Origin of the sequence: Legionella fairfieldensis ATCC 49588, from assembly GCF_000621525.1 — a bacterium.
In the GTDB taxonomy this organism is placed as follows: domain Bacteria; phylum Pseudomonadota; class Gammaproteobacteria; order Legionellales; family Legionellaceae; genus Tatlockia; species Tatlockia fairfieldensis.
In genome coordinates this window covers 1-55,948 of the sequence record NZ_JHYC01000026.1, presented here as the reverse complement: position 1 = coordinate 55,948, position 55,948 = coordinate 1, and the positions used below count along the sequence as shown (strand labels likewise).

Here is a 55,948-nt window from a genome sequence, read left to right as displayed (position 1 = left end):
GAAGAACATATTAATAATCAGATGAGTTCAAGGCGTCATTTTCTTCGCGATGAAAGCAAAAGGCTGCAGCTGCAAGCAGAGACAGAAAAGTTAGACGCAACAAGAGAGAAAATAAGAGCAGAGACGGCTGCATTAAAACAGAAAGAAAAAGAAGCCGTAGAAACCACCAGACAAGCTATGGAGAAGGCAGAGCAAGAAGCAGCAGCGAGGAAAGAAGCTGAGACACAAGCGGAGAAAGAAGCAGCAGCGAGGAAGGAGACTGAACGACAGCTCGATGCGCGGAACAGAAAATCCTTAATGAAGACGTTGTGCAAAAAGCTTGACGTATTACTTTCCTTGCCCTCGAAGGAGACAGAGGCGCATTTACAGGCAATCTGTAAGAAAAAAGCGATGGACTGGGAGAAATCACCGGAGTATATGGAGAAATTGCTGTCAACGTTGCTTGCAGAAGAACCGCAACTGGCGGCATTGAGACAAAAGATAAAACCGGCAGCAGTAAGTGTCGCAGGGATGTTCGGCGCCTCCAGGTCGGAAGGACATCATACCCGGCCAATGCCGGAAAATCCTTTATCGCATCATGAGGAGAGTTATGGGACACCCATTCGATATTAACCCTGCCAGTACGAGCTTTATTATTGATTGGCAAGAACTCTGCAAGACGGCAGACATCAGCACGAAGACAGAAGCTTTCATTGACATGGCCAGTACAGAGGATAAGTTATGGCCTGGTTTATTAAAGATTGCCTGTCAGGAATTAAAAGGAAAAAGCATATACTTATAACTATTCTGATTTTGAATATGATCCATTTAGAAAATTGCTCTGAAGTCTATGTCTTCAGAGTTCAATTTTGCTAAAGGCTGTTCGTCAAAAGTTTTATTCTATACGATGCGATTTAATTTCTGGATCAGCTTTCCTAGAAGTAGAAACAACGGCTGTTTAATAGGTATATAGCAGAATATGCTATTACATATTTTGCCTTTTACCCAACACAAAAAGCAAACGTATGTTATAATTAACTTATGAAAACATTATCCGTCACTAATCCTTATTTAAGGGATAAAAAAGCAGCGAGAGAGTTGAACTCGAGATCTTCTAGAACATCTTGTGGAGTGGAGGGTATTGTTGCTAATTCTTCTGTTCATATCCATGTAATACCCGACACATCAAAAACTGATGCTGTATTTCGAAAAATTCAGTCTCGTCTTCATAAAAGCTAAGAAGCCTCCAATAACTTATAGAAAATTTTTTGCATCATTTTATAGTCACCACAATGTCCTTGGTGTATAGCCATTATATACTCATCAAAACCCTTTTGTTGAGAGGTCCTATCGATAGGGGAATAGTTGATAAATCTCTTGCCAGCTTGAAGAGCCATTAAGTTTGCAAGCAATCTGGCCAAACGACCATTCCCCTCTCTGAATGGATGAATAATTATAAGCTCTACATGAACAATGGCCAAAGAATATGCTAAGTCATCTTCATTGGTATAGTTGCAAGGAGTATATTGACTTAAATAGTTCGTTTCGAACTCATACATTAATTTATCGATCAGATGTGCGGCGGCAAATTGATAGCCATCTTTGCTCATATTGGTCGTTCTGTACTTTCCTGAAAATGGATAGATTCCTGCAAGCCATAAAGAATGGAGATCACAAAGATCCTGTGAATTGAATCGATGATCTTATCGTATAGATCGATCATTTGTAGACCTGTTCGCTCTAACTCTTGTTCTTCCAGTACTTCAATAGTTTGTTTATCTTTGATGCCAAGATAATTTCTTAATACTTGTTGATGAGAGCCAGGTTCAAAATTTTCATCTTCAATTACATCATAACGATCATTATTCATCAATTTCTTTAATTAACTGTGACGTATTTAACATATTTTTATTCTACCAGTTATGTTACTTTCTGCTGCATTAGGTTAAGTTGATGGTCTAGATTAAGATATAGCTTTGCGCTTCTCTAAATAAGTAACCCTGATTGCTATTTTTATTGTATTTGATTTTTTAAAGTTCTTAGAATGAATGAGGTTCCATTTGCCTCTAAAATCAAATATCGGTCACATTCTTCAAGCGTTTGATTTAAAAAATTTTCATTATAGCAATTATCTTTCTGTAAAGTTTCCTTGATTGCTTGAATCCTGAAAACAAGATATTTAGGATTAAGAAATTTGGTAGTTAGTGGTTGATTGATGGATTTCATATGGTCTTTGTCAATTAGTTTAAAAATGTAGCATAGTGACAAAAAAATAATTATACCTGGACATGAAAGTATATAAATATTATTTTGTTTTTTTGCAATAAAAATAGCGATAATTGATGAAACGATCAGTAATATTATAAAAACACCTAGTAGTTTTCGGAAGCTATTTTGGCACAGTGATTTTTTTATGAAGTAAATGCCATTATATTTTTTTTGTAACTTTAATATATAAACTAAATTTTCCATGTTTTTAGTCCTTATGAAAATGTGTATTTAAATTTGTCTTTTGTGAAATGGTACACGCGTCGTGCACCATTTTTTTGATCTCAAGAATTTTGAATATTTCTAAGATATTTGGAGTGATGGTAATACAAATAAGAAAGTCCTATTGGTGCTATAAAAATGGCTCCAGTCCAGCAGATTAACATACTGATCATTTTGGTGGTGAGCAAAAAAACAGTATTAACTATAAAAAAATTATCTCCTAGAATGAAATTACATATTTTTTCATAAACAAAACGGGAATAAGGGTACAAAAAAGTATTTACGATGATTAAAAAAATTTCAAGAAAAGAAATGTAGTCTTCTGTTGCCATGCTAAATAAAATTATTGGGAATATTAGCCCAAAAATCCAATGCCGAAAATAATAGTTAAATGCCAACCCTCCAAAGGTTTTGATAAAGAAGTCTTTCATTTTATTCCTCCGTAAATTATAAAGTCACTCTTAACTGGAGTGTACATTGCGCTTACTTCGTGAAAAGCAAGCTGAATCAAAGCTGGAGCAACTTCGTCACCTTATTGATGAAGGGGAGGCTAGCGGTACTCCCATAGCATGGAATGCCCAAAAATTTCTGAAGCAAATGAAGAAAAAACAACATGCCAAATAAAACATATCGCCTTTATCCAAAGCAATAGATGATCTTGAGTCCATTTATTCATATAGTACACAAACATTTGGAATCAAAAGAACAGAGGATTAAACACATATTAACTACGATCTGATATTAAATTTATCAGACTTAACCTAAAACTAACTAAGATCATCTACAGATTATGCAGCCTCTAATTCAATATGTACTCGTTGCCCAATCGCTGCTGCGATATTTACTAAAGCATCTAATGAAAATCGAGATATACGACCCCGTAACATATCATTCATACGTGGCTGAGTTACCCCACAGTGTTTGGCAGCTTCTACCTGCGTCCAATCCTGTTTTTTAATAATGGCTACAATTTGACGCATTAACTCTGCTTTCGCTTGTAAGTTAGCGGCCTCTCCGGGGGTATCAGAAATTGCATCCCAAACATTTTCATATTTTTCTATTCTATTCATTTCTATTTGCTCCTTTTTAATTCAGTAAAGCGTGTTTTTGCAAGATCAATATCGCGTTTTGATGTCGTTTGAGTTTTCTTTTGAAAAGCATGTAAAACGTAAACTGCGTCAGCAACTCTCGCTGTATAAATTACACGATATGTTCCCGTTTCATCCCAAAGTCTGATTTCCTCAACCCCCTTTCCAATTGAAGGCATGGGTTTAAAATCATCTGGTTGCTCACCCCGTTGTATTTTATCTAATTGATAACCAGCATCTTGTTTTGCATCCGTGCCAAATTCTCTTAAACGGATTAACGAATCACCTAAAAAGCATATTGGTTTCATATATTATTTTTATATCTATTTTGATATAATTATATCCGTTCTAGTATAATTTGCAAGTTTCTTGTTCTTTTACTCCCCTGATTGACATACACAAAGAATGAGATACAAAGACAATACGGCTTTAAATGGAATAACTGAAGGCTTTCATCGAAAGATGAAATTGATTCAACGACGGGCTTATGGATTTAGAAATTTTGAAAATTATAGATTAAGAGTTAGAGTGCTCTGTGGATGAGTGAAGTGCCCCCGGATTTGGATGACCCTAAATGGCGCGCTCGGAGGGACTCGAACCCCCGACACCTTGGTTCGAAGCCAAGTACTCTATCCAGCTGAGCTACGAGCGCATTGTGAGTGATTATCTAAAAAAATGCATTCCGTTAAATGGTGGGCCGTATAGGATTCGAACCTATGACACAGAGGTTAAAAGCCTCCTGCTCTACCGACTGAGCTAACGGCCCTTTACAGAATATATATAACTTTTTTTTCTCCTGTCATTGTCTGGCAGGATGGTGGGCCGTATAGGATTCGAACCTATGACACAGAGGTTAAAAGCCTCCTGCTCTACCGACTGAGCTAACGGCCCCAAAGAGGCTGGAATCATACCGGATTAAGGTAAAATTTCAAGTATTTTTTGTATATTATTTTATGTTGCAATGCGTGTTTGTCGCAATTCCGCTAAAAGATCATAAGCATTATTCAAACTGACTCGCTTATTGGTTGTTAACCAGCTTTGCAGTCGTTCTTTCAATAGTGGCATTTCACTATCAGTTGCACCAGCGACAAGTAAAAGATTGTCAATATGCAATTTCATATGCCCTTTAATAATTCCTTCAGTACATAATGCCTTAAGAGCGCCAAGGTTTTGTACCAGACCTACGGCTGCAAGAATACGTGACAAATGATTGGCTGACTCAATTCCCATCATTCGTAAGCAAAGTTTGGCGGTAGGATGAAGCGCCGTTACACCACCTACTGTGCCTACAATGATTGGAGCAACTAACTGGCCCGTTAAGTCACCTTGCTGATAGCGCCAGCGAGTAATTGCCTGGTAGTGACCTTTACGTGCTGCATACGCATGCATACCCGCCTCAACGGCGCGCCAATCATTGCCCGTTGCAATTAATACGGGATCAATGCCATTCATCACTCCTTTGTTATGAGTAGCCGCACGATAGGGATCGGTTTCTGCAAACAAGGATGCTTCTTGCAGACGTTCACCCAGTTCCGCATCCACATTGTGGATAGTCACTGTGGCAGTTGTTAACTTTTGATCATTTAAATTGGATAAAATACACATGGAAATCTGTTCGCCGGTCAGATTTTCTAAAGGTGCTTTTAAATATTCCAAAACCTGATTAATGATATTTGCTCCCATGGCATCACAACTGTTCATCATTAAATGAATAACAGCCATGTCATAGTCGTCTTCCCGCGCTAAATGCCGAAGCTCAAGATCAGTCACCCCCCCCCCTCTCTTCACCATATTAAAAGCAACTTCCTCATTGGCTTTTTCAATTAAAAATTGCTTGTTTTCGGCGAATATAGCGGCGAATCGCTGCCAATTTTTGACTTTGGCCAATTGTATCTGACCAATAATGGATTCTCCTTGAACCTCTGTAGTAATACTGCCCTGCTGTCTTATCCATTTTGCCGTTTTTGACAACGCAGCGATGATAGAAGTCTCCTCCACAGCCAAGGGAATGACATAATCTTTACCATCAATACAAAAATTGGTGGCCACACCCAGTGGCAATTGAAAATACCCAATGACGTTTTCAATTAATTTATCAGCCAACAGCGTGCTTTGTACCCCACCACCTTGCAAATAATCAATGTCATCCGCAGTTAAGGCGCCTGCCTCCAGCAAACGCTGAAACCGTTCTTCACGAGCTAACTTGGAAAATCCCTGAAACAACTGGCCAGCCTTATCATTTAACGACATAGATCACCTGCCGTCTCAGGGAGTTGTGAGTTATTATAATTACTTCGCACACTCAGTCACTATTCTGGAAAAAATGGCCTGGATTCTAACATAAGATAAGGACAGCAACCAGATTCAATCCCCTGTTGTATTTATATTTACCAAACAATGGATTTAAAAATAATCAGTCAAGTAACGTATAGGATTCATTCATACGGGTATTCAAACGTATAAAAAAATACATCACATTAAAAAAACTTAATGCTTCATTTTCTAAAGTAGCAAACCGCTGTGGATCCTGATTAATCTTCTCAGCAATTAATGTATGTAACTCTGCTGCCGGCAACATTGCTGAATGAGGTTCGTTTTTCAAGCGCTTTATCATCGTTTCAAAATTATGCCTGGTAATATTCATAGCAGTAGTAATTCCTGCCCTGTCTTCTTGCGTCAGGTAACTCTCCAGCCAACGATAAGATTCAATTAAACTTGCAACATATTGGGTACAAAATGCAGTCTGAGTTAATAACAGGTAAAAATCTCGCCGATTCATCCTATGAAACAACATTTCGTAACGAATAGACAGGGCGTTTTTACGTATCATTTGAAAATCAGTGTATAAATGTTGGCTCGTCAGTGTAGTGCGATTAGCCTGTGGTTTATTTGAAAAAACAAGCGTTAATGTTGCCAGCATTTTTTCCAGATGATTAATAAATAAATTAGCAATATCCGTTTTAATCGGTAAGAAGAAACATCCCACAAAGAGAGCAATACCAGCTCCCAAGGCTGTATCAACAATGCGATCTTTAAGTAAAGCCAGAGTCCAGTCACCCATCAGTGCAAACAAAAGGACTACATAGCCTGTTAACATAAAAACAGAAACAAGATAATTGATTTGTAACATATAAACAGTGAAAAAAACAAAAATGAAAAGCAAGCCAAGCATTACTATTTCATTGGCAGGAAGTATGAAATACAACACGGTGCCGCATACCCCACCTAAAATAGTCATTGTTACCCGTTCAAAAGAACGCCGGATACTTTCTCCCCAGGTCTGAGTAATTAAAGCCATGGTAGCCAGAGTAGTCCAATAACCCCGCTCCAGATGCAGATAAGCACTCATAAACTCGGCGATAAAAATTGCAATCACCGCCTGCCACGCCATTTTGGTCGTATTTCTAAGTGGCATCGTTTTTCCTTAGCAGGTTATTAAGATGCTGATTTAAAAGACTGAAACCAAGTTTTAAATTCAATAAAATCATAATTAAATCAGGATCAGTGATATGTTCTCTACTGATGGCCTGAGAAAGTTTCGTCAGAACAACAGGCATTGATTTCGCCGTGACATAATAAGTTTTATTCATTTTGGAGGAGTAAAACTTAAATGCAAATTGCTTATTGATCCTGTTTATTGCACGCAACAGCGAATTTGACAATTTATATTCATGAACGCTTAACGTTCGATAGGTTTCAATAATCATTGTATAGGCGTGCACCAGAGCATACTGTTGAATCATTATGTCATCGATTAGAGGCTGTTGTTCGGCGAATAAAGTGCTCTCTTCTATGGCCTGATTACTTTCTAATAGATAATGCATACTTTCTTTTACACGCATAAACATAGTAAAGTGGAGATCATAAGAGCCTTCTCTCATTAAAAGATGACGCCTTAAATCTGACAACCCACTTGAAAGTAATTTAAATAATCGATTAGAGTTATTTACAAATAAGACAGAATAATTTTCTGGAAAAATAACCAGCATAACCAGTGCCGAAACACTCACACCCACGAGTAAACCGTAGACACTCTCCCATAATGAGGTAGTTGCATTAAAAGGTAAAATAGTGGCAACAAAACATAAGACCCAAATCATCATCGGCGCCATACTATTATGAAGTCCAAATCGCCGTAAATAATTAACCGTAAATCCCAAGCCCATTAAAACAAGCGTTTTTAAATAAAAAAGATCTCGTACCATAAAACCTAAAATGAACGCTGAAAAACAAGCGCTGTTAAAGGATATAATTTGAATAACACGTGCAAAAAAAGGCTTTGCTACAATGCCTTGCATAGACATCCCACAAATAATACCGGCCATTGCTTTAGTCAGCATGGTGTCTTTTCGGACTAACCATAATGCAATTAAAATAGCGAGAACCGTTTTCATCGCGTGTTTTAAACGAAAATACCCAGGATCAACATCCCATAATAAAAGAGAAAATCTTTTAATCGCATTCACCGTGTAAGATCCCTGTAATAAAAGACGGTAATAAATATTGCTCTCAGGTATTTAGCAACAGCCTGTTTCGTATTATGCTAGGCTATATCCTGAAATGATAGCAATCATGACCAAGGCAAAAACTTCCGCTCAATTTATTTTTAATAAAGACAATCACTGCTACCAGTGTCAAGGGACCTGGTCTGTTTTAAAACTGGATGATCTGGTACGAAACCTTGACTCGTTGTTCTTGCCTGAAGAAAACAAAATAACGATAAGTGGCAGAGAAATTACCCGATTTGACAGTTCAGGAGCCTTGGCTCTGAGGCATTGTATTGATCACCTGAAAACCAAGGGTAAGGAAATCGAATTAATTGATTTCAACAAACAACAAAAAGCCTTGTTACAATTAATCGAGGACCACCGGGAAACTCTGGATTATACGGCACCCAAAACAAAACAGAAAAATTTCCTTCACCGTCTGGGAAAAGAAACCGTTCATAAAATTCATCAGGCCGATGGCTTTGTCATTTTGATTGGCGATTTAAGCAGCAAATTTTTTGAAGCATTGGGTCAGTGGCGACGTTTTCAATTACCAGGCATTGTCTCCAATATTTATTCAGCAGGAATTCAGGCATTACCTATCATTGCCTTGCTGTCGTTTCTCATTGGCGTAGTATTAGCCTATCAAATGGGTTTACAACTACAAACTTACGGTGCCAATATTTTTATTGCCTATTTATCAGGGATGGCTATTTTTCGGGAATTTGCACCGTTAATTACGGCAATTATAGTAGCGGGACGTACAAGCTCTGCGTTTACCGCCCAAATTGGTAGCATGAGTATCAATGAAGAAATTGATGCATTAAACACAATGGGGCTTTCACCTACAGAACTTTTGGTCATGCCTAAGGTGGTTGGTTTATTATTAGTTTTTCCTCTAATCATTTTTTGGTCTGATGTATTTAGTATGATGGGGGCCATGTTTATGTCCAAATCGATACTTAACGTAGGGTATCTGGATTTTTTAGCTCGTTTAAAAGATTCAGTGGGTTTAAAACAAATGATGTTAGGTTTATATAAAGCGCCTGCATTCGCTATCCTGATTGCTCTTGTAGGCTGCTTTCAAGGATTCAGGGTAGCAGCGAATAGTGACAGCATTGGCAGTCAAACCACCAAAAGCGTGGTACAGGCATTATTTTTAATTATTGTTGCTGATGCTGTTTATTCCATTATATACAGCTGGATGGGTATTTAATGGACGAGCCTCTAATTGAAATTAAGGGTCTAAAAAATTATTTAGGTGGACAATGGGTACATTCTGATGTCAATCTTACTGTATCAAAAGGAGAAATTTTAGCAATCATTGGGGGAAGCGGCAGCGGTAAAACAACTATTTTACGCAGCCTACTGATGCTCTTAAAGCCCACGGCAGGCTCTTTAAAGATTTTTGGTGAAGAAATTACACATTTAACAAGTCATAAAGCAAATGCCATTCGTCGTCGCTGGGGTATGATGTTTCAACATAGCGCTCTTTTTACGGCAATGACCGTATTGGAAAATATTCTATTTCCCATGCGCGAATTTACTTCATTAGATTTTGATTTTATGAAAGAGCTTGCCATGTTAAAAATTTCTCTTGTCGGTTTACCTAAAGAAGCCGCAGGAAAATTTCCTTCTGAATTAAGCGGCGGAATGCAGCGGCGTGCTGCTGCTGCGCGTGCGCTGGCGATGGACCCGGAGCTATTATTCCTGGATGAACCCACAACGGGCCTTGATCCACATAGCGCCAGACAATTTGATGAACTGATTTTATTTTTAAGAGATACTTTGCATTTAACGATCGTCATGATCAGTCATGATATGGAGTCCTTAAAACGAGTCGACAGAATTGCCTTTATCGGTGAAGGGAAAATATTAGATGTCGCTCCTTTTGAAGAATTAAAGAAAAATCCGCATCCACTGATTGCCGATTACTTTAGTAAATTTTAAACTGATTATAATTAAGAGAACAGGAGCAAGCTTCTTGGAAGCAAAAACGAACTACACGGTGGTCGGCCTGGCTGTATTAATCCTTGTAGGCGCCCTACTTGCTACAGCTCTATGGCTATCCGTTGGCTTTGATCAAAAACAATACCGTATCTACGCAGTCTATCTTCGCGAAGCTGTATCGGGCCTTAGTGAGCAATCCGCTGTCAAGTATAATGGTGTCAAAGTCGGTTTTGTCAGTAAAATCGAACTTAATCACCAGGATCCTGAACAGGTTATTCTTCTGCTTAATATTGAGGAGGGTACCCCTGTGACAATAAGCACTACAGCCACACTAATTTCTCAGGGAATTACAGGAACGACGTATGTCGGGCTTTCAGCAAGTTCTTCGGATTTAACACCTTTGCAAAAAGCGCCCAATCAGCCCTATCCGGTTATTCCTGCCAAACCCTCATTATTTAACCAGCTGGATAGAGTATTGAAAGAGGTTTCGGAAAATGTTAATAAGGTAAGTCAACAGATCGGTCGAGTTTTCGATGCACAAAACGCGGCTTATTTAAAAAAATCACTGGCGAATATCAACAGACTTACGGGTGTTTTTGCTAAAAACGATACCGAGATTAACCATAGTTTAAAAAATGCAGACGTTCTTTTGCAAAATATGGCAGAAGTCAGTCGCCAGTTTCCAACGCTTGTTCAGGATATAAAAGTGGGTATTCATCGACTGGAAGACATGTCTACTGCTGTAGCGGATGCAGGAAAAGCTGTCACTACTACGATGGAAACAGGGAAAACGAGCATAGACAAGATTTCACAGCAAACGATACCAGCGATGGTTACATTGATACATCGTATTGATAGAATAGCAGCCAATCTTGAAAAAGTGAGTGCCCAGATGCGACAAAATCCTGCGGTAGTTATTCGTGGTACTACACCGCCTGTACCTGGACCTGGGGAATAGCGATGAATCGATTAAGTATCAGACTTTTTGTATTGCTGATTATCCAATGCATGCTATCCGCGTGTTCTCCTATTAAAACGCCGGTTAGCAACCAATACAAATTAACGGCTTTTAGTTCTGAATTGTCATCGACCCCCCTTAAAAAACGCTCTATTTTAGTGACTACCCCCGAAGCCGTTGCCGGTTATCAAACCGAACAGATGGTCTATATAAAAAAACCCTTTGAATTAAATGCTTTTGCTAACAATGCCTGGATCAATCCACCTGCTGATATGCTTTTTCCTCTTATTGTACAAAGCTTACAGCGTAGTGGTCGTTTTTATGCAGTTGCCTCAAGTCCGCACGCTGAATCAACCGACTATCGAATTGATGCACAACTCATTGAATTACAACAAAATTTTTTAAACAAACCCAGTGTCGTGGATTTGATTGTTAAAGTGGTATTAACTCATGTAAGCGATAACCGCGTCATTGCTTCGCGTATAATCAGTCAACATATCCGTTGCCCTTTTGATACCCCTTATGGCGGTGTAATTGCAGCAAATCAGGCGACAAAACGTTTTACTGCCGAATTAACTCATTTTGTCATCTCGCATGCAAAATAAAAAGATTAGGATTCTACTCATATAGCGAAATTGAGAAAACAATTGTACAATGACCCGCCATTGTGGCGCTTTTAAATAATTATCAAGAATTAATGAAGGAGATAAAGGATGAAAGCCAAATCATTTAAATTAGGGCTTGTTGCGGCAAGCATCGTGTTGCTCGCATCCTGTTCGAAAACACCAGGCAGTGCTGATGGCATGAGCGGACTTTCTGCGCATGGTCTGGGAGGATTTACTCGTTTTGCAGGACAGGAACCCGGTGAATCATATACTACACAGGCTCCTCATAACCAACGCTACCTTTTTGATTATGACGATAGCTCTTTTGCCCCCAAATATAAACCTTCTTTAATGGCGCAGGCTAATTACCTGACCACTCATCCCGGCGCGCGTGTTCTGCTCGCAGGCCATACTGACGAACGTGGCAGTCGTGAATATAACGTAGCCCTGGGCGAACGACGCGCTAATACTGTAGCTGAATTAATGCGCATGGCAGGAGTGAGTAGAAACCAGATTCGCGTGGTCAGTTATGGTAAAGAACGTCCTCTCTATTTAGGTCATGATACAGAAGCTCACAAACAAAACCGTCGCGTTGAGCTAACTTACGAGGCAACAAGATGATAAAATCACATCGACTTCTACTGAGTTTATGCTTTATCTGCTGTTTATCTTTTCAGGTATTCGCTGAAGCTCCTGTAGTTGATGACAGTGAAAATTTTGCAATTCTTGACGAACAACAGGCAGCCATGGAGCAGCCTGTTGCGAAAGCCCAACTTGATGATTACGATAACGAAATTGCTCTCGCACGCGATGATCAGGATCACCTAAGCAACAGCGATAATACGGCATTACTCAATAAATTACAGGGAATGCAACAAGAAATTCAGGAGTTACGTGGCCAACTTGAAATGCAGTCTCATGATTTAAAATTATTAAAACAGCAACACTTAGCTTTTTATAAAGATCTGGACACACGATTATCAGGAAACCCAACAAAATCTATACAGTCAGCACAAGCACCTGCCTCATTAGAAAAATCAACCGAGAAGTCTGTTATCGCTCAAACAGCCGCAGCGTCCTCTCCCGGATATTCTTCACCTACTCAGGAAAAACCAATCAATAAACCTGTTATCAGTACTTCTCGTAACAATCCTGCTGATGAACAAATCAGCTATCTGGCTGCCTATGATTTAGTAAAAAATAAACGCTACGACAATGCCCTCGTAGCCATGCAGACTTTTATTACTCAGTATCCCCAGGGAGGTTATACCGCTAACGCTCATTATTGGTTAGGCGAACTTTATATGGTAAAAAATAATTATCCTAAAGCGATTGAACATTTTGATCTCGTATTAAAACAATTCCCCTCCTCGAGTAAGGCAGCAGCCTGTACACTCAAAATTGGTTATGCGTTGGCCGCCTCAGGTAAAGCGAATGAAGCAAGACTAAGGTTACAGCAAGTCCTTAAAAATTACCCTGATACACCCACTGCTCAACTGGCAGCAATAAAACTGGAATCGTTAGGCGTCTCATGAAACAACCGGGTAATCAGTTACGCATCACGGAAATCTTTCATTCCTTACAGGGTGAATCAGTTACTGCCGGTTTGCCTACCGTTTTTATCCGTTTGACAGGTTGCCCTCTGCGTTGTCAATATTGTGATACAGCCTACGCTTTTAATGGGGGGGAAGTAACCGACATCGCGACAATTCTAAGGACAGTAGCTTCTTATGAATGCAGTCACGTTTGTGTGACAGGCGGAGAACCATTAGCCCAACCAGGCTGTCTTAACTTATTACAGCAACTTTGTGACTTGAATTATAAAGTTTCTTTGGAAACCAGTGGTGCTCGTGATATTGCAGCGGTCGATAAACGAGTCATGATTGTGATGGATTTAAAAACACCGGACTCGAATGAAAGTCAAAAAAACCTTTTTGCCAATCTGCAATACTTAAAGCAAAGTGATCAAATTAAATTTGTTCTTTGCAGTCGTAATGATTATGACTGGGCCTGTCAGGTTATAAAAGAGCATCAATTATTAAAACAGGTTCAAGTACTCTTTTCCCCTGTCTGGAATCAACTAAGCCCTACTCACCTTGCGGATTGGATAATACAAGATAAATTAGCGGTACGATTTCAATTACAGTTACATAAAATTCTTTGGAATGATATCCCCGGGCATTAAACATCCGTTCAGGAGGTATGTTTGGTTGTATTTGAATAAAATGTGAACCATGGCACCAATTTAAGGCCAACACCTACGTTCCGCGGCTTGACCGCGGAATCCAGAACGTACATTAATTCTGGTCACTCGGTCATCCGAGAAACGTTGGTAATGAAGAGTTGTCCTGAAGTGATGCTGTTGCGTGAACGCTAACAAGATTAATGTTTAAGGAGATAGGCTATGCAATGGTTTACCCAGGCACCAGCTAACATTGCCCTGATAAAATATATGGGCAAAAAAGACACAGAAAGTAATTTACCTGCCAATCCTTCCTTATCCTATACGTTGGATAATCTGGTCAGTTCTGTTGTATTAGAAAGTTACATGGGAAAAAAAGATCTGTGGGAACCCTTGGAGATACCAGGGGCGGCGACTTTTGAATTATCAAGCTCAGGCCAACAACGCTTTTTACGTCATCTGACTCGCATCAAAGACTATTTCAGATACACTGGCTCCTTTATTGTTCGCTCCACCAATAATTTTCCGCACAGCAGCGGGCTGGCAAGTTCCGCATCAAGCTTTGCAGCACTCACCAAATGCGCATCGTTGGCAATAAGTGAACTTACTAGTCAGCCTTTACCTTCTATAGAAGAACAAGCCAAATTAAGTATGCGAGGTTCTGGTTCCTCTTGCCGATCTTTTTTTTCACCATGGGCTCTTTGGCAAGAAGATAAAGTTGAAAGCATCCCATTAGCTTATACACAATTATATCATCAGGTTATTGTAATAAGTCATACGGAAAAACAGGTTTCTTCGAGTGAGGCCCATCAACGGGTTAAAACCAGCAATCAGTATGCTGCACGCGCCCATCGTGCTACAGAAAATCTGAAAGTTTTACTGGATGCATTCAGAACAAAAGACTGGGCTAGCGCGTACCAGATTTGTTGGCGGGAGTTTCATGACATGCATAATTTGTTCAACAGCAGTGTACCACCATTCCATTATATGACGGAAAAAAGTAAAGAAGTTTTGAATACATTAAAAGACTTATGGCATCGTGCAGGAGATGGCCCTATTGTGACGATGGATGCAGGGCCGAATATTCATTTACTTTATCGTATGGATCAAGTAGAACAGGCGCTTCAATTTAAACAAGATTATTTGGTTGGTAATTACGATGTTCTCTGATTTTCAGACTACTACTCACGGAAAATGGATTCTGGCAGGCGAACACGCGGTTCTTCGTGGACACGGCGCTCTCGTTTTTCCTGTTCAGCAAAAGAAATTGTCTCTCCACTATAAAAATTCTGATGAGGTACTCAGTGCTGATTACACAGGTTTCAGAGGCTCTGACATGCAGCTTCTGTTTTGGAGCGTATTAGAGCAGGGGCAAAAACTCCTCGGTAAATCACTTAGCCATCTCCGTGGTCATTTTCATATATATAATGATATCCCTATCGGTGTCGGTATGGGCGCTTCTGCTGCACTTTGTGTAGCAATGGCACGTTGGTTTAAGGCGCAAAATTTACTGGTTAATGACTCCATTTATGCCTTTGCTAAAAAGCTGGAAAATCTTTTTCATGGACAAAGTAGCGGGCTTGATATTGCTGGCGTTGCTACCGGAGCAGGCGCTTATTTCCAGGAAGGATTGGCTCACCCCATTAAAAAAACCTGGCAACCTCATTGGTTTTTATCCTCTTGTGGCCAAATCGGTATGACATCGCATTGTATTAATCAAGTCCACGACTTATGGCAGGCAGAGGTAGATAAAGCCACTTTAATTGATAAGCAGATGGCAGATAGCGTCATGAAAGCACGAACTGCTTTAGAAGAAAATACCGAACATTCTTTAAACTTATTAGCAGAGGCTATGCAACAAGCGGCAAATTGTTTCAGACAATGGGGTTTAGTCAGTGAAACTCTGGAACAACATATGCAAATATTACAAGATTCAGGCGCTCTGGCAGTTAAACCAACAGGCTCAGGGGGTGGTGGATATGTTATTAGTTTATGGGATAAAATTCCCCCTGACATACCCATTGAACTTATTGCTATTTGAATGACTGGCGGTTCCATAAGCGTGTTTACAATTCGGTTAATGCTTTTTACTCGGAGGAATTTTAATGTTTTCAATATTTGATACGTTTACCTTCAAAACCAGTGATTCTGTATGACTATTTTTTTAATTTTAATCTTACACATTATCTGTGGGTTTTTTGCCTTATTTTCTGCATTCGGCGCGATTTTTACTGCAAAAGGAAAACAAAAGCATCGACAATTCGGTCGTTTCTTTTTTTACAGTATGACAGGCTTATTCGTTACCGCTCTACCACTTTCTATCATCAAGCGGAATTTATTTTTATTTCTTATCGCAGTATTTAGTTATTATCTTGCCTTTTCCGGATGGCGTTATGCCAAAAACAGGCTTGGGCAATTTGCTAAATTAGATGTCACTATCAGTGCTATTATGCTTGTTATTTCATTAATTATGCTCGGAGTAGCTTTTTATAGCTTTAATCTGGAAAACTTTAAATCAGTGACATTACTTGTATTTGGAATAATTGGTGGCTTTTTTAGCATTTCCGATATAAAAATCTATTTATATCATAAAGCAGTCGGTCAATTTCGTATAGTTAAACATCTTTCCGCGATGTTAGGCGCAACTATTGCTGCTATCACTGCATTTTTAGTAACCAATGTCAAATTAGACCCCCCTATTATATTATGGTTAGGCCCCACTGTATTGCTTACGCCAGTGATTGTCTGGTGGAAAAATAAAATTCAGAAAGATCAATCTTATTCATAACAATAGTACTTGTATATTTTAATTTTTTCTGCGAACTTAAATGTTGCAGGAGAAGTGACTAAACTTATAAAGGACCATTAATCATAGGACATGCTAATAATGAAAGTGAAACTATTCTTATTAACTCTGTTTTTTTACCTTTCCTGGGGCATACCTATTTCCTATGCTGATATTAAAGTTGGCACAGTATTCTTTGAACCTCCATTTGTTATGTCAATTGATGAAGGATTTGACATTCAGTTAATGCAGGCTCTCTGCCTTCGTATACAAGAAAAATGCAGTTTTATACAAATGGATTTCCATAAATTATTTGCTGCATTAAATAATAAAACTATTGATCTCGCTATTGGAATTATTGCTATCACCCCACAGGATTTTTCTCGTATTTTTAGCTTGCCTTACATGGTGAGTAAAGGCCAATTTTTAATACTTCGCAGTAGTGCATTCAAGTCGGTCAACGATTTAATCGGCAAAAAAATAGGCGTATTAAAAGGGGGAGTAAGGAAAGGAGGTTTTATTGATTATCTGGTACAAAATTATAGCAAATCGGATCTGGAAGAATACCCTAATGTTGAAGATATGATTAGCGCGCTAAGCAATGGCAGTATCGATGCTGTTTTTATGGAAAAAGCAACGGCTTCCTATTGGAAAGAAAATGGAGAAGATAAATTCCAGTTTCTTGGTAACGATGTGATGATAGGAAGTGGTCTGGCTATCATGGCATTACCGGAAAACGCCAATTTGATTCAACGTATTAATCAGCAATTACAAAATATGGAAAAAGATGGTTCTTATCTATCGTTGTATAAAACCTATTTTACTGATTAAAATTTAAAAAGGCTAGTCCACAAACTGGTAAAAAATCTCATCATTTTTTACCATTCCCAATTCATAACGAGCTTGCTCTTCAAGTGCTTGCTCTCCACTTTTCAGTTCGATAATGTCCGCTTCTATGGCATGATTACGGGCAGTAAGTTTCTCATTTTCCTGGGTTTGACTCGTTAATTTTTTATCAAGTGCCAGCCACTCCAATATACCCCCGTCTCCCATCCACAATTTATATTGCAAACCGATGAGCGCCAGAAGCAAAATAATAATCAGAGATCGCATACTCAACCCGGAGAAGATTTTTTTTTATTATATACTTACCTCATCTATTTTTGCGACAGTAAGGTTAGACAAGAAATAAACGTATCTAATTTTTGAGTATTTTATGCACGTGATGGGTAATTGATTTATTTGAAGTTTCTTGACTTCCTATGATTTTTATTGATGTCATCCCCGCGAATAGCAGGGATCTTCTCTCAAGCAAAGTAATGAAGGCAAGTTGAGAATAGATTTCCGTTTGCACGGGAATGACTCAAAATAATACCTAATGGTGTTTAGCCAATCATACAAAAAGAGAGGATTGCAATCCTTTCTCAATATATTGCGCTGCAAAACACCGGTTAAATCGTTTAGCCAACCTGTTAGCGCGTTAATAGGGTTCGTCCCGCATAATTCAGAGATACCTCTTCATTAATGCGCAATAATTGATTATATTTTGCCACCCTGTCAGTCCGGCATAGAGAACCTGTTTTAATTTGCCCACAGCCTGTAGCTACGGCTAAATCAGCAATAAAAGAATCTTCTGTCTCGCCTGAACGATGCGATATGATGCAACGATAATTATTTTTATAAGCCAGGCGAATGGCTTGTCTGGTTTCTGTTAAAGTCCCGATCTGATTAAGCTTGATAAGAATAGCATTGGCTATTTTTTGGCTAATTCCTTCCTGCAAGATACTCGCGTTGGTTACAAACAAATCATCACCTACCAATTGCAGTCGATTACCCAATTGCGAGGTGAGTTGCTGCCATCCTTGCCAATCTCGTTCGTCCAACCCATCTTCAATACTCATAATAGGATAATAGTGCAGTAATTCTTTATAGTAATCAATCAGGTCTGTGCTACTTAATATTTTATTTTCAGATTTTAAATGATAAAAACCATCCTGAAAAAGTTCTGACGCAGCGACATCCAAGGCAAAAACGATGTCATGCCCTGGCTGGTACCCAGCCTTGTCTACTGCCTCCATTAATATATCCAACGCCTGCCGATTGGACTTCAAATCAGGCGCAAAACCACCTTCATCACCTACGGCTGTATGCAATCCTTGTTTTTTTAAAACAGTCTTTAACACATGAAAAATTTCTGTTCCCATCTGTAGTGCCGTTGCAAAATCGGGAGCACCCACCGGCATGAGCATAAATTCCTGAATATCCACATTATTATCCGCATGAGCGCCTCCATTAAGAACATTCATCATGGGTACAGGCATCATCATTGATTTTGATTCACCCAGACTGAGTACCTGATACAAAGGTTGATCAGTCTCGTTGGCATAAGCTCTTGCACACGCCAGGGATACGGCAAGAATGGCATTCGCACCTAACTTTGATTTATTATCACTGCCGTCCAAAGTACATAAACGTACATCAATTTCCTCTTGCTCCTGCACTGAAAATCCTTGCAACCCCTGATTGATATCCTCATTAATGTGTGTAACAGCCTGACGTACGCCTTTGCCGGCATAACGTAATTTATCCCCATCACGCAATTCATGAGCCTCGCGGCTTCCTGTAGAAGCACCTGAGGGAACGCTGGCTCTTCCCATTACTCCACTCGTTAAAATTACATCAGCTTCTACCGTAGGGTTTCCTCGCGAATCAAGAATTTCCCGTCCTTTAACACAAGCGATTTGCATTACTGATCCTCTGTTATAAGTTTTGAGGTATTGTTTTGCCAGAGAGAATTATTGTCAAGATAACAATGCCAGAAAGGAAAAAAAGCCACAAATTATTTGTGGCCGCTGAATCAATGAAGTGATATATCTATCCAATAAGCTTTAACACCAGTCTATTATTTCTGCAATACGTAGGTACCCGGTGCAGAAGGTAAATCCGGATCAATAACAGGAGGAGCAACACGTCTTGTACTGGAATGCTGTTTTAACCAATCGTTCCAGGCCAACCACCATGAACCTTTTTTTACTTCTGCCTTTTTCAACCAATTGGCCGGACCAAGATAATGATCGCCCTGCTGACGTTTATGGATACGGTAAAACCGTCCCTTGTGTCCTGGTTCACTCACGATACCCGCATTATGTCCGCCACTTGTTAATACAAAAGTCACTTCACCATTGATCATCAAATGAATTTTATAAACAGAACGCCAAGGCGCTACGTGATCGTTCTCTGTGCTGACCACAAACATAGGTATCTGAATATTTTCTGCCGCTACTGGTTCGCCATCTACGGTATAACGCCCTCCAGCAAAATCGTTATTAAGAAAAAGTTTTTCCAGATATTCGCTGTGCATTTTATAGGGCATACGAGTAGCATCAGCATTCCAGGCTAATAAATCAATCATGCCACGCTGTTTCCCGTTCATATAATCATGAATCATTTTAGACCAGATAAGATCATAAGAGCGCAACATCTGAAAAGAACCCGCCATCTGCTTGGTATCTAAATAGCCTTGCTCCCACATCATATTTTCCAAAAAGGCGACTTCACTTTTAGTAATGAAAAGCATTAGTTCACCCGCCTCTGTAAAATCGCCCTGGGCCGCCAGAAGCGTAAGACTGTTAAGACGATTATCACCCTCTCTGGCCATGGTTGCTGCGGTAATCAAAGACAGTGTTCCCCCCAGACAATAACCCATCAGATTTATTTTTGTTTTTGGAAAAGCAGCAGACACTGCGTTGATGGCTGCCATGGCTCCAAGATGATGATAATCATCCATGCTTAGATTGCGATCACGTGAATCGGGATTACGCCATGAGACAATAAAAACAGTATGTCCCTTTGATACCAACCACTTCACCAATGAATTTCCCGGTGATAAATCAAGAATATAGTATTTCATAATCCACGCTGGTATGATTAAAACAGGTTCTTTAATCACTTTTTTTGTCTGCGGTTCATATTGAATAAGCTCTATTAAATGATTGCTAAAAACCACCTTGCCAGGGGTTATAGCCACCTGCTTTCCGGGTATGAAATTCTCTACGCCCAGAGGCGGTACATCAAATAATTTGCCAAGCATGTCATCTATGGCAAGTTTGGTTCCATGGAATAAATTGGAACCATAGGAATTAATCGTTTCCTGAAATAACTCAGGATTGGTGAAGATAAAATTTGAAGGCGATAGCGCATCCATTATCTGCCGAGTTGCAAAAGATACAATACGCTCTACAGGTTTAGGTAAACCAGAAAGTTCCGTAGTAGCACGCCGCCACCAATCTTCAAACTGAAGAAAGTTTTCCGCCCATAGACACCATGGCAACTGTTGCCAGCTCTCTTCGCGAAAACGAATGTCTTTTCCATCGCTCTCTCTTTCTTCACAGAATACTTTATTTTTACAATCCCTGGCATGCAGGAGAGGATAAAGGGAAAGCTCTAAAAGACGACCAGGACAAAGTGCTAATTGTGAAATCCATGAGCAATAAGCAGTCGCTAAAGTAGCTGGACTTATTCCCGCAGTAACTTTCGCGATATTGGCCTGAAAAAAACGATCAAGGAATTTAAAAAAATCATTCACGTCTTTAGTAGCAGACAGAGAAGAGGCCTGTTTAATTATCGTTGGCAATATCGTTTCGGCTACGGGCATTGACGTACTTTGTTCCGGAAGCTGTTTTTTCGTTTGCGCATTCATTCCTGATCCTTGGTTCATGCTGATAAATTAAATGACTTTCTAATCCTCCGTTGTGGAATTTTGTCCATCCACAACATTTACTTTAATATATAGTGTAGAATTTTGGGAAAACTGATCCCCTACACGAATAACCTGTGTTGTAGAACTGGCCGAAGGCTGGCTTCCCTGGACACTCGCCAGTGAAACCCACTGGTTTAAAGGAACCATTACTGTCGTCACCACTTGCTGATCATCAAATTGTTGACTACTGACACGACTGTCTTGCTGCCGCATACGACGCACACTTAACTTCACTTGCTCGCCTTGCAAAACAGGCTGGACTAGCAAACCATTTTGTACCATACGCCGATCGTAAGAAATGCCTGGCGCCCAGCCAGCACTTACCGAACTTACCACAGGCTGATCCTGGCCAGTACTTACAAAAGCAGACTCACCATTCATTACGGTAACAGACTGGCTTTGCAACTGATTTGAACGAGACTCTGTACTGACAGTACTAATGGTGGAATCATTATTCTGAGTATCGAGCCAATCCGGGTCCCCCTGATAAATTGTAATTTTAAAAGTAACCGGTGGCTGATCCAGCTTGTGAAGGACTGTGCGTAATTGAGTCAAGGTATTTGGCAGTACTTTCACGACTAAAGTCTGACCTGAACCACTAATTTCCTCTCCATTCTGTAAAAGCGGTTGAACCAGAGGGATAATGTGATCCGCATTTTGATAACGCAGATCAATCACCTTGGTTATCATGGATGACTGAGCGAAAACATTAACGGTAAAAAATAACAGACTAACAAGCCATTTTTTCATAATGAGCAAACTCCCTGTCCAGACACTCACTATTATTCATTTCACAAGTGTAGCAGAAATACAATGTTTCAAACGAATTTATCTCTAATGCTTTCGAAACTTAAAATTCTTCCTCCACTTGCTCCTTCCCAAAAAGACCGTCTGTTTCTTATAAAATGTCCTGAATGTCTTTTATATCGAACTGACGTTAGTTATAATTGTAAAATCCTTCCTATATTATGTGCTTTACATGGGTAGCATATTCAATATGTTCGGGCCATCACCTATCAGGCCCATTGAACAGCACATGCGTAAAGTGCATCACTGTGCCAAACAACTGTACCCTTTTTTTGAAGCAATCCTGAGAAAGGACTGGCAAACAGCTACATCGATTAAAGAAAAGATTGCAAGTATCGAAAAAGAAGCGGACATGATTAAACGCGATCTCAGGTTGCATTTGCCAACCGGCTTATTTTTGCCGGTATCGCGTACCGATTTACTGGAGTTATTGAGTGCACAAGATCGCATTGCCAATAAAGCCGAAGATATTGCCGGACTTATTGTTAGCCGACAAATGATTATTCCAGAGATACTCGCCCCCCTGTTTATGCCTTTTTTACATCGATGCCTTGACGCGTCCAAACAAGCGTGTAAGGCGATCAATGAACTCGATGAGCTCCTGGAAAGCGGTTTTCGCGGTAGTGAAGTGAAAATTGTTGAAGAAATGATCATGACTCTGGATGAAATCGAGCATGATAGCGATGGTAAACTTGCCGATATAAGGCATCATATTTTTAAGCTGGAAAAGGACTTACCCGCAATTGAAGTAGTCTTTCTCTACAAACTGGTTCAATGGATTGGTGACTTGGCCGATCATGCCCAAACAGTGGGTGGTCGACTGCAAATTCTCATTGCCCGGTAGTAAATTCTATGGATTATTTAATTATATTGTTCTTTACCGCTATCGCCTTATGCTTTTTCATGACGTGGGGGGTCGGTGCTAATGATCTGGCCAACGTTATGAGCACCACAATGGGTTCAAAAGCAATTACTGTGCGTCAAGCCATGATTATCGCTTTGGTATTTGAATTTGCCGGGGCATTTCTTGGCGGCAGTGGTGTCACAGAAACCATGCGTGACGGCATTATTAATAACAGCCAACTATCCAATCAACCCCTTATTCTTATTGAAGGCATGCTTGGTGTTTTATTAGCTTGTACAGTATGGATGAATCTCGCCAGTTACCTGGGTGTCCCTGTTTCTATTACTAACGCCCTGGTTGGGTCTATGGTGGGTTTTGGTTCGGTAGTTTTAGGGCCTGATGCAATTCATTGGCAACAGGTTTCGCATATTGCTATAGGTTGGATTACGTCACCTCTTATTGCAGGAATCACCAGCTATGCGTTATTTATCAGTATTCAGCAAACTATTTTCATCAAAAGCGACCCGCTGGAGAAAGCAAAATGGTATGTTCCCATTTATCTCTTCCTCGTGGGCTCTGTTCTTTCTTTTATTACGGTTTTTAAAGGTTTGAATCATTTTGATATTCATTTGAATATCAAACAGGATCTGGCTGTTACACTGGCAACCAGTATTTCCATTACTATTATAGGTATGATTTTTATTAAACGCATTCCCGAAATGCCCAGAATCCGACGCAGGGAGCGTTTTATTCAGGTAGAAAAATATTTTGCCGTACTGATGGCTTTAACAGCCTGCGCTATGGTATTCGCCCATGGTTCAAATGATGTAGCTCTGGCAGTAGGCCCTTTGACAATTATTTATAGTCTGATAATGCATGCTAATCAACCTCTTGGTGCTGACAATTATCCTGCGTGGATTATTTTGCTGGGTTGTGGCGGCGTAGTGATCGGCTTTTTGATGTACGGCAGAAAAGTAATTGAAACGGTAGGTAGCTCAATCACTGCGCTTACACCCAGTCGAGCCTTTGCTGCTACCCTGGCAGCAGCAACGACCGTTGTAGTCGCTACCAGCACAGGTATCCCGGTATCAGCAACACAAACGCTCGTAGGCTCAGTGCTTGGTGTAGGTCTGGCGCGTGGTATCGGCGCATTGAACCTGAGAGTCATCCGTAATATTTTTATGTCCTGGGTTTTAACTTTGCCTGTAGCATCTTTATTAACAATTCTAGCGTATAAAATATTGCATGTATTGCTGGGTTAGTCAGATTGTAATGACTTACTTAAGGCTATTCCGTTTTAAAACAAGGTAGTCGTATTAAATGAAGGGAGAATAATATGCTTAAAAATCTTGGAGAAATAGCAAGAGCGAACATTAAAGGAGCATTAGCAAACCTGTTAAACAACAGTAAAGAAAACCGGGAAGAAATAGAGCCCCTTATTCACAACGATGAAATTAATCCCGCGCCTTTTAACGAAAGCGTAACCTCGAAAGCAACATTAGCAAATAGTAGTGAAGAAATAAAACAACTTATTCCTAATGATGAAAAAGTAACCATTAAAGCAGCATTGGTAGAAGTACTCAATGGCAGTAAAGAAAACCGGGAGGAAATAAAACGGCTTATTCGCAGCGGTAAAATTAATCTCGAACTTTTTAACGAAATTGGTGCGGAAAAGTTATCAAAAGTTTTTAGTAAGGGTTACTTTCAGGGAATGAATCTATTAGGCGTGCTTTTAACGCAAGGATACGGGGATTCATCTTCCTATGGCGATAAATTTTCGCTTGTTGAAGCAGAGCTGTTTGCACAACGTCAACGTCAGGATCTGATCCAATTTATAACCCATTTATCCGCGCAGCAACGATTCGTCCTTTTAAGTACGGTATCTCTTGATCCTAAAAACTCTCATTGCAATGAATCGCTGATATACAGTTTTACCCTTAACCCTGAATATAATAAAGCATCGATCTATGAGTGGACCAAAGACTTCACTATTGAACAACGATTGACTATTTTAGAAACCATTCCTCAAAAACTCATAATTAAGTGGTACGATAACACGTTATTTAAAGACATTTTTGTTAAAAACTTGTCAAAAAAAGAAGTAGAAGAAAACATTATACGTATAAAAAAAACTTATTCCGATCATCCAGACATTATCGAACCTGTTCTGCTCCAGCTCTTAAGATTTATAAATTCCGATCAGTGGTCTGAGAATATGACTTTACTTATAAATGCATTGAGCTTTAAACAATTCATGGAAAGGTTATCTCAATTGCCATCAACACATCAGGATAACTTTTACGCCTTAATTAATGCGAAAAAATCTCTGCTTATAGAGCAAATCTTCGAACAATATGACTACCAGGAACTACTGGACTATTACAAACAATCCGATGTTAATTCAAAAGAATATTCCCTTGTGAACTATTTGTGCTTTAAAAAAGTTGCTTTGATCATTAGCAGTAAACATATATTTACTACAAGAGAGCAACACGAGATAGAAAAATTTTTATCTGATTTGATGTCTTTTTATTCCCAAATACAGCCAACATTTGCTCTTATACAAGACGCGCACACTAAACTCGGTATATTGATTAACAAGATTAGTAATTTTAATGTCGCTAAAACCTTTTTTGAGAATCATCTGACAAAAACCAGGAATCAGGTTTTTCTTGATATAAAAAACAATTCACCTGACAATGCCTTGAGAAGTTACGCGCATTACTTGCAAATTAAAGGTACAGGAGGAGATAACGAAGAACAAATCCGCTCATTGGCAATTGGATATAGCCAGGCGTTGGAAAAGCAATTAAACAATAAATCAGGTTCCCACACAGCCTATCGCACGTCCTCCCCTCTTTTTTTCGAGCCTCAAGAAAAAATGTCCATCCTAAAAGAAGAGATTACTCTTCAAGGATTAACACCCGAACAAAACGAGGAGATTATACAAAACTCCCAACTTTCACAATAAACTTGCTAATAGTCGATACTGATTAAAAGTAAGTGTTCACGGAATAGGTAATTAAGAAGTATATAACGTCAATGTCTTTCCCGCGCAGGCGGGAAACTATCTACAAATTAGATATAGTGCTAATTTTATGGATGTGGGTTACCGCCTACACGGGAAAGACGAGTCATGGAACAAAGTCTGGAAGAGCAAATTTGCATATCCCGTGAACACTTACGATTAAAATGCATCCCAAATTTCACCTTGTTCATCTTTATGTTTTGCATGATCACGAAGATGAGCAATACGTTGATTTTTTTCAATTTCTTGCTGCTGGGATGCCGATTTTTTATGAGTGGCATCAAACTCAAAAAGAAATTTGTCATAAGGACTTACATAAGCCTTATCAATGTCATTATTGTTACTCATATAACTTAACCCTATAGCATCAAATTGATGATTTTATCGCGTTTTAAGCTCGGTGGCCATTATTAGATACGCGTTTGTCTCATACAGTTTAAGTATTCAAGGCTTTGATGCGCTTTTGCATAGCGCTCTCGATTACATTCCGGGTTTTTATAGAGAAGTACAATCAAGCAAATTAACTTAAAAATGTTTGCCTGTTAGTACCTTGGCGGCAGACAATTAGACCAAGGCTGGCCCTCCCCGATTTATCCAAGACCCCTCGCCTTTTTTTTAGGGCGACCTTCCTCTTCCTTTTTCTCTTTATTTTCTTGATTATTATCGGCTGCCCCAAAAAGAGTATGACGCTTGGGATCTTCTTTATTGCTCTGCGTAGTGTTTGGCTTCATGTTTTGCATCAATTGCTGACTTCTATTGTAGAGTTCGATAAAAATCGATCCTGTTTTCCCTAAAGAATAGTTAGTATTAAAATTTTCTAGTTGATCAGAGGTTATTTTTCCTGAAATAACTAAATGGCAGAGAAAATTTTGCAATTCAGCTGAAAAATTGTCCCTTTTACTTAAAGCTTCAACTAATGCCTCAAGGGCATGATAATTATGGGCTAATTTTGCTATCACCACATCATTATATAAAAAATCTTTTAACCCGCGTTCATCGAAGCAAGTATTTTTGCCAATTTCACTAATTGCTTTTTTCAACAATATATAGGCCTGATCTTCAATTTTATTCTCAACAGTTGCTTTGGATTTTGCTACTTTCATAATAGCAGGTGTTGATTCCAGTAGAATTTGCAGGTCTGGCTTCTGCTGTAAAATAGCGTTAAGTAGTGAAACAAATTGTTCTGGTATTATTTTAGGTAAGGCAAAAATAGCATTAAGTGTGCTTGAATTTACAGCATATTTTTTTTCATCGCCTTCTGGTAATTCCATATTATAGAGAACCCAGTTGGTTACAATCTCCCCTTGCTCTGTTGTGAAATATTTAGAATTTAATAGAGCGGGTAACATATCAAGTACATAGCCTGCATTTTTTTTCATTAACTCGCTTAACCTGATAAACCATTTTGCGTATTGACTTTCAGATAAGTAGGACGATTGAAAAATGTGAGACAAAACAAGGGGTATTTCCCCGCACTCTTCGGCGAAATCATCACTCCATAGATTCTCATCGCACAAATATTTGTCGAATTTCTCTATTAAGCTTTCAAATTGCTCTCGAGTAATTTGCGGAGCAGTGAGAAGAGGAGGTAACATTAAAAATATATTTTCTATATCACCGTCATAACTATAAACAGCATTGAATACTTCTACAAAATCATTGGAACGAAGCCATGGCAAATAGTCACAAGACGCAGCGATGTCCCAAAATTTTTGATTGGTACAGATTACTTTCACTTGGTCTTGCAATTTATTTTTTTGCTCCGTGGAAACGCCAGGTATCAGTTGAATAAAATTGTAGAAAAAATTTCCTTCTGTAACAAAGGAAACGTCAATGTCTTTCACTAGCTCGGCTAAATAATCAAACTGTTGTTGGGTTAATTCAGGCAATGTAAAGAGATTAGATAATTGGATTACAAGTTCCTCTTGCAAATATTCTGTTGTTGACTGTATTTCAGCGAACACTTCTCCCAATTGCTTTTTTGATAATTCAGGTAAACTATTATCTAATATATTCAGATAATGCGCTTGCAGCTGCTCATCTTGTCCAACTTTGAAAGATTCTGAAATAATTCTGTTAATTAACTTATCTAATTTATTATTTTTAAACCTGGATAAGCTCAGTAAGACAGGCATTATATCAGGAAGATAACACCTAATTACCCCTGCAATCAGTTTATTAGTAAGCTTGCTCTTCTCTTCAGGGTTGCCTAATGCGTTCCAATACCTGGTAAGAAGTATCTTACTATTACTATTACTATTCGATAAAGAAATTGATTCCTGGAAGATAGCTTCTTTTAAGAGCGGCATAAGTTTCGTAAAATCCATATTCGGCTTTTTTAAGCAAGAAATAAAAACCTGTCTTGCCAGGTACATAGATGAAGCACCTGGATTTAATAAGTATTGCACACTAAATAGATAGGCGACATCAAAAAAATCTAATTGTTTTGAATTTTCATAGAGAGACGAGAGACTTTTGTTTATCTCTTCTGCAATTAGACCTCCCTGATGCCCAGGCTTAACGGAGATTTCTCCTGCTTTTTTGTCTAACAGATGTTCACTTATATTTTTAAAGTGAGCAATATAACTGTTGATAATTACCTGCCAAGTTTCCCCCTTCCCCTTGCTTGCTTTGGCTATTGCCAGAACAGTGGGTAATGCTTGCAATACTGCTATCATTTTGGGTTGATCCTGACTGCGAAGGCCATGATCAATGTAAATAAGTAATTCTGTTATATCTATTTCAGGTGTTACGTTATTTAATTGATGTATTAGTAATAAGCAAAGGAATTTATAATCAAGAGAACCCTTTATTCTTTTAAGAGCAGTGTTTAACGAATTCATATCAAGAGGTGGTTTTATTGAAGACTCTAGCCAATACATCATTAGACTCTTCTGGAAGTATAACGATTTCTCATCAGTGAGAGCAAATATTGTTCTAATGGCTGCCTCCCTGGTAGCTGAGTCAGCTCCAACAGAAAGCTTTTGTAAAACATCCAAAGGAAGCTTTTGCAAAGCAGTCGAAGGAAGTTTGCTGATAAAAAAGGGGTACGTATTTTCTACAGAATGGCTTTCAGTATTTGGCATGTTTTTCCAGAAAAGCTAAATATGAGATTATTATAATATTTTGAACAATAAAAAAACATTCAAACAACTAGCAACAATTAAATGATTAAAAGTCTTTCATTTCAAAAAATTCAAACGTTAGCTAGAATTAATGATAAAAATACCCCTGCTCATTTAAAAAATCACTAGATTGTTTTAGCTCAGAGCCGGATAATAAGATCAGGAAAACCGATATGATTATTAAAAAAGCGGAATTACATGTTCATTTGGAAGGAACCATTACACCTGCACTTGCAAAAAAACTTGCTCAACGTAATAAGCTACAACTTCCTGCCACCTTAATTTCATCCGATGAACAAAGTTATCAATACGCTGATTTTTTCGGTTTTTTAAAAGCTTATGATGAAGTTGCAGCTGTTATTAAACATCCACAAGACTATTACGATATTACTTATGACTATCTTCAATCGAACGCTAAAGAAAACACCATTTATGTAGAAATGATGTACTCCCCTGATCATGCGGAGCAATCCAGCGGCATTCCCTCCACTGAACATTTACAGGCTATTCAACAGGCTATCAATGACGCAGAAGAGAAATTCCAGATTATAGGTCGTATTATCATTACCGCCGTACGTCATTTTGGCTCAGAAGCAGCCATTAAAGTAGCCCGACAAGCCTTAAAAGAAAAGGTCCCTTGTATCGTTGGCTTTGGTCTTGGTGGTGACGAAATCAATTTTCCGCCTAAATTATTTCGTAAGGCTTATACGATTGCTTCTGAAGGCGGTCTTTCTTGTACAGTACACGCAGGAGAATTTGCCTCAGCCCGTAGTATGTTAGAAGCGATGGATTGTCTACCTATACGAAGGATAGGTCATGGGGTACAAGCAATTCATTCCGCTGAAACCATTCAGGAACTCAAAGCGCGTAATATCGCATTGGAGATCTGTCCTTCCAGTAATCTTGCTCTGGGTCTTTTCAAAGATCTTAAAAGTCACCCAATAGCTCACTTCGTGGAAGCAGGTATTCAAATTAGTCTTGGCTCAGATGATCCACCCTTTTTCCGTACAAATTTGGCCAATGAATATCAAAAAGTACAGACAGCCTACCAGTACTCTGACCAACAGATGAATACTTTTACTGGCATGGCCATTGATTCTGGCTTTATGGATCACAAAACAAAACAGAAAATTAAAGCCTGTTTGGAACTATCAAAGTAATGGAGTCAACATAAGAAGAATGCCTACGTCTCGAAACAAGACAATAGGCTCGGTTCTTTCATTAATTTAATTCGTAAGTGTTCACGGAACATATAATTAAGAAGTATATAACGTCAATGTCTTTCCCGCGCAGGCGGGAAACTATCTGCAAATTATACACAGTGCTAATTTTATGGATGGATTCCTGCCTGCGCGTGGGAAAGACAAGTCATGGGACAAAGCCTGGAAAAGAAAATTTGTATATCCCGTGAACACTTACTTTAATTCTTCCATATATTGACGAAGCTTTTTCATGGCATTTTTCTCAAGCTGACGCACTCGCTCAGCGGATACACCGTATTTATTTGCCAGGTCATGCAGAGTGGATTTGTCATCTGCCAGCCAACGTTGCTGAAGAATATCCTGGCTGCGCTCATCAAGACGCTCCAAGGCATAAAACAGATGTTCACGACCCCGTTCTCCGCTTTTTTCCTGCTCAATAAGGTGGGCAGGGTCACTATGCTTATCATACAAATAATTGGCAGGGGCTTTAAACGCTTCGTCCTCATCATCTGACACTGGCGAATCATAAGAAGCATCCATAGCGTTCAGGCGTTGTTCCATGATTAAAACATCTTCTGGACTCACACCCAAATCTTTGGCAACACCATTAATTTCTTCACTACTTAACCACCCCAGGCGGGTTTTCATTTGTCGCAGATTAAAAAACAACTTACGTTGTGCTTTAGTAGTAGCAATTTTAACAATACGCCAATTCCGCAGCACAAATTCATGAATTTCGGCTTTTATCCAATGCACTGCAAAAGAAACTAACCGCACACCCATCTTTGGGTCGAAGCGTTTAACCGCTTTCATCAGCCCAACATTACCTTCCTGAATTAAATCATTCAAAGGTAAGCCATAACCTAAATAACCCCGTGCGACACGCACTACATAGCGTAAATGTGCAAGCACCAGGTGACGGGCACCTTCCAAATCGCCCTCATTATGAAAGCGCTCGGCGTATTCATATTCTTCTTCAGCAGAAAGCATCGGTATTTGATTGACCTGATGAATGTAGGCATCAAGACTACCCACAGGTAAACTTAAAGAGGCTAACTGCAACTGCTGATTCATGCTATTTTCCTCCAATTACAAAATAATAGCACATTGATAAAACGATAAATAATTGGTATTTCCTGGTTCATCATTTAATTGTGTGCCAAACATATAAGATAATGAATAGTTGACTTTCTATTATAATCCTTTAATTAATATATGTTAACATGCTCTTTTATCTAAGTATAGGGCTCAATAGAAGCAAGTTGTCTTTTTACTGACATTCTGGCACCCAGCCAGCCTAAGAATACGGATACTAAAAGCAATAAATAAGCTTGTTTTACTGATAAACTCATCACAGAATAATGCATTTGATAAGCAGCAGCCAGATTTTTCACTACTGCAGAAAGACTCAACATTATTATATTAACAAATAATATCGCAAATATGGCGCCTGCCAGACTATACCATATGCCTGAATATAAGAAGGGACGGGCAATAAAAGGGTCAGCCGCACCGATTAATTTTAACACCTGGATCTCTTCATGACGATTTTGAATTGCCAGACGTAACGTATTACCAATGACTAATATCACTGCAAAAGAAAGCAAAACCATCAACACACGGGCTATTTTACTTAAAAAATCCAGTATTGCATGCAACTTGTTAATCCACTGCATATCAATTTTGACCTGATCCACCTGCGAACAAGTTTTGAGGCGAGTATACAATTGTTCTATTTGCAAAGGCGTATTGGCCGTTAAAGCAGGTATTACTTCCACAACCGTTGGCAACGGATTTTCAGGTAAATAGCGCATGATATCATGCATCCCTTCCTGTTGCTGCAGTTCAGCCAAGCCTTCAGCGGCTGATTTCAGACTAACCTGTCCTACACCTTCGGTTGCGCGAAGTTGCTCCAGAAAGGTCGCTTCTTCAGCAGTCGTCAGGGATGATTTGAGATAAAGAGAAATACGGCCACTGCGTTGCCAGCCGGCTGCCAATTGCTCAAGATTATCGGTAAAAACCCAAAACAGAGCAGGCAATGTCAGAGCAATCGCAATAACTATAATAGTCATCATAGTTGCTAATGGTTTGCGGCAGAGAAGATTAAGGCTACTGCTGGCTGCTTGCAAATGATAAGAAATGACTGCAACTATCTTTTTTAACATAAGCGCCCCTCTTTCAGCATCACAATGCGATGTTTCATTCTGGCAATCAAGGCCAGATCATGGGTTGCAACCAAAACAGTGACCCCGACCTGATTAAACTGCTCAAATAATTTCATAATTTCTGCCGAAAGAGTGGGGTCCAAATTTCCAGTAGGCTCATCAGCAAGAAGTAATGCCGGTTTATGGACCACCGCTCGGGCGATACCAACGCGTTGTTGTTCCCCTCCAGACAAATGAAGCGGCAACATTTTTTCTTTTTTTAATAAATCCACCATATCGAGAGCAGCATGAACCCGTTTGGTAATCATAACAGGGGCCATTCCCTGAATTTGCAGGGGCAAAGCAACATTATCAAAAATAGTTCTGTCGTTTAACAAATGAGGAGACTGGAAAGTAATTCCCAAACTACTGCGGTGAGTAGCCATATCGCGTTTTTTCAATTGGTTTAAACGCACTCCATTAACAATAATTTGTCCGGAGGATGGCCTCTCAAGCATCGCAATCAACTTCAGTAAAGTGCTTTTACCCGCTCCCGAATGTCCTGTAAGAAAGGCCATTTCCCCTTTTTGCAACGAAAAATCAACCTGGCTTAATGCTTCAAAACCGCCCGGATAACGCTTGCTTACCTGCTCAAATCTAATCATCATTAAAAATTGCTCTAACAAATTGCCGGGCATCAAAAGGACGCAAATCGTCGATTCCTTCTCCAATGCCCAAATAGCGAAATGGTATGCCTAATTCATTGGCAATAGCAAACAATATTCCTCCTTTTGCACTGCCATCAAGCTTGGTCATGGTAATACCTGTCAGATGAATTGCCTGGTGAAACTGGCGTGCTTGATTAAGGGCATTTTGGCCTATACTGGCATCCAGAATCAACATGGTTTCATGGGGTGCATTCTGATCCAGCTTTTGCAATACGCGTTTCACTTTTTTCAATTCTTCCATTAAATTACTCTGCGTATGCAGGCGACCGGCAGTATCGGCTATCAGAACATCAATACCTCGCGCCCTGGCCGCCTGCAAAGCATCATAAACAACCGATGCACTATCCGCACCGCTGTGTTGTGCAATAACGGGTATCTGATTACGCTCCCCCCAGATCTGCAACTGTTCAACCGCCGCAGCACGGAAAGTATCCCCTGCAGCAAGCATTACTTTTTTACCCTGCTGTTGAAACTGCTTTGCCAGTTTCCCTATGGAAGTTGTCTTGCCAGCCCCATTCACACCCACCATTAAAATAACAAAAGGGGAACCATCTGTTGTGGTTATTTCAAGCGGTTTCGCAACCTCTGCCAACACTGTTTCCAGTTGTTTTTTTAAAGATTGGAAAACAGCATCCCCGTCGGTCAACTGTTTTCTTGCAAGACCTTCGCTGAGTTGTTTTAAAATAGACTGGGATGTTTCCACACCCAGGTCAGCACTTAGTAAAATCGTTTCCAATTGTTCGAGAAGAGCGCTGTCAATCTCTTTTTTTCCCAGCAGCAAACGACCAATTCCTTCACCCAATTGTTGACGCGTTTTCGTCAAACCACGCTTGAAACGGGAAAAAAAACTTTGTCGGGGAGATTCCATATCACTCGATGAATCAGACAATTTTTCAGCGTCCTGTTGTTCATCGGCAAAAGAGAGCGGTATTTCAGCATCGGGAGAAACTGGTTCTGGCTGGCTCTGATTTCGTTTAAACCATTTAATCATAAGTGTACAAAGCAAAGGAAATATGAAATTCTATCACTTTTTTTGCTTGGGAGTTAATCCATGCACATTATATTCATGATTCTTTTTCTCATACTCTCTCAGCAGTCATTCAGTGAGGTTCAGGAGTTCACACTGGATAATGGCTTAAAAGTGTTAGTCAAAGAAGATCACCGAGCGCCCATTGTGGTCTCCATGGTCTGGTATAACGTGGGTTCTGCTGATGAACCGGGAGGGATCACCGGTATTTCTCATGCTCTCGAACATATTATGTTTAAAGGAACATCAAAATATCCTTTAGGTATTTTTTCACAGACTATTGCCTCTGTTGGCGGACAGGAAAATGCATTCACCAATTATGATTACACCGCCTATTTTGAAAAAATTGCAGCCACACAATTACCCATCAGTTTCGAACTGGAAGCAGATCGTATGCAGAATCTCCTTCTGGATAAAGAGGAGTTTCTCAAAGAGCTTAAAGTGATTCGTGAAGAACGCCGTTTGCGCACTGATGACAATCCTCAGGCACTTGCTTTTGAACGCTATCTCGCTACTGCTCACTTAAGTACTCCCTATCATCATCCCGTTATTGGCTGGATGAGTGATTTACGTCAAATAACCATTGACGATTTAAAAACCTGGTATCAACGCTTTTACGCACCCAACAATGCAACATTGGTTGTTGTCGGCGATGTAAAAATAGAGAAAGTACGTGAGTTGGCCAATCAATACTTTGGCAAAATTGGCAAACAAACCGATTATCATCGTGAGCCTCAGGCAGAACCCCCTGCTCTGGGAAAAAAATCAGTGCAGATTCATGCCCCAGCCCAACTGCCTCTTCTGATGTTTGGTTACCCGGTTCCCAGTGTAAAAACGGCGAAACGAAACTGGGAACCTTATGCCCTGGAAATTATCGCCAGTATCCTTGATGCGGGAGAAAGTGCTCGTTTTGCCAAAAATCTGGTTCGTGGTGCTTACATAGCAAGCGGCGCTAATGCTTATTACAACTTATATACGCGTTACCCCACTCAATTTATTCTTCTGGGCGTACCCTCAAAAGCGCATACCATTACCGAGTTACGAGCAGCCATGCTCAACGAGCTTAAGCGTTTGCAGACAACACCTGTCAGTGCAGACGAATTAAAACGCGTTAAAACACAAATTATTGCGCAAAAAACATATGAAAAGGATTCAATTTTCGGCCAGGCTATGGAGCTGGGTTTATTGGAAACAGTCGGGCTGGGTTGGAAAACAGCAGACAGGTACACTGATCAAATCAACAGTATTACTGCCGAACAAATACAGAATGTAGCAACACGCTACTTTCAGGAGAATTCAATGACAGAAGCCCAATTAATTCCTAGCGAACAGGAAGGACAACAATGAAAACAGTACCTCTGCAAAAATTTCTACTTCTCTTCTCGATGATTGTTCTGTCGCAAATTCTATACGCCAATACTTTCAAAACAGAACAATGGCAAACAAAAAACGGGGTACGCGTGGTCTTTTATCAAGCCATGGAAGTCCCTATGCTGACTATGAATTTAACCTTTGCCGCAGGCTCAGCCTACGATGGAAAACAATTTGGCCTGAGCGCTTTAACTACCAGTTTAATGAACCAGGGTTGTGCCGGTATGGATGCCACACAGGTAGCAGAGCGTTTAGCAGACACCGGTGCTCAATATAATAGCGAAGCAAGTCGTGACATGGCATTATTGACATTAAAAACATTGACTAAAGAAGATGCAATGAAACAGGCAATAGATACTTTTGCATCGATTATTAATCAGCCTGATTTTCCACCCGATGCTTTTAGCAGGGAGAAGAATCAGCAATTACTTGCTATTGCCCAGACAAAAGAATCCCCCGACGACGTTGCCAATCAAATTCTTTTTAAACGACTTTATCTGAACCACCCTTATGCCCATCCTGTCAATGGCCTAAAAGAAACCGTGGAAAACTTGACTGCGGCTCAGCTCCGTGCTTTTTATAAACGCTATTTTGTGGGAGCTAACGCTATACTTGTCCTGGTAGGTGCCATTGACTCAAAAAAAGCCCATCAAATTGCTGATCAGCTAACAGCCTCCTTACCCAAAGGAGAACCTGCTCCTGCAATTCCCAAAGCCCATGGATCAGAAACCGGGGAAAAAATAGCGGTTAAATTCCCCTCCTCCCAAACTATCCTGCGTCTTGGGCAAATTGGCATCGATCATCACGACCCTGATTATTTCCCACTTATCGTGGGAAACTATATTTTGGGGGGAGGCGCCCTGGTGTCCCGATTATCTCATGAGGTACGCGAAAAAAGAGGGTTGACTTATGGAGTCACAAGCCAATTTATGCCTATGCCAGGTCAAGGTCCTTTTATCATTAGCTTATCTACTCAAAACAAAGAAGCAGCGAATGCGTTAAACGTGACAGAAGATACCTTGATCAAATTTATTCAGAATGGTCCTGATGAGAACGAATTAACAGCCGCAAAACAATACCTGATGGGAAGTTTTCCCTTATCACTGGCCAGTAATGGGAACATTGCCAATATGTTATTGCGTATTGCTTTCTACCATCTGCCAAAAGACTATCTGGATAACTACATAGCGCATATTAATGTCGTGACGGCAGAAGAAATCAGGCAGGCTTTTCAAAAACAAGTACGCCCTCAGGATCTTTTAATTGTCGCAGTAGGTAAAATGTGAAACAAACTGTACGTATAATAGGTGGTCAATACCGCGGGAAAAAACTTCATTTTCCTGCTCTCGAAGGTTTAAGACCCACACCCGATAGAGTAAAAGAAACGCTGTTTAACTGGTTAATGCATGACATACGTGGTGCACGATGTCTGGATGCCTTTGCTGGCAGCGGCTCGCTTGGATTTGAAGCTTTCTCTCGCGGCGCCGCAAAAGTGGTGCTTGTTGAATCTTCACCGAAAGCTTATGGCAATCTTCAAGACATTACCGCTTCTTTTAATACAAAAGCTTTGCTAGTAATTAATTCTAAAGCTGAAGATTATCTACAAAAGACAAAAGAAAGCTTTGACATTGTCTTTCTGGATCCACCCTTTTCTCAAAATTATTTACCTCATTGTCTAGACCTGTTAGCTCATTCCAATGCACTCGTAACAGGAGGACTGGTTTATATTGAATCTGCGGAGAAACAATCAATGGATGCAAAGCGCTGGCGAGAAAAAAAATCGCGCCAGGCAGGCCAGGTACACTACAGCCTTTATGAAAAATTGGGATTTGACAGCAATATTTAATCAGCTACTATGTCAGCATAAAAGAATTTCTTTAAAATAAAGTGAGTTACTTATGTATACGTTATTTAATACTGATGAAAACACACCAAAAACAGAAAAAAACTATTCTTACATTTGTTATACTGATATTACATTAAAAGAAAACAGAGAAGAACAATTTGGTTTAAAGGATGCAATAAAGTTTTTTACTCTCGATAAAAAAAAATTATCGCTTTACTCCGCAAAATTGGGTAGTCATCCTTTTTCTCGCATGAGCTTTGCGTGCGTAATTTGTTCTGAAGAAAATTTTGCCACTAAAAACGATAAAGACACTGAGCAAATAAAAAAGTATTGGAAGCAAAATATACCCCTACTTCATCCGATATCAAGATATGTATTTAAATTAAATATTACAGAGGCGGTAGCACAAAGCTTATATCAAGAAAAAAATTACACTTCATTGGCAAACCATATTATTGAGATGCGCGAAGATAAAATGACAAAAGACACCCTTGACTGGTCTGTGGGTATCTCACGGCTACCATCCAATAATACCTTCGCGCCCGAAAAAAATTCATTGTGTCTAACCATGTAAGTTAATTAATAAGACAAAGTATGATTTTGCCTTGATCAATAATTATTTCTGCTTGACAAGGGGACAGGCTCCTGTTTCAATCATTGCAGTACTTATCGATTTTAAAGCGTAAACGATGATCAACAGGTTTGTCATACTTATTATTGCATCAATCTTGTTTGCAGGATGTGGCAAGATTTTTAAAAAACCGCCTGTTAATGAACCAAGCGATGATGCCACCATTAAGCTTGCGGAAGCTGCAACTTCCGTAAGTGATTCCGTATTGGAAATGGCACGGGTGGAGAAAGTAATTACTCCGCCTACCAAGGATAATGTCTTGACCATACCCAATGCCTATAATTTACAGGCACGCGCTTCTGTTGATTGGTCGGGGCCTATTGAAGAGCTGACTTTACGTATTGCCAAGGCAGCGCATTTTCGTCTACGTGTTCTGGGTAAGGAGCCGGCTATTCCAATTTTAATCAGTCTTAATATCAAGGATGAAAGTTTGGCGGAAATCCTGCGTAATATTGATTATCAGGCAGGAAAAAAAGCTTATCTTCATGTTTATCCTAACAGTCAGGTTGTAGAATTGCGCTATGCCAAAATTTATTCTTAAAATCATTTTGATAATTTCTTCCGTTTTCTTATTTTCTTGTTCTTCATCAACAAACAAGCTGCCTGGTAATACCGATTCTCTCGCCGGGTTGCGAGCAATGGCCAATACTAAAAGTACCAAGGCAATCAAAAAACGAAATATTAGTAAAATCAAAGAAGCAGCATTGAGAGAAACTGCACTGAGTTTAGGCGCCCAATCTGGTCTTGCCTGGCGAGCCAGAATTATTGATGATCAACTCATCAAACAGGCGCGCAGACTGGACGCTGTGTATGACTTTAATGCGTTGATTCTTGAACATAATGTGTTACCCCCTGTGTTGCTTGAAGGACGTAATACCTTAAATTTGGCTGATACTCAGACTATTCGTATCTCCGATAGAACCTACAAAGTCGCTAAACAGGCACGGTTTATAACTACTCCACCTAATTGGCGCCAATATTTATGGATGGATTATAAAAGACCAGAATACCCTAATGTATCGCTTTTACCAAAAACACGACGGGAAAAGCAAATTTGGAATTACTATGTTGAAAAAGGATGGCGAAATGGGGTTGAACAAGCTTCTACTATTTTGGAAGAAAGTATTGCGCGCATTAAAGAAGACTATATGGGGATGATCCTTTATCGCAAATTACTAGCGATGAATATGGTATCCCCACCTTTTGTCTCACACACCGATTTGGGTGTTACAGGAGATGCATCGGAGATACATATTGATGATCGTGTGCTACGTATTACCGCCCTGCCTGCTTTGAATGTTAACAGTAAAGAATGGATAGCTGCTGTTAAAAAAGATGAGAATGCTCTTGAACAATTTAAAAATATGGAAAAACTGGCACAAAATACTAAAATTGTTATTACAAGTAAGGCTTGGCAACCTGTCATAGCCCCGATTAATTGATAGCACACTTATGTCTACAAATATTAATTTAATGCCTGATGAACCAACCCGTTTCGCCCCTCCTTTTATGGATAAAATGTTGGAGCACGCGGAAAGTCTTAGCGCCTCTGATATTACTATTCAGACTGGTGAACCTATCTTTGCTGAAGTGTATGGCCGATTAATTAAAATCACGAACCGGCGCCTTTCCAATACTGAACTGGGCGATCTGATTAACGCAATTTATGGTCCTAATGCCACTACTCAATTACTATCTGGCAAAGACATTGATACACATTATGAATTCAGACCAAATCGCGGAGTACGTTATCGCTACAGGGTTAATGCCACTGCCTGTCTGGTTGAGGGACATGATGCTATCCAGATCACATTGAGAACAATTCCCACTACTCCTCCAAAATTGGAAACCATGGGTTTGCCAGACAATATTCTTGAGGCAATAGCACCTCAGGAAGGAATTGTTTTTATAACAGGTGCAACCGGTTCGGGTAAATCTACACTCCTGGCCTCTATTATTCGTGAACTTATTGAAACCACTGAATCAAATCGTAAAGTATTGACTTATGAAGCACCTATTGAGTTTGTTTACGATGAAATAGAAGCCGTTTCGGCTGTAGTGAGTCAATCAGAAATTCCTCGTCACTTACCTGATTTTGCGGATGGTGTTCGCAATGCCTTACGTCGCAAACCTCGCCTGATCATGGTGGGCGAGTGTCGGGATGCAGAAACTATTAGTGCCGCTCTTGAAGCGGCTCTTACTGGACATCCCGTCTATACCACCCTGCATACATCCGGTGTGGCTGAAACCATGAGACGGTTGGTCACCTCTTTTTCCGGTGAAGAACGATTGGGACGTACTATTGATATTTTAGAAACTATTCGGCTTTGTATCTGGCAAAAACTGGTACCGACTGTGGATGGTAAACGGGTAGCCCTGCGAGAATATTTAGTATTCGATGAGGAAGTCCGTGATATTTTACTGGAAAGTGATCCTAACGATGTCACTTCGACAACCCGAAAACTGGTACGTCAACGGGGTCAGTTAATGACCGTGGATGCAAGACACAAATTTGAACAAGGTATTATTTCAGAGCGTATTTACAAGCTGATTATTGCCGGTACTAAAGAATATCAACGGTAATTTATTTACAGACTCTCGTCCTTTAATCAAAGTTAGTCCGTAAAGCACCACGTATTGGGTCAATAATGTATCGTCGTAACCAATAGGGACAGCTGGTAGCAACCCGATTTTTATACTGCGGGGGGGCAATAACACTATTTGTATTGACTCGGCTGCAATCGTTATTTTCACAATAATCAATCTCTTCGAAGTTTTCAATGGCGTAACCCTTGGTGCTCATGGCTTGTTCATTATTATACCAGGCATGACTGGCAGTACTGGTTAATAAACTTAAAACCAAAACCCACCCCGTTTTATAAGTGCTCATTGATTATCCTTATGCCTGCAAAAATATAGTTAATTTATCTATTACCATACTTAATTAGCCAGCTCATCGCAATAGCAGGATAACGGATTTAAATCTTTCGCTAAGCAGCTAAAATAATACATGATAAACTAAGATAATATTCTTCTACGGGGTACTTTCAATGAACCAAACATCACAAGATACAACTACACTCTATACAATACCAATACTTACTATGAATGGGACTACAACTACATTGGATGCTTACCAGAATCAGGTCTTATTAATTGTAAACATGGCAAGCCGTTGTGGTTTCACGCCTCAATATAAGGAACTTGAAGCACTCTATCAGGATTATAAAGCACAGGGATTTAGCGTACTCGGTTTTCCTTGCGACCAGTTTATGCATCAAGAGCCAGGTTCTAATAAAGAAATTAAAGCATTGGCAGAAAGCTGTTATAAGATTACCTTTCCTTTGTTCGCCAAAATTGATGTAAAAGGCAGCAATCAGGCTCCTTTATACACTTACCTGACTCAACACATCCAAAAAAAACCATGGAAATTGATACCATGGAATTTTACCAAATTCCTGGTTGATGCGGAGGGAAATGTTTTAAAACGTTATCTTCCTATTACGTCCTTTAAAAAAATACGCGAGGAACTAGAACGCTTATTTTAACATAACCTGACTTTTAGCTTTGACAAGTCCATCACTTTGCTTGAAAGAAGATCCCCGCCTGTCGCGGAGATGACATCTAACTTATTTTCGGGAATGATTACAAAATAAATCCCTGACATGACTATCAAGCGCGAATTTCCACTTGCGGGAAGAATAGGTCTACACACAACACAGTTATTCAGGAACTGGACCAGGAGTAGAATCCACTACTCCTCCGCCTCCTGTCATGCTCTTGATCTTGTCTTTAGCCGCACCAATAGCTTTCATACCATAACCAGCCATTTGCTGATCAGCCTGCTGAGACGCCTTCATTGTTTTGTCACCAGCGCCCTCTACCTGTCTTTTGGCTTCATCCGTCCATTGAGCAGCTTCCTGACCCACTTTTTCTTCTTGCCCTCCTATCCATCGCAACACCCTATCGGGCAAGTAAACGATCAAATTAAAGGCTTTTTGTACTACAAGAAGATACATCGTAGTATAAATAAGGATAGAGAAGAAATAGGCATACAAAGCAGCCCACCCCGTGTAACCTGACGTATTAACAGGGGTATTAGTACCGCCTGGCGGAGTATTACTACTGCCTGTACCCTGTGGCCAAAAACTATCAGGGGCATTTATTTGCGTAGTCTGTACCTGTGTAAAGAACGCCATCGCATTAGAAAAACCAGCATTGATTATCCATACAGAAACGTATGACAATGCGATGGCAGCAACATAACCAATAATCATCATCGCAGGCCGTAAAAAAACATTCATCATGATCATTATTGCCTGTTCTCCTTTACCAAAAGCCTCATGGCCTTCAGGATGAGTAACTCCCAAAGCCACAATAGGTGCCGCAACCATCGCTTCAATGACAGATACAAGCCACGCAATAGTACCGAAAGTAAAAATCATATAGGGTAAAAAAGGAACATAATAGGCTGTAATAAAACCAATAGACAACATAATACCCATCCATGCGAGCAGAATTGGTAAACCTAAAGCAACAACAACGAAAATTACCTGACCCAAAAGAGGGATTAAAGCTGTACTCACTGCGAACCCCATTAAGTTAAGCCACAATTCGCTGGAAAAATTGATGTAAGCCACTCCCATAGTGGCAAGAGCAAGAATTGGATTGGCTTGGGTTTGTTCGATAATGCTAACCCCTGATTGAAAAATAGTTGCCATACTCAAAGCAGGCTGAACTATAAACGTTTGAATTAGCTGTCCTGCAATAGGCGTAATAAACTTAATCAGAGAATTAAATACACCTACTACCATCGTATTGTAAAGTGCATTAAGCAAGTCTCCTTCAATACAATGGCTCAGAAATTTTGGTCCACAAGGAAAATTCATAGTTTTCAGCTGGAAAGGATTAGGAGTAAAAGCAGGCGTAGTAAGAGTCATTTGAAATTTAGGCGTTTCTATTCCTTGCTGACCCGGCAAATTAACTATTAGAGAATTAGTAATAAAACCATAGGTGGTTGAAGACGCGCTTCCCACTGCAGGAGTAATTGATTGCGTCATCGAACTAAAATTAGGTAGGCTGGCAAGTGGCTGGGCGCTTGTAGCACTGGAACCATTGATTAAAGCGATAACCGGCTGAATTAGATCCGGATTTTTATTTAACCACTGGCATAAATCAGCATACTCACCTCCGCATTGTCCATTCGTAAATGGCGACAAAAGATTACTGGGGTCAAACAACTGGCTCCCGGTCATGCCTGTATCCTTATCTACCAGGCCTGGAATGGTATTTATATTATTAAGATAAATTAAATTAAAGAAATAACTGCCCGCCAGCATCCAGCCCTGAGCATTGGCATTTTGAATAAAACTCTTTTCGCTTTCAGTAGCAATCTGCGCTTTTTGCTGCGCAGCCAAAGTCAGGGTAGGCAACATAATACCATTATAATCGTTAATAGCCCCCCAGAATTCCGTCCCACTAAAAAGAGGGGCTGATGTACTAAAAGAATCAGCGCCCCAACTTTGACAATCGGGACTTAATGAGGTGCAAGGAGTTCCTGAAGTGAGGAATGGCACGCCAAATTGCTGTTGCGCAAAAGGAGCAGCCGGTGTTTGTGTATTCGCACTACTATTTGTGTTGTTTTGTTGGGGATTCAATTCAGGATTATTATTGACCATTACTCGCGCAACGGTAGACAAATCAATATACATTTGCTGTATAGCTATTGCTCTGGACATATTAGCTGTAGTGAGTTCGCTACTCGAAAGAGAAAGGGTGTTATTATCCGTATTTAACAACGTAGAAGAACTATCCCAATTGATTCGGCCACAAATCCCGTTTAATACCTGGTAAGGGGTATTATTATCAAAATTAGGCATTAGAACCTGATTACTGACAGTCGAACTATTGTTTTGGACAGAGACGACATTGACCGTACTTAAAAAATCAGGAACAGGCGTGTTACAAAAAGTCTGCACGGGGCCGGAAGGCGTATTGGCACAAGGGCCTGAACCATTTTGCTTTGCATCAAGATAATTTTGACGTTGAGTTTCCAAAACACTTTGTATGCCCAGCATACACACCTGGCCGGCAAGAATAGTCGTAGCGCCTTGCTCAATTTCTTGAGCAGGATTATTAGTGCCTGTACTGGGAGGAACGAGCGTATAAGAAGCCTGCTCCTGAATAATCACCCCCCCTCTATTGAGGTAACCCAAAGCAGCTGACCAGATTTTATCAGCGGCACCTACACCCTGAACAACAATCCACATCACAAAAATTTGCATCAGACAATAACCTGACGCTTTTGGAATTAACAGGGCAAGCCCCAGCGTCGAGCGCATGGGAACCCAAATGGAAGACCACTTTTGGCCCAGCATTTGCCCTTCATGGGCTGTATTCATTGTCGATACCATCAGGGTATACATGATGATAATGCCGCCTAACGCCAGTACCGCGGAATTAAATACACCAAACATGGTACCCATAATCTGGCTACCGGTACCATGCAACACCCCGTCCACTACACCGAAGATGTTACCTAAAAAGACAACTGAGGAATCAGTCGGGGGGGGAGCAAAACTTAAAGAAGAGCCCGTTGAATTATCGGTGCCGCTTGACGCAAAGGCTAACACAGGAAACAGGGAACATACTATATAAAATAATCGTCTCATCATTTCTCACCCATTAAACCCTGCTTATACCATTCTCGAAAAGTGCAACCGAGTTTCCGTTCTTTAATTTGAAAATACCAAAAGTGGTAACGAAACGCTAAAACCAAAGCAATTAACATAAGCACCAGACTTACCAACACGGCTCGGATATTTCCATAAACAATATGATAGATAGCATAGGTTAAAATAAAGATAGCCGCAGCGCACATTAAAAGGCTTAAACGATATAAAGCTTTTTTCTTGGCCTGCAAATCCGTTTCACTGATATTCAAACGTAGCATCGCTTCTTCAAATGATTCGCTTTTTCCTCTTTTCTGAGGTATGAAAAATTTCTTAAAACTATTAACCAAATATAAAGTAAACGTTTTTACCCGATCAAAATCTGCCCATGCTCGTATATTGATTATATTATTAAAAAGTTTAACAATTCGGGACTCGGATTTATTTTTCATAAATTTTACTTTTAAAATAGACTTTTACCCTTCTTAATATAATATAGTAGTTATATTAATCGCGATCCACTGACAACGTAAAAAAAGAGTAAATATGCCTGATCTTAGCCATGAAGCCTCTTCCCAATATTGGTATGAATATGTTGATCCGACCATTTATCGCGTTATCACCTTTCTGGAAAGCGTGGAAGACTGGACTCTTGATGGCAATCCGGAACTGGAAGAAACCCTTTCCCGGTTAGGCCGGGAGCTGGATGACATTGAAAAAATAGACATGAGTACTCTGGGTCAGGAAGATATTTTTATACGTCTGGCAGGCAATATAAAATCAGGCAGAGGTTTGCGCCTTTTACAAGCTATCGATACAGTTCATCCTGGCAGTGCCTCACGCATTTTAATCCATGCTGAAGAAACGAGTGTCAGCAGTTATGACCCTGCCGGTTTTTTTCTCAAACGAAATATTGTCTTTGAACGTTTACGCTTGCTATCGCGTGTTTTTTCTGAGTATCGTTTAAAACTTGTGGCTCGTGCTCTTGAAGGAGAAGAATAATGAAATTACCTGGTGTTCTGGTTTTACCTGGCTTTTTATTACTGGCAACCTCTCTTTTTGCTTCGGATGGCAATCCCCCCGGCAATTCAGGAGCCAATGATAACTCTGATCTTCCTACCTATCTGCTTAATTTAGGCGCTTACCTCGGTTATAACCTGCAAAATAGCCCGACCAGTACAAGTGGCACCGGAAGCACCAGTTCTACTGCACCCACAATCAGTCAAAATTTACTTAATCTCCCAGCCACTCAGGTTATTCAAAATTATCTGTTTAATACCTTTTTGGGATCTTTATTAGTTAATACAGCCGCTCCAGGTACAACTCAATTTGTACCTGCAAGTTCACAGACCTATTCTGCCATTAATGCGTTTGCAAACTATACGTTCACTACTCCACCCTACGCAAGTCCGTCTCCAGAACAGGTATCCGTCTCTCCACTGGTTGATCAGCCGCCCTATCAGAATGACCCTGTGAGCCAGGCGGTGATGAATATTCTGACGACTCCGAGCTTCAGTTATTGTTTAAATAATGACGGGACAGCAATTGCTAACTGTTCTTATTCTTCCGGGACTCTGAACGCAAATCAGGTAGTAACCAATGTCATTGGCACTATACCTAATACCCAAAACTATTTCACACCCAACCAGATCCAACCTTTTTTAGCTCAACTTAACAGTAATAGTCTCCTGGCACCCTTACTGTATACTACAACCAGCTCTGCCAGTAATTCGACATCTTCTTCGGCTGCCAGTGATTCCGGTAATACCAACCAGGGTTTGGTAGCGCAAACTCAAGCCCAGCAAGCGGCCAATTTTATTCGTTTCGTCAGCGGCCTTGTTTCTCCTCTCTCCATGCCCAACCGTAACGATTATGATGCGCTGTATATTCAGGCTTTGAACGCCAGCAACACGTATACACCCGTTCAGCAACAACAGGCACAAGCAGCGCTTGCTACCTATCTGGCAAATATGAAAACATATGCTGCACAATATTCGGTGGGTCTCGGCAATCTTTATTACATGTTATCCAGACGCTTACCCCAAAATCAAAGCACAAGCAGCGCGGGACAACAAACCAGTCAGGAGTTAAGCGAATTTACCATGGCAACCTGGCGCCTGTACAACCCTGATCAATCACCCAATACTCAATGGCTTGCTCAAATTAATCAGGCATCAGCAGCAACGGTACAAAAAGAAATTGCCACACTGCTTGCTGAAATCAATTATCAATTGTATTTAACTCGCCACCAGCAAGAACGTTTACTGTTAACTAATACAATTATGTTATTACAAAACACTGTTGTAAATACTCAACCAAGCTTAACGAGCAACAAATCGCCGTCCAGCTAGGAATTCAGGGAGTCGGTTAAAGGCAATGCAAACTCGCATAATCCACTATAATGATGGCGAAACACTCTGTTCTGGCTTTATTGCTTACGAAGAACAGGCACAAAGCCCCAAGCCCTGTGTCCTGGTGGCACATGATTGGGGTGGGCGTACTGAAGAAACCTGCAATAAGGCAAAAAAATTAGCCGCAATGGGTTTTGTTGGTTTTGCAATCGACATGTACGGCGAAGGAAAAATCGGCACCACTAAAATAGAAAAAAGAGCATTAATGACGCCGCTAAGGCAAAACAGGCAACGCTTGGCTAATCGTATTATTGCAGCGTTTAATGCAGCAGTTAGCTTGCCCCAGGTTGATAAAACAAAAATTGCCGCTATAGGTTATTGTTTCGGAGGGTTATGTGTATTGGATCTTGCACGTACAGGAGTAGATATTAAGGGAGTAGTGAGTTTTCACGGCTTGCTTTCAGCCCCTGAATATTGTTCGTTGACCCCCATCCCTGCAAAAATTCTTATTTTGCATGGCTACGATGATCCACTTGTTCCTCTTGAAGAAGTCCATCATTTTGCTAATGAAATGACCAAACGCCAGGTAGATTGGCAAGTGCATATGTATGGCCTTACAGCCCATTCCTTCACTGATCCTGAAGCCAATGATGATGAAATGGGATTACATTACAACAAAGAGGCTGATCATCGCTCCTGGATCAGTATGGAATTATTTTTAAGAGAAATTCTTGAAGCCTGATTTCATCAGGCTTCGAAAGAGAGCACCTGAAAAGGCTGTTTACCTTAATTTTTCTATGCTTTTTCTATATTGATTTTCCGAGCTTTCCCTTGACTCCCTGCCTTCTTGGGAATGGTTACCCACAGCATCCCTTTTTTGAAAGAAGCACAGGCTTTATCAATATCAGCAGAGGGAGGCAGCTCAATACTTCTCTCATAACAACCATAGCTAATTTCACGAGAGAGGTAATTTTTCTTCTCATCTTTTTTAGAAATTGTTTTTTCTCCGTAAATAGTCAACCGGTTTTCATCAATAGAAAGTTTAATATCTTTTTCGTCCATGCCTGGCATTTCAACTTCGACTTTAAAATTATCATTGTCTTCTACAATATCCATGGATGGCGATAATTTAACGTTTTCAAACTGACCAAAATGGAAATTGACGGGTTCAAATAGATGATAAAACTCATTCATTGCTTTACTCACCTCATGGTGTAAATCTATAAACGGGTTTTTTAACGGGTGTTCAACTGAAAGCGGGGATGATTTCCCTTGTTTTGATAAACTAGCCATTGTTTTATCTCCTTTCCTTAAATGCAATAATAACAAGTTGCTAATGAGAGGCTGTTTATGATCAATTATTAATCTTTAAGTTTAAAATGTCAACAATGATAATGCATTAGTCCGCCATAACTCCTCCTTTCGCATTGGAGATAAATGAAAATCATGAAATAACCTGTCTGAATAATGTCGCCAGGCAGCTATATCCATTTGATTAGTCTGCCCTAAATCAGAACTATAAATGACTCGCGGTACATTATTTAGTACCTCAATAAAATCCTCTTTAGTTTGATGACCGATTAAATAAGTCAGTGCTGTTTGTTCCACCCAAATAAAATCGTGTATGGTGAGTTCTTTTAATGTATTGGCTGTTAATCCAGTTAAAGGATTCGCTGGCTGATTTAATAATAAAGCCCTCACATTCTCTTTAATACAGGCTTCTATTAAGCTATACACCTCTTCTTTGGACGCATGCCCGCTTGACAAAACAATAGGATAATCCCGCGTCATTTTTAAGATATCCATGACTTCCCTTTTCAATCGCCCACTCTCATTAAACAGGGTTTCATTCGCCATGGTATGCGGGCTTAAATAGTCATGGCTTAATTGTCTTATTAGTTTTGACTTGAATTTACGCCCCGTAATAGTAGGAAAATGCACTAACATCCTGGCTGCAACATGTGGTTGATATTCAGCAAGCGCACGTAGGATAACCCGATAATCAATACCCCCTGCAATGTGATTTAACACCAATGAAGGTAATACAGGTAAACCTTGATTTTGAGCCAATGTTGCCTGCACCGCAGTAGCACCCAAATGGCTTTTTACAACGACAGCGCCATTCATCTGTTGATAACAAAAACCAGCTTCCATCACATTTAAACGGCGATTATAGAGATCTGGCGAGGCATGATAATGAATATCAATGAATTTATAGTCTGCTAATGCTTTCAATCCTGACTCTCTTCCTCAAGCCAGGGTTTGGCATAATGATAATTTTTCCGTGCCTGAGCTAAACTGGAACCTCCTTTGACGGCAGCAATAATTTTTTTTTCGGTGTGTTTTATCCGTTCTGCTTTATTAATGATTTCATCCAGTAAAAAATGAGGAATTATTAAAACACCATTATCATCGGCAAATACAATATCGCCTGGATTAATGGTGACACCATTAATAACTAACGGATGCTGCTCACTGGATTTATAAACCCTGTTTTTACCCGATCGCATGTAAGTAGAAGTACAAAATAATGGATAATTGGCCGCACGAATACAATCCACATCTCTCACAGCACCATGAACTACCGTACCGGCAATCCCTTTATGAAGAGCAACCTGCGTTAAAATATCACCCCAGGTTGTACAATCATCTCGCCCTTTGTTATCAATCACAATGACAGAATGCGCGGGTACTGCATCAATATAATTTGCTGCATCCTGAAACGTTGACGGTTTTTTTTCATACGGCAAATAAGCAATGGTATAAGCAGGGCCAACCAGTTTATGACCCAATGCCAGCGGTTTAATAGTCAATAAAGCACCTTCCACGCCGCAAGCATCAAGCGCATCAGATACTTCTGTAGTACTAAATCGGGTTAATTGTTGATATTGATTCATTTATTTTGTCTTCATATTACTTCATCTAAGTATAGCGCCACTCCTCAGGTTTTAGACAAGGCGTAAGCGCGCTCAATAATAGCCTCAGCCATTATTTCTGTGGTACTGTGGCCTCCCAGATCATAGGTAATAAATCGTTGTTCATTAACCACCGCAGCCACCGCCTCCTTAATTTTTTCTGCCTGCACGTTATACCCAAAATGCCGTAATAAAAGACCAATCGTTAAAAACATGGCACAGGGATTAGCCTTATGTGCCTCTATTCGCGGCGCGCTGCCATGGACTGGCTCAAAATAACAGCCTTTATGGCCAACATTAGCACTGGGAGCAAACCCCAGTCCCCCCATTACAGCGGCACCCACATCCGATAAAATATCGCCAAACATATTCTCTGCGACAATAACGCCAAATTCTTCAGGACGTCTTATTAACCATAATGCCACAGCATCGACATTGAGAATATCCGCTTTAAGATGAGAATACTGACTTGCCACCGCCTCAAAAAGCTCACGCACAAAGGCACTGCTGTGCCGCAAAACATTCGGTTTATCAGCCAAGGTAACGCGTTTCATATGTTGCTGATCAGCATATTGAAACGCGAATTCAAATAAGCGCTTAAGGCCAGGCTTTGTTTGTAAACGTAAAGTACAACTTACCTCACTTGCTGCAAGAGTTCGCCAGGCAGGATTGTCATTGATTAATTCTTTTAACGGCGCTGGTAAAGGATAATAATCGAAACCAGAATATAATCCTTCTGTATTTTCGCGGATGATGCAGCAATTAAAGCGATCGGTATTTTTGATAGCAAAACAGGGTCTGATATTAGCAAAAAGATCCAGATGTTGTCGTAATTGAATAATGGGGGAAACGTAATCAGGTGGAGCCTGATGAAAAGCATCGGCTAATTCTGCAATGGCTTCACGTTTAGGCTTACTCGTTGTAGCGCCTAATAAGATAGTATCGGATTGTTTAATTAACTGCCATGTTCGTTGTGGAATCGCCGTCCCTTCTTTTTGCCAAAACGTCCAGCCAATATCACCCGTCGTTAATTCAACAGGAATATTGAGCGCATGGAAAACAGGGAGAGCGGCATGGGTAACATCCACACCAATCCCATCACCCGGTAAGACGGCTATTTTTAGGGGACTTTTAAACTGCATCATTCAGCCATTCCATGATTAATTTGTGGCAATAGGCAGGATTGTTTTGTAAAACACGCATACCGGCACCTGGAACCTCCACTAGACGTCCTGTTTTTGGCGCGTTGACGTTAGTCCTATTGACCAACTGCGAATGTTCCCCGATTAGATGTAAATGAGTAACCTCTGTTTCCTGTAAAATGGTCCTTGAATCAGTATGTAAAACACGTTGCAAACCAAAAATCAGACGTCTTGCAGCGCTTTTCTTATTATGCGTTGTCAATACTTCCTGAGGCGGGTGATTAGGATAAAATACAGGAGAATAAAGGGCGTATAGCGCCTCATCAATTCGTTTTTCTCGGCTAAGACGAATAACTTTACCCAGTTTTTCCTCCAGTGTCCTGTCAGCAAATGTCGGTGTTGAAAATAATATAATGGGTTTTCTGATACCAGCGAAACCAGGAAAACATTGTTGTAAGATTATCCCCCCAAAAGAAAAACCAAATAATGCATCATAATGAAGTATTTTCTTTTTCAATTCGTTTTGCCAAAACTCATAATAAGCTGCCTGAGAAAATTTTTCTGTTATTGACAACGGATCGATAAAATCAATTTGATTTCCTTCCTGCAGAAAGGAAAGTGTATTCGCCAGGCTCTCAAGATCACTTTGTTGCGGCATGACAGGAGCAAGAACCAATATTTTCTTCATTTTTCCTTCTTAATATTTATATTGTATATTTTAAAGTCGCATTAACTATCTAACAGGTTTTGGAATTTATTTTAAATAACTTCAGGTCAGCCGTTGAAAAATCAGAAATCCCCCGAATAAACTCATCCATTTCAATCGCTTCATGCCCTATTTCTAACGTCTCACGGACATAATTTGCAGAGGTCAGAATTGCAGATAAATCATATTTTTTCACCCCGGTGGCATGCAGATAAGCTGTAAAAAATTCTGTTTTCAGATTACCAATTCCTTTGCCCATACCAGCCAGTGACGCATCAATATATTGAGCACCATGACTCAAAGCAGCCATGACATTCGCTTGCGCCAAACCTAAATTATCATGAGCATGAAAACCCAAAGGAATAGCATATTTCCGGGTATATTTTTTATAAATGGCTTCAATGTTTGTTGGTAACATACTGCCATTGGAGTCAGCGAAATAAATCATGTCGGGATTATGCTGACTGATTTTCTCCACCACATCATCTAACTCATTGTCATCATAATAAGACATGTGAATAAAATTAGCAGAGATTTCCAGACCAGCTTCCCTGGCCCAATTAATAACAGGATAAGCTGTTTCAACACCTCCTTTAGCAATACAAATTCGCAAAAGACTCACACCACAACGTTTTAACTCTTCAAGATCAGAAACAGTTATATTTTCAGGATGAGCCATCACCACAATTTTTGCCCGTTTAATCAAAGAACGACATAAAAGAAGATAATCCTCATCACACCAGCCCGCTCGTCCCAAATTTTCTATAGGATGTAAAGAACCATTGCGATAACCAATTTCAATGTATTCAAGGCCAGATCTGTCAAGAGGAGTTAAAATTTTCTGTAACGTTTCGGTTTTAAAATGAAAATTGGTTCGATGCCCTCCGTCTCTTAAAGAGACATCCATCGTTTTTATTCCACCCATAAACAGGTACCTCATACATCACGGGATTCATATCAGGAATTGATACATCAATCCCAAAATAGTTATCAAAATAAGACTTCTCACATAAAAAAAAGTCTTTCTATTAGTATACAACACATGAAGGTAAGCAAGAGGGTGCCGATAAATAAGGCTCCGTATTATTTTTTTACTTACCGGATTAGGTTTACCTTGCATGGGGTTTTCGTGAATCTTGATACTGGGCCTATTATTAACTTCAATAATGATCCCTTTTGATGTTTTCAAAGGCAGATTGATATCTTCGCACTCTACATCAATGCCCGCAAAATTTAAATTCATCAACTCAGTAATACGAATTAACAAACGCTTGTTTTCTTTGCAAATACGATTACCCAAAGCCTCAAACGAACCGCCTCTCGTTGCGTTAGACGTGTAGCCTAAACGAATTCGCTCTTCTCGCCGGGGAATATAATTTAAATCCATTCCCGATTCATTTAAGGCTACGCGACATTCCTCATCAATTACAATAGGACCCAAAGCATCATTAATACGAGTTCTCTCCTGGTTTGTCCGTTCTATTAATTCTTCTATATTATGCTTGCCATCGCCCATTACATGAGCTGGATAACGTAAAATAACCCCAATTATTTGTCGATTATGAACAAGTACACGGTAGGATTTTAAGTTAGAATGGAATTCTTCAATCACAATAAATTCATAGTAAGAAAAATGATGAATTAAATAATTTTTTAATCGCTCAATAGTCTCTATGTTACACAACACCGCATCACCTCTGGAACTGCCGATCGCCGGTTTTGCCACCAAAGGAAATTTTAATGGAGCTATTTTTTTTTCAAATTGACCATTTTCCAAATCACTTGCATGCAGCAAAACAGCCTTAGCAACAGGTATACCTGCACGCGCAAGAATTTTATTAGTACAATATTTATCGGCGACAAGGTTTGCACTGCAACTGTTATTAAAGGGGGTTTCAGTTCCACGAAAGAAGTAATGCTTTTTACCTAATTTTAACTCCAGCAATTGCATTTCATCGCTAATTATTGCTGGTAATAATAAGGCTTTTGAGCTTTTGTAATAAAACTCAGTATTTTTGTTGATCACTACAGCCTCTTAAAAAATCATCCTCAACAGGGCCTGTGCATGAAAAAATATCGTTGTCTTTACTTAGGATTAAAAATAAAACTGTTCATGCACAAGCCTTGCACTTATTAATTTTTATTGCTTGATTTTTCTACTCTTATGTTGTCACAAATAAGAGGTATTTATTCTATTATTCAACTTTTGCCTGAGTCTTCTCTGTTGAAACAATTGTTGCAGAACAAGCTGCCGCAATAGCATCAATTTGATCCTCATACTCTTTTTCAGTCCTATTGCCTGTTTGTTCAAGAAGTTTAAATAATCGGGACTTGGAACATTCACAGTAAACAAGCGTATTTTGCTTCTCTTTGTATAAAGTTTGTGGATAAATAAGATTCCATTTATCCTGACAATGCTGCTCGATATCATTTTCGGTAACTTTATTCAAGTCCACATTATTTTTTAAAGAATTCATCGTTTCATGCAGTAAAGTGCGGGAGATACATACCTGGATCGCCTGATTAACAGCAGCATCATTGTCTAAAGGTTGCGTTTGCGCACAATTGCAATATTTTTCCCCAAAAATTTTATAACCCACCTGATCCTTGACATCACTGACACGTTTCATCCAGGAGTCAACACAGATTGTTTGAAACGATTTCTGTTTATTTGCCTCGTCTTGAATAAGAACCTCAGCATAAACAGTCCATGAAAATAAATTAATGAGTAAACCAGCCAGCAACGTTTTCAGGTAATAAAAATTCATAAGTATCCCTCCAGAGTATATCTCTAATACCCGCATTTAGCATAACTTAAAGCGACTGGATTAGCTACTTAACGAGTAACTAGAGAATCTTAAGCCTTTGTGCTGGACAAAAAATTCAAAGAGTACCGAATTGCCAACGAAAGTCGGCGATTCCAATTCGCGTTAATGTTTTTTTGTCCGGCACAAAGCACTTAAGCAGACCTGATCATTTTCAATTGGGTCTTTAACTGGCCATAAGCCGATTCAATATTAATATAATTTTTCTTAGCCAGATAATAGGATAAAGAACCGTCATTCTGCGCATTAGCCGCTTGGAGAGCAACATTGTATTTTAGCTTTTTCAAACGAAGATAGTCTTCTTTTTTAGTGACAAAGTAAAAATTTCTGTAATTAGTTTCAGGACGGTAGTGCAAGGCTTTAACATCAGTAGCCAGAGAATGTCTGGGAAAATATTCCTGGATAGAATAATCGCGATTATTATGCACGGCAATCACTTTGCCTTTATGGGGTAATAATTTTATTATTTTAACAGCAAATTGTTTAACTTCATGGTGGGCCGCAGGAGAATAATGACCAAATTGTTTCAATGTTTTTTTTATTCCTTGATCCGTAAAAATCCGATTCGGATCAAATTCATAACGCACCCCTTTTAAATAAAAAACAATATTACGCTTTCCAGAGTGTCTTAACGTAATTAAGGTGCCCCCTTCTTTTCTAATAAAACGCTTCGCCGCTGCCAAAGCCGTAATTTCATTTTCATGTAAATGAATAAAAGTCTTTCCTCTGCCAATCTGTTTTATAATTTTTACAGGGGTATTACCCAGTTTTATAGTGTAAGTAGTCGCGTGAAGTACGCTACTCATTAGCAAACTTAAATAAAAAAGGTATTTCATAAAATAATATAAAGCGTATAATTGGACAAATATTATACTATAATACCCTGATTAAGCAACTCATGTTGCGTTGTTTTTAAATAATGGAAGAAAATTTCCTCGCTTCCAAACGATAACAACGCTTGTCCAGGAGATATCCTGGCGCTTAAAATAAACCCCAGTAATGGGTTTTAAACTTTAATAAAGCATTATAGATCAAAAGGTTAATTTGTTTTGAAATAGAAAAAGGTAGCTGGAACATTGTAATATCGCAATTTTTTCCCGACGAAAGGAATTTGTGATATGGACATGCACCAGCTGGTTAATATTTTCTGCGAAATAGACGATTTCTGCAACGAGTTAGATAAACATTGTGAACATTATATGCTAACAGGCCCGACAAAAAGCAAGCGCGGTCCGGCTTGCAGCTTATCGATTAGCGAGATTATGACTATCTTGGTTATGTTTCAAATGTCCAGATTTAGAG

The 55,948-nt window shown here is 39.7% G+C and carries 59 protein-coding genes, 3 tRNA genes and 2 pseudogenes; 31 read left to right on the top strand and 33 right to left on the bottom strand.

Features of this window, described 5'->3' with window-relative positions:
* Positions 1-612 (top strand): hypothetical protein (locus T345_RS15195; RefSeq protein ID WP_211249732.1); only part of this gene is annotated, 612 nt, incomplete at its 5' end.
* Positions 590-781, top strand: coding sequence for a hypothetical protein (locus T345_RS0108235; protein ID WP_028388933.1), 192 nt, complete (start codon positions 590-592; stop codon positions 779-781). The genes T345_RS15195 and T345_RS0108235, both read left to right, overlap by 23 nt.
* A 433-nt stretch (positions 782-1,214) precedes the next feature.
* On the opposite strand, the gene T345_RS13890 is transcribed toward T345_RS0108235, so the two are convergent.
* The 4 genes from T345_RS13890 to T345_RS0108220 form a co-directional block, all read right to left on the bottom strand.
* Positions 1,215-1,625, bottom strand: a complete 411-nt coding sequence (locus tag T345_RS13890; protein WP_242604597.1) for a Fic/DOC family protein — start codon at positions 1,623-1,625, stop codon at positions 1,215-1,217.
* Entirely contained in the window at positions 1,586-1,849 is a 264-nt protein-coding gene (locus T345_RS13885) for a hypothetical protein (protein WP_035918528.1), read from the bottom strand. Before T345_RS13885 ends, T345_RS13890 begins: the two co-directional genes overlap by 40 nt.
* Before the next feature lie 143 nt (positions 1,850-1,992).
* Positions 1,993-2,451: a hypothetical protein gene (locus tag T345_RS0108225; RefSeq protein WP_028388932.1), complete on the bottom strand. Its 459-nt coding sequence runs from the start codon at positions 2,449-2,451 to the stop codon at positions 1,993-1,995.
* An 80-nt stretch (positions 2,452-2,531) separates the two neighbouring features.
* Positions 2,532-2,900 carry a hypothetical protein gene (locus T345_RS0108220; RefSeq protein WP_028388931.1) on the bottom strand — a complete coding sequence of 123 codons (369 nt, stop codon included), beginning with the start codon at positions 2,898-2,900 and terminating at the stop codon, positions 2,532-2,534.
* 46 nt (positions 2,901-2,946) lie between these two features.
* Here T345_RS0108220 and T345_RS13880 point away from each other — a divergent pair, with 46 nt between their 5' ends.
* Entirely contained in the window at positions 2,947-3,093 is a 147-nt protein-coding gene (locus tag T345_RS13880) for a type II toxin-antitoxin system ParD family antitoxin (protein WP_242604593.1), read from the top strand.
* Positions 3,094-3,257: 164 nt separating this feature from the next.
* Here the strand turns inward: T345_RS13880 and T345_RS0108210 are convergent, their stop codons facing one another.
* The gene (locus tag T345_RS0108210; RefSeq protein WP_028388930.1) at positions 3,258-3,539 is read right to left on the bottom strand and encodes a helix-turn-helix domain-containing protein; all 282 of its coding nucleotides are present in this window, start codon (positions 3,537-3,539) and stop codon (positions 3,258-3,260) included.
* Between the two features lie 2 nt (positions 3,540-3,541).
* Positions 3,542-3,865, bottom strand: a complete 324-nt coding sequence (locus T345_RS0108205) for a type II toxin-antitoxin system RelE/ParE family toxin (RefSeq protein WP_028388929.1) — start codon at positions 3,863-3,865, stop codon at positions 3,542-3,544.
* A gap of 97 nt (positions 3,866-3,962) precedes the next feature.
* Between T345_RS0108205 and T345_RS14815 the strand changes: the two genes are divergently transcribed.
* The gene (locus T345_RS14815) at positions 3,963-4,100 is read left to right on the top strand and encodes a transposase (protein ID WP_423202101.1); all 138 of its coding nucleotides are present in this window, start codon (positions 3,963-3,965) and stop codon (positions 4,098-4,100) included.
* 32 nt (positions 4,101-4,132) lie between these two features.
* Here T345_RS14815 and T345_RS0108200 read toward each other — a convergent pair.
* The 6 genes from T345_RS0108200 to T345_RS0108175 form a co-directional block, all read right to left on the bottom strand.
* Positions 4,133-4,209 (bottom strand) — tRNA-Arg (locus T345_RS0108200).
* A 38-nt stretch (positions 4,210-4,247) separates the two neighbouring features.
* Positions 4,248-4,323 (bottom strand) — tRNA-Lys (locus T345_RS0108195).
* 49 nt (positions 4,324-4,372) lie between these two features.
* Positions 4,373-4,448, bottom strand: a tRNA-Lys gene (locus tag T345_RS0108190).
* Positions 4,449-4,508: 60 nt separating this feature from the next.
* Positions 4,509-5,807, bottom strand: a complete 1,299-nt coding sequence (locus T345_RS0108185) for a hydroxymethylglutaryl-CoA reductase, degradative (RefSeq protein ID WP_028388928.1) — start codon at positions 5,805-5,807, stop codon at positions 4,509-4,511.
* Positions 5,808-5,970: 163 nt separating this feature from the next.
* On the bottom strand, positions 5,971-6,972 hold the full coding sequence (locus tag T345_RS0108180; RefSeq protein ID WP_028388927.1) for an FUSC family protein: 1,002 nt from the start codon (positions 6,970-6,972) through the stop codon (positions 5,971-5,973).
* On the bottom strand, positions 6,962-8,023 hold the full coding sequence (locus T345_RS0108175) for a hypothetical protein (RefSeq protein WP_028388926.1): 1,062 nt from the start codon (positions 8,021-8,023) through the stop codon (positions 6,962-6,964). Before T345_RS0108175 ends, T345_RS0108180 begins: the two co-directional genes overlap by 11 nt.
* A gap of 106 nt (positions 8,024-8,129) precedes the next feature.
* Here T345_RS0108175 and T345_RS0108170 point away from each other — a divergent pair, with 106 nt between their 5' ends.
* The 11 genes from T345_RS0108170 (at position 8,130) to T345_RS0108120 (ending at position 17,355) form a co-directional block, all read left to right on the top strand.
* On the top strand, positions 8,130-9,260 hold the full coding sequence (locus T345_RS0108170; protein ID WP_035918525.1) for an ABC transporter permease: 1,131 nt from the start codon (positions 8,130-8,132) through the stop codon (positions 9,258-9,260).
* Entirely contained in the window at positions 9,260-9,994 is a 735-nt protein-coding gene (locus tag T345_RS0108165) for an ABC transporter ATP-binding protein (RefSeq protein ID WP_028388924.1), read from the top strand. The genes T345_RS0108170 and T345_RS0108165 overlap by 1 nt, the downstream gene beginning before the upstream one ends.
* 34 nt (positions 9,995-10,028) lie before the next feature.
* Positions 10,029-10,952 carry an MlaD family protein gene (locus tag T345_RS0108160; protein WP_028388923.1) on the top strand — a complete coding sequence of 308 codons (924 nt, stop codon included), beginning with the start codon at positions 10,029-10,031 and terminating at the stop codon, positions 10,950-10,952.
* Between the two features lie 2 nt (positions 10,953-10,954).
* Complete coding sequence (locus tag T345_RS0108155; RefSeq protein WP_028388922.1) at positions 10,955-11,557, top strand: ABC-type transport auxiliary lipoprotein family protein; 603 nt, start codon at positions 10,955-10,957, stop codon at positions 11,555-11,557.
* 108 nt (positions 11,558-11,665) lie between these two features.
* Positions 11,666-12,178, top strand: coding sequence for a peptidoglycan-associated lipoprotein Pal (pal, locus tag T345_RS0108150; RefSeq protein ID WP_028388921.1), 513 nt, complete (start codon positions 11,666-11,668; stop codon positions 12,176-12,178).
* Positions 12,175-13,092, top strand: a complete 918-nt coding sequence (ybgF, locus tag T345_RS0108145) for a tol-pal system protein YbgF (RefSeq protein WP_028388920.1) — start codon at positions 12,175-12,177, stop codon at positions 13,090-13,092. Before pal ends, ybgF begins: the two co-directional genes overlap by 4 nt.
* Positions 13,089-13,742, top strand: a complete 654-nt coding sequence (gene queE, locus T345_RS0108140; RefSeq protein ID WP_028388919.1) for a 7-carboxy-7-deazaguanine synthase QueE — start codon at positions 13,089-13,091, stop codon at positions 13,740-13,742. The genes ybgF and queE overlap by 4 nt, the downstream gene beginning before the upstream one ends.
* 219 nt (positions 13,743-13,961) lie before the next feature.
* The gene (locus tag T345_RS0108135) at positions 13,962-14,909 is read left to right on the top strand and encodes a diphosphomevalonate decarboxylase (RefSeq protein WP_028388918.1); all 948 of its coding nucleotides are present in this window, start codon (positions 13,962-13,964) and stop codon (positions 14,907-14,909) included.
* Positions 14,899-15,780 (top strand): mevalonate kinase family protein, encoded by an 882-nt coding sequence (locus T345_RS0108130; RefSeq protein WP_028388917.1) that lies wholly within the window; start codon positions 14,899-14,901, stop codon positions 15,778-15,780. Before T345_RS0108135 ends, T345_RS0108130 begins: the two co-directional genes overlap by 11 nt.
* A gap of 111 nt (positions 15,781-15,891) precedes the next feature.
* On the top strand, positions 15,892-16,527 hold the full coding sequence (locus T345_RS0108125; RefSeq protein ID WP_035918522.1) for a hypothetical protein: 636 nt from the start codon (positions 15,892-15,894) through the stop codon (positions 16,525-16,527).
* A 99-nt stretch (positions 16,528-16,626) separates the two neighbouring features.
* A complete protein-coding gene (locus T345_RS0108120) occupies positions 16,627-17,355 on the top strand; it encodes a transporter substrate-binding domain-containing protein (protein ID WP_035918519.1) in 729 nt (242 codons plus the stop codon).
* A 12-nt stretch (positions 17,356-17,367) separates the two neighbouring features.
* Here the strand turns inward: T345_RS0108120 and ftsB are convergent, their stop codons facing one another.
* The 4 genes from ftsB to T345_RS0108100 form a co-directional block, all read right to left on the bottom strand.
* Complete coding sequence (gene ftsB, locus T345_RS0108115) at positions 17,368-17,637, bottom strand: cell division protein FtsB (RefSeq protein ID WP_028388914.1); 270 nt, start codon at positions 17,635-17,637, stop codon at positions 17,368-17,370.
* A 359-nt stretch (positions 17,638-17,996) separates the two neighbouring features.
* Positions 17,997-19,271, bottom strand: a complete 1,275-nt coding sequence (gene eno, locus T345_RS0108110; RefSeq protein WP_028388913.1) for a phosphopyruvate hydratase — start codon at positions 19,269-19,271, stop codon at positions 17,997-17,999.
* A 155-nt stretch (positions 19,272-19,426) separates the two neighbouring features.
* Positions 19,427-21,223: an alpha/beta fold hydrolase gene (locus T345_RS0108105; RefSeq protein ID WP_028388912.1), complete on the bottom strand. Its 1,797-nt coding sequence runs from the start codon at positions 21,221-21,223 to the stop codon at positions 19,427-19,429.
* A 39-nt stretch (positions 21,224-21,262) separates the two neighbouring features.
* Complete coding sequence (locus T345_RS0108100; protein WP_028388911.1) at positions 21,263-22,036, bottom strand: type II/III secretion system protein; 774 nt, start codon at positions 22,034-22,036, stop codon at positions 21,263-21,265.
* A 244-nt stretch (positions 22,037-22,280) separates the two neighbouring features.
* Between T345_RS0108100 and T345_RS0108095 the strand changes: the two genes are divergently transcribed.
* The 3 genes from T345_RS0108095 to T345_RS0108085 all read left to right on the top strand — a co-directional run bounded on the left by T345_RS0108095 (position 22,281) and on the right by T345_RS0108085 (position 25,905).
* On the top strand, positions 22,281-22,934 hold the full coding sequence (locus tag T345_RS0108095; protein WP_028388910.1) for a TIGR00153 family protein: 654 nt from the start codon (positions 22,281-22,283) through the stop codon (positions 22,932-22,934).
* Between the two features lie 8 nt (positions 22,935-22,942).
* A complete protein-coding gene (locus T345_RS0108090) occupies positions 22,943-24,196 on the top strand; it encodes an inorganic phosphate transporter (RefSeq protein WP_028388909.1) in 1,254 nt (417 codons plus the stop codon).
* A gap of 74 nt (positions 24,197-24,270) precedes the next feature.
* The gene (locus T345_RS0108085) at positions 24,271-25,905 is read left to right on the top strand and encodes a hypothetical protein (protein WP_028388908.1); all 1,635 of its coding nucleotides are present in this window, start codon (positions 24,271-24,273) and stop codon (positions 25,903-25,905) included.
* A 216-nt stretch (positions 25,906-26,121) separates the two neighbouring features.
* Here T345_RS0108085 and T345_RS0108080 read toward each other — a convergent pair whose 3' ends face one another.
* On the bottom strand, positions 26,122-26,310 hold the full coding sequence (locus T345_RS0108080) for a CBU_0585 family protein (protein WP_035918514.1): 189 nt from the start codon (positions 26,308-26,310) through the stop codon (positions 26,122-26,124).
* A gap of 242 nt (positions 26,311-26,552) precedes the next feature.
* Positions 26,553-29,048, bottom strand: a complete 2,496-nt coding sequence (locus tag T345_RS0108075; protein WP_028388906.1) for a hypothetical protein — start codon at positions 29,046-29,048, stop codon at positions 26,553-26,555.
* A gap of 212 nt (positions 29,049-29,260) precedes the next feature.
* Here T345_RS0108075 and T345_RS0108070 point away from each other — a divergent pair, with 212 nt between their 5' ends.
* On the top strand, positions 29,261-30,247 hold the full coding sequence (locus tag T345_RS0108070) for an adenosine deaminase (protein WP_028388905.1): 987 nt from the start codon (positions 29,261-29,263) through the stop codon (positions 30,245-30,247).
* 255 nt (positions 30,248-30,502) lie between these two features.
* On the opposite strand, the gene rpoH is transcribed toward T345_RS0108070, so the two are convergent.
* The 4 genes from rpoH to ftsY all read right to left on the bottom strand — a co-directional run bounded on the left by rpoH (position 30,503) and on the right by ftsY (position 34,029).
* A complete protein-coding gene (rpoH, locus tag T345_RS0108065; RefSeq protein WP_028388904.1) occupies positions 30,503-31,363 on the bottom strand; it encodes an RNA polymerase sigma factor RpoH in 861 nt (286 codons plus the stop codon).
* 161 nt (positions 31,364-31,524) lie between these two features.
* Positions 31,525-32,454 carry a permease-like cell division protein FtsX gene (gene ftsX / locus T345_RS0108060; RefSeq protein ID WP_028388903.1) on the bottom strand — a complete coding sequence of 310 codons (930 nt, stop codon included), beginning with the start codon at positions 32,452-32,454 and terminating at the stop codon, positions 31,525-31,527.
* A complete protein-coding gene (gene ftsE, locus T345_RS0108055) occupies positions 32,448-33,098 on the bottom strand; it encodes a cell division ATP-binding protein FtsE (protein ID WP_028388902.1) in 651 nt (216 codons plus the stop codon). The genes ftsX and ftsE overlap by 7 nt, the downstream gene beginning before the upstream one ends.
* The gene (gene ftsY / locus T345_RS0108050) at positions 33,091-34,029 is read right to left on the bottom strand and encodes a signal recognition particle-docking protein FtsY (RefSeq protein WP_423202103.1); all 939 of its coding nucleotides are present in this window, start codon (positions 34,027-34,029) and stop codon (positions 33,091-33,093) included. The genes ftsE and ftsY overlap by 8 nt, the downstream gene beginning before the upstream one ends.
* Positions 34,030-34,212: 183 nt before the next feature.
* Between ftsY and T345_RS0108045 the strand changes: the two genes are divergently transcribed.
* The 7 genes from T345_RS0108045 to dotB all read left to right on the top strand — a co-directional run bounded on the left by T345_RS0108045 (position 34,213) and on the right by dotB (position 40,619).
* A complete protein-coding gene (locus T345_RS0108045; RefSeq protein WP_028388900.1) occupies positions 34,213-35,535 on the top strand; it encodes a M16 family metallopeptidase in 1,323 nt (440 codons plus the stop codon).
* The gene (locus T345_RS0108040; RefSeq protein WP_084273767.1) at positions 35,532-36,845 is read left to right on the top strand and encodes a M16 family metallopeptidase; all 1,314 of its coding nucleotides are present in this window, start codon (positions 35,532-35,534) and stop codon (positions 36,843-36,845) included. Before T345_RS0108045 ends, T345_RS0108040 begins: the two co-directional genes overlap by 4 nt.
* Positions 36,842-37,405: a 16S rRNA (guanine(966)-N(2))-methyltransferase RsmD gene (gene rsmD, locus T345_RS0108035; RefSeq protein WP_028388898.1), complete on the top strand. Its 564-nt coding sequence runs from the start codon at positions 36,842-36,844 to the stop codon at positions 37,403-37,405. The genes T345_RS0108040 and rsmD overlap by 4 nt, the downstream gene beginning before the upstream one ends.
* A gap of 52 nt (positions 37,406-37,457) precedes the next feature.
* Positions 37,458-37,979 carry a hypothetical protein gene (locus T345_RS0108030; protein WP_028388897.1) on the top strand — a complete coding sequence of 174 codons (522 nt, stop codon included), beginning with the start codon at positions 37,458-37,460 and terminating at the stop codon, positions 37,977-37,979.
* Between the two features lie 115 nt (positions 37,980-38,094).
* Positions 38,095-38,577 (top strand): type IVB secretion system lipoprotein DotD, encoded by a 483-nt coding sequence (dotD, locus tag T345_RS0108025; protein ID WP_028388896.1) that lies wholly within the window; start codon positions 38,095-38,097, stop codon positions 38,575-38,577.
* Positions 38,558-39,478, top strand: coding sequence for a type IV secretion system DotC family protein (locus T345_RS0108020; protein ID WP_028388895.1), 921 nt, complete (start codon positions 38,558-38,560; stop codon positions 39,476-39,478). The genes dotD and T345_RS0108020 overlap by 20 nt, the downstream gene beginning before the upstream one ends.
* Before the next feature lie 10 nt (positions 39,479-39,488).
* Positions 39,489-40,619 carry a Dot/Icm type IV secretion system ATPase DotB gene (gene dotB / locus T345_RS0108015; RefSeq protein ID WP_028388894.1) on the top strand — a complete coding sequence of 377 codons (1,131 nt, stop codon included), beginning with the start codon at positions 39,489-39,491 and terminating at the stop codon, positions 40,617-40,619.
* A 22-nt stretch (positions 40,620-40,641) separates the two neighbouring features.
* Here the strand turns inward: dotB and T345_RS0108010 are convergent, their stop codons facing one another.
* A complete protein-coding gene (locus tag T345_RS0108010) occupies positions 40,642-40,926 on the bottom strand; it encodes a hypothetical protein (RefSeq protein WP_028388893.1) in 285 nt (94 codons plus the stop codon).
* Positions 40,927-41,086: 160 nt separating this feature from the next.
* On the opposite strand from T345_RS0108010, the gene T345_RS0108005 reads away from it, so the two are divergent.
* On the top strand, positions 41,087-41,584 hold the full coding sequence (locus T345_RS0108005) for a glutathione peroxidase (RefSeq protein WP_051555204.1): 498 nt from the start codon (positions 41,087-41,089) through the stop codon (positions 41,582-41,584).
* Between the two features lie 174 nt (positions 41,585-41,758).
* Here T345_RS0108005 and dotA read toward each other — a convergent pair whose 3' ends face one another.
* Together dotA and icmV are read right to left on the bottom strand one after the other, a co-directional pair.
* The gene (gene dotA, locus T345_RS13875; RefSeq protein WP_051555203.1) at positions 41,759-44,710 is read right to left on the bottom strand and encodes a type IVB secretion system protein DotA; all 2,952 of its coding nucleotides are present in this window, start codon (positions 44,708-44,710) and stop codon (positions 41,759-41,761) included.
* Positions 44,707-45,159, bottom strand: coding sequence for a type IVB secretion system protein IcmV (gene icmV, locus T345_RS0107995; RefSeq protein WP_028388891.1), 453 nt, complete (start codon positions 45,157-45,159; stop codon positions 44,707-44,709). The genes dotA and icmV overlap by 4 nt, the downstream gene beginning before the upstream one ends.
* 94 nt (positions 45,160-45,253) lie before the next feature.
* Here icmV and icmW point away from each other — a divergent pair, with 94 nt between their 5' ends.
* The 3 genes from icmW to T345_RS0107980 are packed head-to-tail and all read left to right on the top strand — an operon-like array spanning position 45,254 to position 47,800.
* A complete protein-coding gene (gene icmW / locus T345_RS0107990) occupies positions 45,254-45,709 on the top strand; it encodes a type IVB secretion system protein IcmW (RefSeq protein ID WP_028388890.1) in 456 nt (151 codons plus the stop codon).
* A complete protein-coding gene (gene icmX / locus T345_RS0107985) occupies positions 45,709-47,058 on the top strand; it encodes a type IVB secretion system protein IcmX (RefSeq protein ID WP_028388889.1) in 1,350 nt (449 codons plus the stop codon). Before icmW ends, icmX begins: the two co-directional genes overlap by 1 nt.
* A 25-nt stretch (positions 47,059-47,083) precedes the next feature.
* The gene (locus T345_RS0107980) at positions 47,084-47,800 is read left to right on the top strand and encodes a dienelactone hydrolase family protein (protein WP_028388888.1); all 717 of its coding nucleotides are present in this window, start codon (positions 47,084-47,086) and stop codon (positions 47,798-47,800) included.
* 53 nt (positions 47,801-47,853) lie between these two features.
* Here T345_RS0107980 and T345_RS0107975 read toward each other — a convergent pair whose 3' ends face one another.
* The 8 genes and pseudogenes from T345_RS0107975 to T345_RS0107935 all read right to left on the bottom strand — a co-directional run bounded on the left by T345_RS0107975 (position 47,854) and on the right by T345_RS0107935 (position 55,482).
* Positions 47,854-48,351, bottom strand: coding sequence for an Hsp20/alpha crystallin family protein (locus tag T345_RS0107975; RefSeq protein WP_028388887.1), 498 nt, complete (start codon positions 48,349-48,351; stop codon positions 47,854-47,856).
* 81 nt (positions 48,352-48,432) lie between these two features.
* Positions 48,433-49,293, bottom strand: a complete 861-nt coding sequence (locus T345_RS0107970; RefSeq protein WP_028388886.1) for a DUF6282 family protein — start codon at positions 49,291-49,293, stop codon at positions 48,433-48,435.
* A pseudogene (locus T345_RS15600) lies at positions 49,290-51,115 on the bottom strand (isocitrate/isopropylmalate family dehydrogenase). Before T345_RS15600 ends, T345_RS0107970 begins: the two are co-directional and overlap by 4 nt.
* Positions 51,105-51,803, bottom strand: a complete 699-nt coding sequence (locus T345_RS0107955; protein ID WP_028388884.1) for an alpha/beta hydrolase — start codon at positions 51,801-51,803, stop codon at positions 51,105-51,107. The pseudogene T345_RS15600 and the gene T345_RS0107955 overlap by 11 nt, the downstream one beginning before the upstream one ends.
* Before the next feature lie 49 nt (positions 51,804-51,852).
* On the bottom strand, positions 51,853-52,746 hold the full coding sequence (locus tag T345_RS0107950; RefSeq protein ID WP_028388883.1) for a beta/alpha barrel domain-containing protein: 894 nt from the start codon (positions 52,744-52,746) through the stop codon (positions 51,853-51,855).
* A gap of 27 nt (positions 52,747-52,773) precedes the next feature.
* A complete protein-coding gene (locus T345_RS0107945; RefSeq protein ID WP_242604596.1) occupies positions 52,774-53,847 on the bottom strand; it encodes a UDP-N-acetylmuramyl peptide synthase in 1,074 nt (357 codons plus the stop codon).
* Positions 53,848-54,016: 169 nt separating this feature from the next.
* The gene (locus T345_RS0107940; protein ID WP_028388881.1) at positions 54,017-54,589 is read right to left on the bottom strand and encodes a hypothetical protein; all 573 of its coding nucleotides are present in this window, start codon (positions 54,587-54,589) and stop codon (positions 54,017-54,019) included.
* Between the two features lie 191 nt (positions 54,590-54,780).
* The gene (locus tag T345_RS0107935) at positions 54,781-55,482 is read right to left on the bottom strand and encodes a hypothetical protein (protein WP_028388880.1); all 702 of its coding nucleotides are present in this window, start codon (positions 55,480-55,482) and stop codon (positions 54,781-54,783) included.
* A gap of 282 nt (positions 55,483-55,764) precedes the next feature.
* Between T345_RS0107935 and T345_RS15340 the strand changes: the two are divergent.
* A pseudogene (locus T345_RS15340) lies at positions 55,765-55,948 on the top strand (IS982 family transposase); the annotation flags it as partial.

Bases quoted from the DNA above. Each gene is read 5' to 3' on its own strand.
- T345_RS0108235 (WP_028388933.1), top strand. From the start codon at position 590: ATGGGACACCCATTCGATATTAACCCTGCCAGTACGAGCTTTATTATT.
- T345_RS13885 (WP_035918528.1), bottom strand. From the start codon at position 1,849: ATGAATAATGATCGTTATGATGTAATTGAAGATGAAAATTTTGAACCT.
- T345_RS0108225 (WP_028388932.1), bottom strand. From the start codon at position 2,451: ATGGAAAATTTAGTTTATATATTAAAGTTACAAAAAAAATATAATGGC.
- T345_RS0108220 (WP_028388931.1), bottom strand. From the start codon at position 2,900: ATGAAAGACTTCTTTATCAAAACCTTTGGAGGGTTGGCATTTAACTAT.
- T345_RS0108210 (WP_028388930.1), bottom strand. From the start codon at position 3,539: ATGAATAGAATAGAAAAATATGAAAATGTTTGGGATGCAATTTCTGAT.
- T345_RS0108205 (WP_028388929.1), bottom strand. From the start codon at position 3,865: ATGAAACCAATATGCTTTTTAGGTGATTCGTTAATCCGTTTAAGAGAA.
- T345_RS14815 (WP_423202101.1), top strand. From the start codon at position 3,963: ATGAGATACAAAGACAATACGGCTTTAAATGGAATAACTGAAGGCTTT.
- T345_RS0108185 (WP_028388928.1), bottom strand. From the start codon at position 5,807: ATGTCGTTAAATGATAAGGCTGGCCAGTTGTTTCAGGGATTTTCCAAG.
- T345_RS0108180 (WP_028388927.1), bottom strand. From the start codon at position 6,972: ATGCCACTTAGAAATACGACCAAAATGGCGTGGCAGGCGGTGATTGCA.
- T345_RS0108170 (WP_035918525.1), top strand. From the start codon at position 8,130: ATGACCAAGGCAAAAACTTCCGCTCAATTTATTTTTAATAAAGACAAT.
- T345_RS0108165 (WP_028388924.1), top strand. From the start codon at position 9,260: ATGGACGAGCCTCTAATTGAAATTAAGGGTCTAAAAAATTATTTAGGT.
- T345_RS0108155 (WP_028388922.1), top strand. From the start codon at position 10,955: ATGAATCGATTAAGTATCAGACTTTTTGTATTGCTGATTATCCAATGC.
- pal (WP_028388921.1), top strand. From the start codon at position 11,666: ATGAAAGCCAAATCATTTAAATTAGGGCTTGTTGCGGCAAGCATCGTG.
- ybgF (WP_028388920.1), top strand. From the start codon at position 12,175: ATGATAAAATCACATCGACTTCTACTGAGTTTATGCTTTATCTGCTGT.
- queE (WP_028388919.1), top strand. From the start codon at position 13,089: ATGAAACAACCGGGTAATCAGTTACGCATCACGGAAATCTTTCATTCC.
- T345_RS0108135 (WP_028388918.1), top strand. From the start codon at position 13,962: ATGCAATGGTTTACCCAGGCACCAGCTAACATTGCCCTGATAAAATAT.
- T345_RS0108130 (WP_028388917.1), top strand. From the start codon at position 14,899: ATGTTCTCTGATTTTCAGACTACTACTCACGGAAAATGGATTCTGGCA.
- T345_RS0108125 (WP_035918522.1), top strand. From the start codon at position 15,892: ATGACTATTTTTTTAATTTTAATCTTACACATTATCTGTGGGTTTTTT.
- T345_RS0108120 (WP_035918519.1), top strand. From the start codon at position 16,627: ATGAAAGTGAAACTATTCTTATTAACTCTGTTTTTTTACCTTTCCTGG.
- ftsB (WP_028388914.1), bottom strand. From the start codon at position 17,637: ATGCGATCTCTGATTATTATTTTGCTTCTGGCGCTCATCGGTTTGCAA.
- eno (WP_028388913.1), bottom strand. From the start codon at position 19,271: ATGCAAATCGCTTGTGTTAAAGGACGGGAAATTCTTGATTCGCGAGGA.
- T345_RS0108105 (WP_028388912.1), bottom strand. From the start codon at position 21,223: ATGAATGCGCAAACGAAAAAACAGCTTCCGGAACAAAGTACGTCAATG.
- T345_RS0108095 (WP_028388910.1), top strand. From the start codon at position 22,281: ATGTTCGGGCCATCACCTATCAGGCCCATTGAACAGCACATGCGTAAA.
- T345_RS0108090 (WP_028388909.1), top strand. From the start codon at position 22,943: ATGGATTATTTAATTATATTGTTCTTTACCGCTATCGCCTTATGCTTT.
- T345_RS0108085 (WP_028388908.1), top strand. From the start codon at position 24,271: ATGCTTAAAAATCTTGGAGAAATAGCAAGAGCGAACATTAAAGGAGCA.
- T345_RS0108080 (WP_035918514.1), bottom strand. From the start codon at position 26,310: ATGAGTAACAATAATGACATTGATAAGGCTTATGTAAGTCCTTATGAC.
- T345_RS0108075 (WP_028388906.1), bottom strand. From the start codon at position 29,048: ATGCCAAATACTGAAAGCCATTCTGTAGAAAATACGTACCCCTTTTTT.
- T345_RS0108070 (WP_028388905.1), top strand. From the start codon at position 29,261: ATGATTATTAAAAAAGCGGAATTACATGTTCATTTGGAAGGAACCATT.
- rpoH (WP_028388904.1), bottom strand. From the start codon at position 31,363: ATGAATCAGCAGTTGCAGTTAGCCTCTTTAAGTTTACCTGTGGGTAGT.
- ftsX (WP_028388903.1), bottom strand. From the start codon at position 32,454: ATGTTAAAAAAGATAGTTGCAGTCATTTCTTATCATTTGCAAGCAGCC.
- ftsE (WP_028388902.1), bottom strand. From the start codon at position 33,098: ATGATTAGATTTGAGCAGGTAAGCAAGCGTTATCCGGGCGGTTTTGAA.
- ftsY (WP_423202103.1), bottom strand. From the start codon at position 34,029: ATGGAATCTCCCCGACAAAGTTTTTTTTCCCGTTTCAAGCGTGGTTTG.
- T345_RS0108045 (WP_028388900.1), top strand. From the start codon at position 34,213: ATGCACATTATATTCATGATTCTTTTTCTCATACTCTCTCAGCAGTCA.
- T345_RS0108040 (WP_084273767.1), top strand. From the start codon at position 35,532: ATGAAAACAGTACCTCTGCAAAAATTTCTACTTCTCTTCTCGATGATT.
- T345_RS0108030 (WP_028388897.1), top strand. From the start codon at position 37,458: ATGTATACGTTATTTAATACTGATGAAAACACACCAAAAACAGAAAAA.
- dotD (WP_028388896.1), top strand. From the start codon at position 38,095: ATGATCAACAGGTTTGTCATACTTATTATTGCATCAATCTTGTTTGCA.
- T345_RS0108020 (WP_028388895.1), top strand. From the start codon at position 38,558: ATGCCAAAATTTATTCTTAAAATCATTTTGATAATTTCTTCCGTTTTC.
- dotB (WP_028388894.1), top strand. From the start codon at position 39,489: ATGTCTACAAATATTAATTTAATGCCTGATGAACCAACCCGTTTCGCC.
- T345_RS0108010 (WP_028388893.1), bottom strand. From the start codon at position 40,926: ATGAGCACTTATAAAACGGGGTGGGTTTTGGTTTTAAGTTTATTAACC.
- T345_RS0108005 (WP_051555204.1), top strand. From the start codon at position 41,087: ATGAACCAAACATCACAAGATACAACTACACTCTATACAATACCAATA.
- dotA (WP_051555203.1), bottom strand. From the start codon at position 44,710: ATGATGAGACGATTATTTTATATAGTATGTTCCCTGTTTCCTGTGTTA.
- icmV (WP_028388891.1), bottom strand. From the start codon at position 45,159: ATGAAAAATAAATCCGAGTCCCGAATTGTTAAACTTTTTAATAATATA.
- icmW (WP_028388890.1), top strand. From the start codon at position 45,254: ATGCCTGATCTTAGCCATGAAGCCTCTTCCCAATATTGGTATGAATAT.
- icmX (WP_028388889.1), top strand. From the start codon at position 45,709: ATGAAATTACCTGGTGTTCTGGTTTTACCTGGCTTTTTATTACTGGCA.
- T345_RS0107980 (WP_028388888.1), top strand. From the start codon at position 47,084: ATGCAAACTCGCATAATCCACTATAATGATGGCGAAACACTCTGTTCT.
- T345_RS0107975 (WP_028388887.1), bottom strand. From the start codon at position 48,351: ATGGCTAGTTTATCAAAACAAGGGAAATCATCCCCGCTTTCAGTTGAA.
- T345_RS0107955 (WP_028388884.1), bottom strand. From the start codon at position 51,803: ATGAAGAAAATATTGGTTCTTGCTCCTGTCATGCCGCAACAAAGTGAT.
- T345_RS0107950 (WP_028388883.1), bottom strand. From the start codon at position 52,746: ATGGGTGGAATAAAAACGATGGATGTCTCTTTAAGAGACGGAGGGCAT.
- T345_RS0107940 (WP_028388881.1), bottom strand. From the start codon at position 54,589: ATGAATTTTTATTACCTGAAAACGTTGCTGGCTGGTTTACTCATTAAT.
- T345_RS0107935 (WP_028388880.1), bottom strand. From the start codon at position 55,482: ATGAAATACCTTTTTTATTTAAGTTTGCTAATGAGTAGCGTACTTCAC.